36 protein-coding genes and 5 pseudogenes (2 of these 41 running past the window's edge) are annotated in these 57,671 nt (G+C 63.8%); 30 read left to right on the top strand and 11 right to left on the bottom strand.

The features are described 5' to 3' along the window. The 9 genes from ACDH77_RS09520 to ACDH77_RS09480 form a co-directional block, all read left to right on the top strand. Window positions 1-8: the final stretch of a putative bifunctional diguanylate cyclase/phosphodiesterase gene (locus ACDH77_RS09520; RefSeq protein WP_372353852.1), read on the top strand. Its footprint begins 2,080 nt before the window's first position; the window shows 8 of its 2,088 coding nt (coding positions 2,081-2,088); its start codon lies beyond the left edge, outside the window; the stop codon is at window positions 6-8. A 160-nt stretch (window positions 9-168) separates the two neighbouring features. Then, window positions 169-1,299 (top strand): flagellar biosynthesis protein FlhB, encoded by a 1,131-nt coding sequence (gene flhB, locus ACDH77_RS09515; RefSeq protein WP_005917698.1) that lies wholly within the window; start codon window positions 169-171, stop codon window positions 1,297-1,299. A 17-nt stretch (window positions 1,300-1,316) separates the two neighbouring features. Next, window positions 1,317-2,801 (top strand): flagellar biosynthesis protein FlhA, encoded by a 1,485-nt coding sequence (locus tag ACDH77_RS09510; RefSeq protein ID WP_372371873.1) that lies wholly within the window; start codon window positions 1,317-1,319, stop codon window positions 2,799-2,801. A gap of 657 nt (window positions 2,802-3,458) precedes the next feature. Further along, window positions 3,459-5,159 carry a flagellar biosynthesis protein FlhF gene (gene flhF / locus ACDH77_RS09505; RefSeq protein WP_372353851.1) on the top strand — a complete coding sequence of 567 codons (1,701 nt, stop codon included), beginning with the start codon at window positions 3,459-3,461 and terminating at the stop codon, window positions 5,157-5,159. Beyond that, entirely contained in the window at window positions 5,146-6,030 is an 885-nt protein-coding gene (locus ACDH77_RS09500) for a MinD/ParA family protein (RefSeq protein WP_005918202.1), read from the top strand. Before flhF ends, ACDH77_RS09500 begins: the two co-directional genes overlap by 14 nt. After that, window positions 6,027-6,794 (top strand): RNA polymerase sigma factor FliA, encoded by a 768-nt coding sequence (locus tag ACDH77_RS09495; protein ID WP_008576048.1) that lies wholly within the window; start codon window positions 6,027-6,029, stop codon window positions 6,792-6,794. Before ACDH77_RS09500 ends, ACDH77_RS09495 begins: the two co-directional genes overlap by 4 nt. A gap of 35 nt (window positions 6,795-6,829) precedes the next feature. Beyond that, on the top strand, window positions 6,830-7,222 hold the full coding sequence (gene cheY, locus ACDH77_RS09490) for a chemotaxis response regulator CheY (protein ID WP_002813536.1): 393 nt from the start codon (window positions 6,830-6,832) through the stop codon (window positions 7,220-7,222). Further along, complete coding sequence (locus ACDH77_RS09485) at window positions 7,222-7,848, top strand: protein phosphatase CheZ (protein WP_005918195.1); 627 nt, start codon at window positions 7,222-7,224, stop codon at window positions 7,846-7,848. The genes cheY and ACDH77_RS09485 overlap by 1 nt, the downstream gene beginning before the upstream one ends. 2 nt (window positions 7,849-7,850) lie before the next feature. Then, the gene (locus ACDH77_RS09480; RefSeq protein WP_029819341.1) at window positions 7,851-9,509 is read left to right on the top strand and encodes a chemotaxis protein CheA; all 1,659 of its coding nucleotides are present in this window, start codon (window positions 7,851-7,853) and stop codon (window positions 9,507-9,509) included. 485 nt (window positions 9,510-9,994) lie between these two features. Here ACDH77_RS09480 and ACDH77_RS09475 read toward each other — a convergent pair. The 11 genes and pseudogenes from ACDH77_RS09475 to ACDH77_RS09425 all read right to left on the bottom strand — a co-directional run. Then, a pseudogene (locus ACDH77_RS09475) lies at window positions 9,995-10,387 on the bottom strand (XVIPCD domain-containing protein); the annotation flags it as partial. A 378-nt stretch (window positions 10,388-10,765) separates the two neighbouring features. Further along, window positions 10,766-11,815, bottom strand: a pseudogene (locus ACDH77_RS09470) (glycoside hydrolase family protein); the annotation flags it as partial. Window positions 11,816-11,836: 21 nt separating this feature from the next. After that, window positions 11,837-12,325 (bottom strand): hypothetical protein, encoded by a 489-nt coding sequence (locus tag ACDH77_RS09465; RefSeq protein WP_228729055.1) that lies wholly within the window; start codon window positions 12,323-12,325, stop codon window positions 11,837-11,839. 44 nt (window positions 12,326-12,369) lie between these two features. After that, window positions 12,370-12,606: pseudogene (locus tag ACDH77_RS09460) on the bottom strand (transposase); the annotation flags it as partial. 84 nt (window positions 12,607-12,690) lie between these two features. Continuing rightward, on the bottom strand, window positions 12,691-13,308 hold the full coding sequence (locus tag ACDH77_RS09455) for a hypothetical protein (RefSeq protein WP_372353850.1): 618 nt from the start codon (window positions 13,306-13,308) through the stop codon (window positions 12,691-12,693). 86 nt (window positions 13,309-13,394) lie between these two features. Beyond that, window positions 13,395-13,811, bottom strand: a complete 417-nt coding sequence (locus ACDH77_RS09450) for a SymE family type I addiction module toxin (RefSeq protein WP_372353849.1) — start codon at window positions 13,809-13,811, stop codon at window positions 13,395-13,397. A 685-nt stretch (window positions 13,812-14,496) separates the two neighbouring features. After that, entirely contained in the window at window positions 14,497-15,549 is a 1,053-nt protein-coding gene (locus ACDH77_RS09445) for a DNA cytosine methyltransferase (protein WP_372353848.1), read from the bottom strand. Window positions 15,550-15,601: 52 nt separating this feature from the next. Next, window positions 15,602-17,434 carry an AAA family ATPase gene (locus tag ACDH77_RS09440; protein WP_372353847.1) on the bottom strand — a complete coding sequence of 611 codons (1,833 nt, stop codon included), beginning with the start codon at window positions 17,432-17,434 and terminating at the stop codon, window positions 15,602-15,604. 12 nt (window positions 17,435-17,446) lie between these two features. After that, window positions 17,447-19,408 (bottom strand): Z1 domain-containing protein, encoded by a 1,962-nt coding sequence (locus ACDH77_RS09435; RefSeq protein ID WP_372353846.1) that lies wholly within the window; start codon window positions 19,406-19,408, stop codon window positions 17,447-17,449. Next, window positions 19,405-19,836, bottom strand: a complete 432-nt coding sequence (locus ACDH77_RS09430; RefSeq protein WP_075241231.1) for a hypothetical protein — start codon at window positions 19,834-19,836, stop codon at window positions 19,405-19,407. The genes ACDH77_RS09435 and ACDH77_RS09430 overlap by 4 nt, the downstream gene beginning before the upstream one ends. A gap of 343 nt (window positions 19,837-20,179) precedes the next feature. Continuing rightward, entirely contained in the window at window positions 20,180-23,335 is a 3,156-nt protein-coding gene (locus ACDH77_RS09425; RefSeq protein ID WP_372353845.1) for a TonB-dependent receptor, read from the bottom strand. 811 nt (window positions 23,336-24,146) lie between these two features. On the opposite strand from ACDH77_RS09425, the gene ACDH77_RS09420 reads away from it, so the two are divergent. The 21 genes and pseudogenes from ACDH77_RS09420 to ACDH77_RS09320 all read left to right on the top strand — a co-directional run. Beyond that, a complete protein-coding gene (locus ACDH77_RS09420) occupies window positions 24,147-24,887 on the top strand; it encodes a flagellar motor protein (protein ID WP_008576379.1) in 741 nt (246 codons plus the stop codon). 6 nt (window positions 24,888-24,893) lie between these two features. Continuing rightward, window positions 24,894-25,868 carry a flagellar motor protein MotD gene (motD, locus tag ACDH77_RS09415; RefSeq protein WP_011347247.1) on the top strand — a complete coding sequence of 325 codons (975 nt, stop codon included), beginning with the start codon at window positions 24,894-24,896 and terminating at the stop codon, window positions 25,866-25,868. Between the two features lies 1 nt (window position 25,869). Next, window positions 25,870-26,652: a ParA family protein gene (locus tag ACDH77_RS09410; RefSeq protein ID WP_003489696.1), complete on the top strand. Its 783-nt coding sequence runs from the start codon at window positions 25,870-25,872 to the stop codon at window positions 26,650-26,652. Beyond that, complete coding sequence (locus tag ACDH77_RS09405; RefSeq protein ID WP_372353844.1) at window positions 26,649-27,842, top strand: chemotaxis protein CheW; 1,194 nt, start codon at window positions 26,649-26,651, stop codon at window positions 27,840-27,842. The genes ACDH77_RS09410 and ACDH77_RS09405 overlap by 4 nt, the downstream gene beginning before the upstream one ends. Window positions 27,843-27,944: 102 nt before the next feature. Further along, the gene (locus tag ACDH77_RS09400; RefSeq protein WP_003489692.1) at window positions 27,945-28,253 is read left to right on the top strand and encodes a lipid asymmetry maintenance protein MlaB; all 309 of its coding nucleotides are present in this window, start codon (window positions 27,945-27,947) and stop codon (window positions 28,251-28,253) included. Beyond that, a complete protein-coding gene (locus tag ACDH77_RS09395; RefSeq protein WP_002806565.1) occupies window positions 28,250-28,615 on the top strand; it encodes a response regulator in 366 nt (121 codons plus the stop codon). Before ACDH77_RS09400 ends, ACDH77_RS09395 begins: the two co-directional genes overlap by 4 nt. Window positions 28,616-28,648: 33 nt before the next feature. Beyond that, window positions 28,649-30,658, top strand: a complete 2,010-nt coding sequence (locus tag ACDH77_RS09390; RefSeq protein ID WP_008577777.1) for a chemotaxis protein CheA — start codon at window positions 28,649-28,651, stop codon at window positions 30,656-30,658. Window positions 30,659-30,901: 243 nt separating this feature from the next. Further along, a complete protein-coding gene (locus tag ACDH77_RS09385) occupies window positions 30,902-33,187 on the top strand; it encodes a methyl-accepting chemotaxis protein (protein WP_008577778.1) in 2,286 nt (761 codons plus the stop codon). 309 nt (window positions 33,188-33,496) lie between these two features. Further along, window positions 33,497-35,770, top strand: a complete 2,274-nt coding sequence (locus ACDH77_RS09380; protein ID WP_127168030.1) for a methyl-accepting chemotaxis protein — start codon at window positions 33,497-33,499, stop codon at window positions 35,768-35,770. 322 nt (window positions 35,771-36,092) lie between these two features. Next, window positions 36,093-36,626, top strand: coding sequence for a hypothetical protein (locus ACDH77_RS09375; protein WP_372353901.1), 534 nt, complete (start codon window positions 36,093-36,095; stop codon window positions 36,624-36,626). A gap of 537 nt (window positions 36,627-37,163) precedes the next feature. Next, window positions 37,164-39,341: a methyl-accepting chemotaxis protein gene (locus ACDH77_RS09370; protein ID WP_372353843.1), complete on the top strand. Its 2,178-nt coding sequence runs from the start codon at window positions 37,164-37,166 to the stop codon at window positions 39,339-39,341. A 6-nt stretch (window positions 39,342-39,347) separates the two neighbouring features. After that, window positions 39,348-40,529, top strand: a pseudogene (locus tag ACDH77_RS09365) (cache domain-containing protein); the annotation flags it as partial. A 21-nt stretch (window positions 40,530-40,550) separates the two neighbouring features. After that, window positions 40,551-43,145, top strand: a complete 2,595-nt coding sequence (locus ACDH77_RS09360) for a methyl-accepting chemotaxis protein (protein ID WP_372353900.1) — start codon at window positions 40,551-40,553, stop codon at window positions 43,143-43,145. A gap of 300 nt (window positions 43,146-43,445) precedes the next feature. After that, window positions 43,446-44,207 (top strand): transporter, encoded by a 762-nt coding sequence (locus ACDH77_RS09355; protein ID WP_008577050.1) that lies wholly within the window; start codon window positions 43,446-43,448, stop codon window positions 44,205-44,207. Window positions 44,208-44,220: 13 nt separating this feature from the next. After that, the gene (locus ACDH77_RS09350) at window positions 44,221-46,593 is read left to right on the top strand and encodes a methyl-accepting chemotaxis protein (protein WP_031422475.1); all 2,373 of its coding nucleotides are present in this window, start codon (window positions 44,221-44,223) and stop codon (window positions 46,591-46,593) included. A 221-nt stretch (window positions 46,594-46,814) separates the two neighbouring features. Next, on the top strand, window positions 46,815-49,073 hold the full coding sequence (locus ACDH77_RS09345; RefSeq protein ID WP_372353842.1) for a methyl-accepting chemotaxis protein: 2,259 nt from the start codon (window positions 46,815-46,817) through the stop codon (window positions 49,071-49,073). A gap of 499 nt (window positions 49,074-49,572) precedes the next feature. Next, window positions 49,573-51,831, top strand: coding sequence for a methyl-accepting chemotaxis protein (locus tag ACDH77_RS09340; protein ID WP_372353899.1), 2,259 nt, complete (start codon window positions 49,573-49,575; stop codon window positions 51,829-51,831). 579 nt (window positions 51,832-52,410) lie between these two features. After that, window positions 52,411-54,522 carry a methyl-accepting chemotaxis protein gene (locus tag ACDH77_RS09335; RefSeq protein ID WP_372353898.1) on the top strand — a complete coding sequence of 704 codons (2,112 nt, stop codon included), beginning with the start codon at window positions 52,411-52,413 and terminating at the stop codon, window positions 54,520-54,522. A gap of 155 nt (window positions 54,523-54,677) precedes the next feature. Continuing rightward, window positions 54,678-54,970: pseudogene (locus ACDH77_RS09330) on the top strand (hypothetical protein). Window positions 54,971-55,163: 193 nt separating this feature from the next. Further along, window positions 55,164-57,413: a methyl-accepting chemotaxis protein gene (locus ACDH77_RS09325; protein WP_029819317.1), complete on the top strand. Its 2,250-nt coding sequence runs from the start codon at window positions 55,164-55,166 to the stop codon at window positions 57,411-57,413. Between the two features lie 107 nt (window positions 57,414-57,520). Continuing rightward, on the top strand, window positions 57,521-57,671 hold the 5' end (the start) of the coding sequence (locus ACDH77_RS09320; protein ID WP_011347231.1) for a methyl-accepting chemotaxis protein. Its footprint extends 2,324 nt past the window's final position; 151 of the gene's 2,475 nt are visible here — the first part of the coding sequence; its start codon is at window positions 57,521-57,523; its stop codon lies beyond the right edge, outside the window.

The following is a 57,671-nucleotide window of genomic DNA, read 5'->3' as shown; positions in this document are numbered from 1 at the left end:
TCAGCTGAGCCGCTTGCTGCAGCCCCGGCGTCTGGCCTACGGTGCAACCCGCAGCCACCGCTTTTCCGAATCCCGAATCCCGAATCCCGAATCCCGATTCCCGATTCCCAGCTCCACAAACTGGAACGCCGCTTGCATCGGTTGGATTAATCCCCCACCGGCACCTCCATGTCCGAGTCCGAAGACGGCGGCGAGCGTACAGAGCTTCCCACCGAAAAACGCCTACGCGAGGCCCGTGAGCAGGGCAACATCCCGCAATCGCGCGAGTTGTCGACCGCAGCGGTGTTCGGTGCCGGCGTATTCGCGCTGATGGTGCTGGCCCGCGGCATCGGCGATGGCGCTGCGGTGTGGATGAAGACCGCGCTCAGCCCGGACCCGAAGCTGCGCGAGACCCCGATGGCGCTGTTCGGCCATTTCGGCGATCTGCTGCTGCAGTTGCTGTGGGTGATGCTGCCGCTGATCGGCATCTGCCTGGCTGCCGGGCTGGCCGGCCCGCTGATGATGAGCGGCCTGCGCTTTTCCGGCAAAGCCATCATGCCCGACCTCAGCAAGCTCAACCCCGCCAACGGGATCAAGCGCATGTGGGGCAGCAACAGCCTGGCTGAGCTGATCAAGTCGGTGCTGCGCCTGCTGTTTGTCGGGCTGGCCGCCAGCTTCTGCATTTCCAAGGGCCTGCACGGCCTGCGCTCGCTGGTGAACCAGCCGCTGGAACAGGCCATCGGCAACGGGCTGGACTTCACCAAGAGCCTGCTGTTCTACACCGCCGGCGCGCTGGTGCTGCTGGCCGCCATCGACGCGCCGTACCAGAAGTGGAACTGGCTGCGGAAGCTGAAGATGACGCGCGAAGAGATCAAGCGCGAGATGAAGGAAAGCGAGGGCAGCCCGGAAGTGAAGGGCCGCATCCGCCAGATGCAGATGCAGATGTCGCAGCGCCAGATGATGGAAGCGGTGCCCAAGGCCGATGTGGTGCTGATGAATCCGACCCACTACGCGGTGGCGCTCAAGTACGAAGGCGGCAAGATGCGCGCCCCGATCGTGGTGGCCAAGGGGGTGGACGAAATGGCCTTCCGCATCCGCGAAGCCGGCGAGCAGCACCGGGTGGCGATCGTCACTGCCCCGCCTTTGGCACGCGCCTTGTATAGGGAAGCGCAAATCGGCAAGGAAATTCCCGTGAGACTCTATTCGGTCGTGGCCCAGGTGCTCTCCTACGTCTACCAGCTGCGTGGCTGGAACGGCGGCCCGATGCCGGAATTGCCGTCGCTCGAGGTGGATGAGTTCGGCAAGGGAGCCAACGCATGAGCGCCCGCCCTGCCCCGATGAATGCCCGCCGCGTCATGGAGTTGCTGCGCAACGGCCTGGGCGCCCCGCTGGCGTTGATGGCCATGCTGGCCATGCTGATGGTGCCGCTGGCCGCGCCGGTGCTGGATGCGCTGTTCACCTTCAACATCGCCATCTCGCTGATGGTGCTGCTGGCGGTGGTGTACGTGCAGCGCCCGCTGGAATTCACCATTTTCCCGATCGTGCTGTTGATGACCACGATGCTGCGGCTGGCGCTGAACGTCGCCTCCAGCCGCGTGATCCTGATCAACGGCCAGGACGGTCACGCCGCCGCCGGCAAGGTCATCGAGGCCTTCGGCCAGTTCGTGATCGGCGGCAATTACGCCGTGGGTATCGTGGTGTTCGCGATCCTGACCATCATCAACTTCGTGGTCATCACCAAGGGTGCCGGACGCGTGTCGGAAGTGACCGCGCGCTTCATCCTGGACGCCATGCCCGGCAAGCAGATGGCCATCGACGCCGACCTCAACGCCGGTTTGCTGACGCGCGAGGAGGCCAAGGCCCGCCGCGAGGAAGTGCGCGAGGAAGCCGACTTCTACGGTGCGATGGACGGTGCCAACAAGTTCATCCGCGGCGACGCCATCGCCGCCATCCTGATCCTGTTCATCAACCTCATCGGCGGCATGGCGGTGGGCATGCTCCAGCACGGCATGAGCTTCATGGATGTAGCCACCGCAGAAATCTATTCCGATCGCGAACTGGCACTGGACCCGGGCGGTGCGCTCGGCCAGCTCGACGGCATCCCCGGCAAGGACCCGGCATTCGGCCTGGACGCCACCTGGATCCAGCCGCACCAGCGCGCCTATGCCGAATCGATGGGCTACACCGTGGTCGACCCGGCGACCGTGGTCGCCACCCACCTGTCGCACCTGATCCGCGAGCATGCGCCCGAACTGCTCGGCCATGAAGAAGTGCAGCAGTTGCTGGCCACGCTGGCCAAGACCGCGCCGAAGATGGTCGAAGACCTCACCCCGAAGGCACTGCCGCTGTCGGTGGTGGTGCGCGTGCTGCAGAACCTGCTGATCGAGAAGATTCCGGTACGGCAACTGCGCAAGATTGTCGAAGCGCTGGTCGAACACGCCCCGCATAGCCAGGACCCGGCCACCCTCACCGCCGCGGTGCGTACCTCGCTGGGCCGCTTCATCGTGCAGGAGATCGCCGGCATGTCGGCCGAGCTGCCGGTGTTCACCCTGGCCCCGCAGCTGGAGCGCGTCCTGCAGGAATCCACCCATGGCAACGGCGTGGCGCTGGAGCCCGGGCTGGCCGAACGCCTGCACCAGAGCCTGGCCGATTGCGTGGGCAAGCAGGAAGCCCGCAACGAACCGGCGGTGGTGCTGGTGCCCGGCCAGGTGCGCGCCGCACTGGCCCGTCTGGTGCGCCACAGCGTGCCCAGCCTGTCGGTGCTGGCCTACAGCGAAGTGCCAGAAGACAAGCGCCTGAAGCTGGTAGGCACGATCAGCTGAGACCGCTCAACCACCCGTCGCTTGCCGGGATGGCCGGTCGCGCCCGGGTGCGCTCCTACGACATCCAAGGCGATCGGGAAATATGCCATCCGCCCCGACACCACCGTAGGAGCGCACCTGGGCGCGACCGCCTTTACCGGACAGCCCGTCGCGCCCAAGTGCGCTTCTACCCAGTCATTCCCGCGCCCGGCCGACATGCCAGCCAGCGATGGATACCTGCCGCAACCGACCACCGCACCCGGCGTCGGAAAGCCGCCACCGGCCCGGACCTCCAATCGATTGCGTGGCGCTGGCCGCTGCGAGGCACTCCCGATGCGCCCGGCCGGACGTCCGGCCTGCGAGTGCAGCGGTCCGCAGAAAGACGCCAGCGCCGCGCCGCCCCGGAAAAACGTCAATAAATTCAGTGACTTGACGCCTTCCAACCGGACCAGACGCACAGCGCCCACCCCGCCCTGATGCTCCGGCGCCCCGCGCCGGAACCCTGGCACCGCGTTTTGGCACACCGCATGCATTAGCTCTGCCGAGACCACAGCCAGCACCACCGCTGCGGAACTGGACGAACGAACGGGACAGGCAACTCATGACGCTGGCAACACACCCACATTCATCGCACACCCGTCCGGCGTCCGGCGGGTCCCGTTCCTGGAGGCACTTCGTATGAAAATCAAACGCTTTGTCGCCCCGGACATGCGCACCGCATTCCGCATGGTGCGTGAAGAACACGGCCCGGACGCGGTGATCCTGTCCAACCGTCGCACCGCCGAAGGCATCGAGATCGTCGCTGCCAGCAATTACGACGAAGAGCTCGTGCAGCGCGCCCTGGAAACCGCGCGCTCCGACACCCCGGCCCCCGCACAGCACCAGCAGGCTCCCGCTCAGCCGGCGCCTGCCTCGCAAGCCCCGGCCAAGCCCGCTGCACCGGTGCACGCCCTGCTCAAGCCGTCTGCCGACGCCGAGGCAAGCCAGCGCCAGCGCGTCGCCAGCGCCGCCGACGACATGATTGCCGCCATGGCGCTGCGCCAGCCGGTCAGCGTGCCGCGCCAGGCGCCGGTCGCCGCGCCGGTGCGTACCGCCAGCATCCCTTCGCCCGCTGCCCAGGCACTCGCCCACGCGGTTGCCGTCACCGCCGCGCCGCGCCAGGAACACGCGCTGTCGGCCGTGCCGGAACAGTTGTTCGCCGACTTTTTGACCACTGCACCGGTGCAGCGCCCGGCCGTCCCGGCCACGGCGGTGCAGGCGCCCGCGCCGGTCGCGGCGGCAACGGTCACCGCCCCGGCGTTTGCTGCCGCAGGCCAGGACGACGACGCCTTCGCCGACGAAGCCGACTTCGATCTGGACGACGCCCTTCCGCAGATCCTGCCGCCGGCCGCGCTGCCGCCGATCGTGGTCGCCCCGCCCGCCCCCGCTGCGCTGGCCGCCGTGCCGGTTGCCGCCACGCCCGCACCGCAGAACGACGAAGAACTCAAGCAGCTGCGCGGCGAACTGGCGCTGATGCGGCAGATGATCGAGCGCGAAATGAACCGCCTCACCGACGAGCGCCTGCGTGGCTCGCCGGTGCGCGCCCAGGCGCTGGAACTGATGGACGACTACGGTTTCGATGCCGGCCTGACCCGCGATATCGCCCTGCAGATCCCGGCCGATACCGAATTGCACCGTGGCCGCGGCCTGATGCTGGGCCTGCTGTCCAAGCGGCTGCCGGTGGCCCCGGTCGACCCGCTGGAACGTGGCGGCGTCATCGCCCTGGTCGGCCCGACCGGCGCCGGCAAGACCACCACCATCGCCAAGCTCGCCCAGCGCTTTGCCGCCCAGCACGCCCCGCGCGACGTGGCCCTGGTCACCACCGACACCCAGCGCGTGGGCGGCCGCGAACAGCTGCACAGCTACGGCCGCCAGCTCGGCATCGCGGTGCACGAGGCCGACAGCGCCGAAAGCCTGCTGGACCTGCTCGAGCGCCTGCGCGACTACAAGCTGGTGCTGATCGACACCGCCGGCATGGGCCAGCGCGACCGCGCCCTGGCCGCCCAGCTGAACTGGCTGCGTGCCGCCCAGCAGGTCACCTCGCTGCTGGTACTGCCTGCCAACGCCCATTTTTCCGACCTCGACGAGGTCGTACGCCGCTTCGCCCACGCCAAGCCCCAAGGCGTGGTGCTGACCAAACTCGACGAGACCGGCCGCTTCGGCAGCGCCTTGTCGGTGGTGGTCGACCACCAAATGCCCATCACCTGGGTGACTGACGGACAGCGGGTCCCTGACGACCTGCACCGCGCCAATGCCGCCAGTCTCGTTCTTCGCCTTGAAGATTTGCGGCGCGCTGCCGATAAGCCCTGTACTCCGGAGCACAACCATGCAGTCGCGTGAATACGCCAAGCTGACCAACGCCTTCCCCCTGTCGGCGACCCGTCCCGAGCCTTTGGGCCCGGTGCGCACCATTGCCGTGACCGGTGGCAAGGGCGGCGTGGGGAAAACCAACATCTCCGCCAACCTGGCCGTGGCGCTTGCCGACATGGGCAAACGCACGCTGCTGCTGGACGCCGACCTCGGCCTGGCCAACCTGGACGTGGTGCTGGGCCTGGCGCCCAAGTACACCCTGGCCGACCTGATTGCCGGCCGTTGCACGCTCGATGAAGTCATCATCGAAGGCCCCGGCGGCGTGCTGGTGGTGCCGGCCGCCTCCGGTCGCCGCCACATGGCCGAACTGGCCCCGGCCCAACACATCGGCCTGGTCAACGTGTTCTCCGAACTGGAACGCGACCTGGACGTGATGGTCATCGATACCGCCGCCGGCATCACCGACAGCGTGCTGACCTTCTGCCAGGCCGCCCAGGACACCGTGGTGGTGGTCTGCGACGAGCCGGCCTCGATCACCGACGCCTACGCGCTGATCAAGGTGCTCTCGCGCGAACGCGGCGTGGACCGCCTGCAGATCATCGCCAACATGGTGCGCGACCCCAACGAAGGTCGCTTGCTGTACGACAAGCTCTCGCGCGTGTGCGAAAAGTTCCTCGGCGATGTGTCGCTGAACTATCTCGGCCATGTGCCGCAGGACGACTGGCTGCGCCTGTCGGTGCAGCGCCAGCAACCGGTCATCAAGGCCTACCCCGCCAGTCCGTCGGCGCAGGCCATCGCCGAAATCGCACGCCGTACCTCGCGCTGGCAGGCCCCGACCGTGCCGCGCGGCAACGTCGAGTTCTTTGTCGAACGCATCATCCAACGGGGAGTGGCCGCATGAGCACCGCTACCGCAACCACGGCCAGCGCGCAGTACCGCGCCGTGCAGCGCAACAACGCCAACGACGTGGTGACCCAGCACGCCGACCTGGTCCGCCGCATCGCCCACCATCTGGCGGCGCGCCTGCCGGCCAGCGTGGAAGTGGACGACCTGATCCAGGCCGGCATGATCGGCCTGATCGAAGCCTCGCGCAGCTACGACTCCGAACAGGGCGCTTCGTTCGAAACCTATGCCTCGATCCGCATCCGCGGCTCGATGATCGACGAGATTCGCAGGGGCGACTGGGTGCCGCGTTCGGTGCACCGCCGCGCCCGCGACGCTGCCGCCGCCGTGCGCAAGATCGAACAGAACACCGGCCGCGCCGCCGCCGCCACCGAAGTGGCCGCCGCCATGGAAATGCCGCTGCCCGATTACCTGCGTCTGATGGAAGATGCCGCACGTGGCCAGGTGCTGAGCCTGGAATCGCGCATCGAAGATCACGGCGAGCTGGACACCACCGCCAAGGGTGGCCCCAACCCGCAGCAGATGATGGAGCGTGGCGAATTCGGCCGCGAGCTGGGCAAGGCCATCGGCCAATTGCCCGAGCGCGAGCAGCTGGTGCTGTCGCTGTACTACGAACAGGAATTGAACCTGAAGGAAATCGGCGCCGTGCTGGGCGTCAGCGAATCGCGCGTGTGCCAGATCCATGGCCAGGCGGTGGTGCGTTTGCGTGGCCGCCTCAAGGTCTTCGAACTGGCCGATGCCGGCGTCGAAGTCGACGACTGAATTTTTCGCGTAATTTTTCGTGTTAGGAGCTTGATGTGAACAAGAACATGCGGATCCTGATCGTGGACGACTTCTCGACGATGCGACGTATCGTCAAGAATCTGTTGGGCGATCTCGGCTTCACCAACACCGCAGAGGCCGAAGACGGCAACAGCGCCCTGGCGGCGTTGCGTGCCGGCCCGTTCGATTTCGTGGTCACCGACTGGAACATGCCCGGCATGACCGGCATCGACCTGCTGCGCAACATCCGCGCCGACGCCAAGCTCAAGCACCTGCCGGTGATGATGGTGACCGCCGAAGCCAAGCGCGAGCAGATCATCGAAGCGGCCCAGTGCGGCGTGAACGGCTACATCATCAAGCCGTTTACCGCCCAGACGCTGGAAGAAAAGTTGGGCAAGGTGTTCGAACGTCTGGCGGCGACCGCCTGATGAACGCGACCATGGAAACCGATGCCGAACGTGCCGCGTTGATCGAGCGCCTGCAGAACGCACTCGATGCACTGGAAAGCGGTGACCAGGTCGCCTGGCGTCGCGAGGTGGATCATCTCGCCGCCCTGCGCACGCGCCCGATGATGCAGAGCCTGAGCCGGCTCGCCCGCGAACTCGGCCAGGCGCTGGGCGAGCTGCCCACCATCCCCGAAGAAGCCGGCGAACTGGACGATGCCTGTTCGCGCCTGGACCACGTGGTGGAAATGACCGAAAAGGCCAGCCATCGCACGCTGGATCTGGTCGAAGAATGCCGCGAGCTGGCCAACCAGCTGCGCAACGGCGGGCTCAATCAGGACCAGGGCGCGCTGCTGGAAAAGATGCGCCACAACCTCACCGAGCTGTCGCTGGCGCAGAGCTACCAGGACCTGAGCGGCCAGATCATCCGGCGCGTGGCCGGTATCGTGCGGCGCGTGCATGAAGGCTTCGGTGCGCTCGGCCTGCCGCCGAAGAACATCGAACCGAAGAAAGACGACGGCGGTCTTGCCGGTCCTGCAGTCAAGGGCCTGGACCGTCACGCGGTGTCGCAGGACGATGCCGACGACCTGCTGTCCGGATTGGGGCTGTAACCATGAGTGCTGTTCCAGACGATATTGCTGCCGATTTCATCGTCGAGGCCCAGGAAATCCTGGATCGCCTCGGCGAACAGCTGGTCTCGCTGGAACAGGCGCCAGAAGAAGCCGACCAGCTCAACGCGGTGTTCCGCGGCTTCCACACGCTCAAGGGCGGCGCCGGCTTTCTGGCGATCAAGCCCATGGTGGAGCTGTGCCACGCCGCTGAAGAAACCCTAGGCATGGCGCGCTCGGGCCAGGCGGTGCTGCAGGCGCATCACTTCGATGCCGCGCAACAATCGCTGGATTATCTGCAGGCCATGCTGGATGCCATGGGCTCGGGCGAAGCCGTGCCGCACGCACCGGCCACGTTGATCGCGCAGTTCGACGCCAAGAGCGCCCCGCCGGCGGTCAAGGCCGCGCCGCAGGCGGCCGCGGCCAAGCCGGCTGCCGCCGCACACGGCGACGATGCGCATGCGCCCGCCCCCAAGGCGGCCGGCAAGGGCGCCGCCAAGACCGGCGCCGAAGCCGAACAGACCGTGCGCGTGGACACCAAGCGCCTGGACGCCATCGTCAACCTGATCGGCGAACTGGTGCTCTCGCGCAACCGGCTGAAGACCTTGCGCACCCGCCTGCGCGACGAAGAACTGGACCGCGCAGTCAGCACCCTGGATATCGCCACCGCACGCTTGCAGACCGCGGTCATGCGCACCCGCATGCAACCGGTGAGCAAGGTGTTCGCACGCTTCCCCAAGGTGGCCCGCGATGTGGCGCGCACCTTGTCCAAGGAAGTGGAGCTGGAACTGATCGGCGCCGAAACCGAGCTCGATCGTAATCTGGTCGAAGCCCTCGCCGACCCGTTAGTGCACCTGGTGCGCAACGCAATCGACCACGGCATCGAATCGCCTGCCCTGCGCGAAGCCACCGGCAAACCGCGCAGCGGCCATGTGCGCCTGTCGGCGCAGCAGGAAGGCGACTACGTCAGCATCGAAATCCAGGACGACGGCGCCGGCATCGACCCGGAGCGCCTGCGCGAAATCGCCCGCAACAAGGGCCTGATCGACGCCGAAGCCGCCGCGCGCCTGAGCACCGACGAGTGCTTGCATCTGATCTTCATGCCGGGCTTCTCGACCAAGGTGGAAGTCACCGACATCTCCGGCCGTGGCGTGGGCATGGACGTGGTGCAGTCGCGTATCCGCGAACTCAGCGGGCAGATCCAGATCCAGTCCGAACTGGGCCGCGGCAGCCGCTTCATGATCCGCGTGCCGTTGACCCTGGCGATTCTGCCGACCCTGCTGGTGCAGGCCGGCGAAGCGGTCTACGCATTGCCGCTGGCGCGCGTGGTGGAAGTGCTGCATGCACCGCAGACCTCGCTGGGCTGGTTCGACGGCCGCGCCGTGCTGGACCGCCGCTCGCACACCCTGCCGCTGATCGACCTGCGCCGCTGGCTGGGCGTACCGGCCGAACAACCGCCGCTGCTGACCGTGGTGCTGCTGCAGGCCGGCGAAACCCGCTTCGGCCTGGTGGTGGACCAGGTCCGCGGCCGCGAGGAAGTGGTGATCAAACCACTCCCTCGCGCCCTGCGCGGCCTGCCCGGCTACGCCGGCGCCACCCTGATCGGCGACGGCCGCATGGCGCTGATCCTGGATGTGGATGGATTGCGCTCCAGCGATCATTGAGGTTCGGGATTCGGGATTCGGGATTGGGAGAAGCGGGAATCGGGAATCGGGAATCGGGAATCGTCAAAACGATCCTTGTTGCCTGATCTAACGACAACGGCCGCGTACTGCGGCCGTTGTCTTTTCACTACCAGCCTCGCTGCCGATCTACGCCGCTACACACGGCGGTAAGTTGGTGTGCTGGTCTAATGCTCGTAAGACACCTCGATGGGGATGATGCTCTGCCACGAGCACACGTTGGATACGACGAAGAACCGTGGGACCGTCGATATCGCTTTCAAACAGCAGGTCATGCAGGTGGCACACATGATCCGAGAGCCGAACCATCGCGCCCATAGCGCCGCGTGGCAGGCATGGCCGCGTTGGTTTAGCGACGGCCACGTTGCACTGGAAGTGAACCTGAAACCGCTATTCATAACCGCTATTACTACAAGGTGAAAAGGGGCGGATTCTTGCAATAGCCCCCAGACAAATTGCACCAAGCCTCACACCATCCGGTGTTGAGGTGCGATCAATTGCTCTCGCTGCTGCTCCTGCTGCTGGGATTGCTGTTGGCGCTGCGTTTCGCCCAAGGCCTGCAATTGCGCTAAGGATTGCTCGACAGGCTGCGCAATCGCATCGCTCGTCTTCATATGCGCCATCTTGTGAGCGGGGTCGTTCAACGCGCCTTCCACCACAAAGACGTTCTCGCCTTGTCGCACGGATTTTGTGTTCTCGCTCAGTACGACATGATCGATTCGCGACAGCCCGTTTTCCTTTGCAAGATATGCACTGCTTGCCGCAAGGCGGGCGCTGTTGTCGTCGTACTCTCGACCGAGGCCTTGCTCGAGGCGACGAACGGCTTCTTCTGCTTCGCGATGGAGCGGGTCTTGGGATAGCGATGCCAGCTGATATCTCCCGCTTTCCGAGATTTGGACGGCACCTTGCTCCGTCTGCGATGCACCGCGCTCGTGCTGAACACGCGCCTGGCTGAGTTCGATGCCTAGGCTTCCTGACTGAAAGTTCTGCACCGTTACCGATTGTCCTCGTTCGTTACCAATCAATAGATCGGCGCCTTGGATACGGTAAGTAGTTTGACCATCTGCACTACGAAACACTCCCTCTGGATCATCAGCTTGCCGGGTGCCTCCAGTCAGTCGCTGGCCATCCCAAAACAGCTGCCCACTGCGGTCCGCATCCTGCACTACATCCCCATCGTCAACGACGTAGGTATCATTACCAGCCCCACCACGTAGCATGTCATGGCCCGGCCCACCTATCAGGACGTCGTTACCCTGCCCGCCAATCAGGGTGTCATTACCTCCGCCTCCTAGCAGCAGATCGTTATTGCTGACCTCTGCGCCGTTCCTCCGGCGGGTCGCATCGATTGTCGAAGCGTGATCGGCATCCACGGCAACGCGCGTAGAATCTCGCCCCGCATCTACGTGGATCGAGCCCGCGTTGAATGCCTCGTTGCTCAAGCGATCTGCAATTTCAGGATGCTGCTCACGCAAGTCAGAAAGCAGGCGCAAACGCGCTGGGTCCAACGACTGCGCAAGGGTTTGCACATTACCTCGCCCTTCCAGCAAGGTTGCATAGTCCCGATTCGCCTCCGCAATCAAGTTACGCTGACCAGGATTTCCGTCAATATCCACACCCCAGCGAGCTTCGTCACGATTGATGCGCTCGCGATGTTGCTGATACATCTGGTAAGTAGACAGCGCCTCGTCGCTTGTGACGTTGTTTGGATCGTTGTAAAGGCCAAAGAGTTCGGACTCCAGTACACGACGCTTGCGAAGACCCGCTTCCGCAGCAGCATTGCTTCCCCAGGCGTTGTAGCGCATCTCAAACCAAGCCTCGGAGCGATCTCCGGCCACTACAGCATCCCGAAATGCCTGCATGTTGGCGTTATACGAACCCGCGCCACGGTTGTAAACCAGAGACACAAGCGCCGCGCGCTCTTGTGACATTGGCATGTTCAACGCATTGATCGGCCGCTCGTACTCAGGCATGGATGCAGCTAGTAGCCGATCTCCTTCGGCAGCATTGAGCGTACGATCAAACTGCAGACCCAGCCTCGTGCGGTCCCCGGGGGCTGCAGCATCGATCGCTGCCAATTGACTGCGCTGTGCATCCGAGAGGTCGATGCCTGACTCAGCCCAGATTGCAGCATTGTTTGAACGATTGAATGTATAGCCATAGCCAATCGTGGCCCGACCATCGCCGACATCCTGGGAGCGAGCGTGCAAGCTTTCAGTGAGCTTGACCAGATCACCGGTGAGCGCGTTGTACTGCTCTTGGGTAAGCTCGCGATAGTTGATAGGCATCCCTGATCTCCTTATCCAAAACTACATTAAATTAGAGTAATCTCCGATCTGATTGCAGATCTCTGCAGGCGGATTACCCACCCTCACGACTCTCCGCTTTCCTTCTGCGGCCTTTTCCTTTGGCGCGACGATACGGTAAACAAGATACAACCCTTCTTTCGTCTCCCAGAGGCCAAACGTGGACATCTCCGAGAAGCGATAACTTGCTCCATCTAACTGGACTGCCTCAAAGCTACATTCCGCATATGAGCCCCATCCACAACTAGCATCCAAGCGCTTCAACCCGCCTCGACCGCCAAGATCAAAGCGATAAGAACGCCCGCTATCATCTTCGGAGACCTGTGGATTGACTTGTATGGCTTGCGTCGAACCTGCGCCTCCCCAACCACGGGACTGCTCACAAAGCGAGGCGCCGGATGGAGCACTCATGTCTGCGCCCGCGGATACCACCGTACATCCTGTGATGAAGAAGAGCGCAAGCGCCGCCCAGCCAACAGACTTTATTTTCATGAAAACTCCTTGCGTGCGAATAACATCATTGACCACCTCCTGGGCATCGCCTTGTCCAGACTCAGGTCGGCCACCAGCTGCTTGAGCTTTCGTTTTTCATCTTCCAGCAACCGCAGGCGCTTGAGCTCGTACGGGCCGGGCCCGCCGTACTTCTTGCGCCACACAGAGAACATCGCCTCCGCGATACCCAGCTTGCGGCAGATCTCCTCGACTGCCATCCCAAGCTCGGCTTGCTTGGGCGCGTACGCAATCTGCTCCTCGGTGAAACGGGATTTCTTCATCGCCTGATTCCTCGTAATCCACGGGAGCCCACGCGGGGCAAAGTCTCTACTTTACGTTGGCCCGGTTTATTGGGGGTGGGTCACTTAATGGATGTAGACCCATTCGACGCATTTGTGCGCCACTAACTCTTGCGGTTCCGCAGCCTCACCTCGCGGAAAGACCTCTACTCGCATTCCTGGGCGCGTAAAGAAATCACTCATCCAGCGCCCGTCTTCGACGATGTTGCGCTCACGCGCAAATCCCATCTGCTCAAGCTGCTGGGTAAAACGATCAAAGTCTAGGCGACAAATTCCGGTCATCGCAGGCGATGCACCGGCCACATTGCGATCGAAGCGGAATTCAAACCATCTGCCATCAAGCTTGGTTTCATCGACTCCAAATCCATAACTCCAATCCTTATTGAGCGGGCCGAAGGCCCGATATCGGCGTTCGTCGCCTTTCACGAACTGAACCGCCTGCCCCATCGTGGAATTCAGGCGCTCGGGAGTGAAGTCGGAGATGTTCTGGCTGCCCTTGATCAACACAAGCAGCTGACCAAGCAAGTCTTCCGCAGTGGGCTTGTTAGGCGGCACAGTGGTAGGACTGGATGAATTCATGGCAGATGTCTCCGTGACGGTTGCCGGGGCTGGGGTGGCCGACGTGTGGGCGCATGCGCCCAGAGCGAGGGTGGCGAGCAAGGCGTAGAGGGGGCGCGCGATCATGAAGCGTCCGTTGTGCGCTGGTGTGGCTGCGACGCTAGTGGCATCCGGCACCGAGGTCAATCGCAAGAGTTCTGGCAGCCGCCGCATCATCGCCGCACGCTGCGCGCCTTGGCCGGCACCTCCACCGGCGGCAACACCTCCATCAGCAGCTGCCCTTCGCTTGCGGTGATGCGCAGCTTGGTGCCGATGGCAAAGCCCAGTTGTTCCAGCCATAGGCCGCTGAGGCGGACATGGGGCACGTGCTGGTCGCCGGCATGGTCGTGGGCGCCGGGGTAATGGGTGTAGCTGACGGTGCATTGGCGCGGGCGGCGGGCGCGGCGGGGGGCGCGTAGCGTGCCGGGGCCTTGCGGGGAGGCGTCCGGGTCGGGCGGCAGCATCGGTGGCAGCTTGGTGCGGTCGGGTTCCACAACGACCCACTGCACTCGCTTGGGCGGCGTGGGGCGTGCACGGTTGCGGGTGGGCCGTGCGCCGGCAGATGCGGTGGGTGGGCGACGAGGCGTCATGGCGCCTCCGGATGATGGCCAGTGATGGGTGCAGCAACGCACTGCTGCAACGCCACGGCACTGCGTGCGGACTGGCCACGCGAGGTGCGCGGCAACACAACGAGTTGTCGAGTCAGCGAATGCGCGGCATCGCCGCTCGCCTGCTTAACAGCTGCGCGTGCGTCGAGCCTGAGCAGCACATCGCCCATATCCCACGGCAGGCGGTAAGCGGAAGCTGGCAACAGATCAACCGGTACAGATGCCAGCATGGATGGTGCTGTAGACATGGCAACGCCCTCCTGGAACAACCCAAGAACCGCCACCAACGGCGACGGGATGTCGGGAGGTTCGAAACCGCTAGTAGCCGGCGGGCATATTCCCCTTGCGGGTGTTGTATTAGCCGCCCTCCCGACGCAGGCATTGCGTCGGCTTGTACCTGCAGGATGCAGGCACAAAAAACCCACCGGTTTGACGGAGGTGGGTACCGCTACTAGAGGAGTTTCGACGCTCCTTGGGCCTAGATTGCAAGTACACGGTCTGGCGTGTCAATACACGCTGGCGGGTCTCGCGCGGCTGTGTACGCCGCTGGCGCAGTTCCATACGGGCCACGCAAGCCGAGCGCCGTCGCCTGATAAGTGCACCTGACCCCATCACGGTCCAGAGCCACCGTCTGCAGACGTTAACTCTAATTGTAGACGGCGTGCGCCTACGCCTCTATTCCCACAAGCCCGGCTCGAAGAGCATCGGCGTGGGCCGTGATGAAGGGCGGCGGCAGTGCGTTCCCAATCATGAGCGCAATTGATTCCTTGCCGTGAGCAACATCAAATTTATAAGAGCGCGGGAAACCCTGAAGGACTGCTGCCTCTCGCAGGCTGATGGTTCTGTCCTGACCTGGATGCAAGAACCGACCTTTCGATGGATTGTGGCAACCGCTGGTGATGGTAGGTGAAACATCGTCCCAAGCCAGACGCCCGTAGACATCGCTAAAGCCATCGGTCCGCTTGTGGCAGTCCAGCTGATACTTCGTCGGCAGGTCGCTACGACTGCCACCATCCTTAGGTATCAGCGCAATTAGGTCTCTCACTTTCTGAGACCGGTTCTCGCCCAAGCCATGAAGCTTGTCCCTTCTTTGTCCAGGCTCGGCCATTCCCTTGAGTGCCTGTCGGACGGTGACGCGCTTATTCGCCTTCTCTGCTATCGCGGGCATATGGACCCGCGACGCAAGCATGATGAGACGCTTTCGGCGCTGGGGTACTGAATAGTCCGCAGCATCCAGCACGTGTACAACGGTTTCATAACCGAGTTCGGTCAGCTTGACCTGCATACTCAGAAATCGCGGATCTTTTGCGAGGGCCGGCACGTTCTCGAGCATCACGGTTTTAGGTCTCATGACCTCAATGAACCGAAAAAAGTCCTCGACCAAATCGTTCCGTTCGTCGCTTACCGAAGTCATTTTGTTCTTAGTGCGAAGACGGGAAAATCCCTGACACGGAGGGCATCCAGCTAACAGATCGAGCCCCCCAATCTCCAAGCCCGCGTCCTGAAGGATCTGTGCGGGATCGAGCTTGCGGATGTCCTCGGCATAGAGGCGCACATTCGGATGATTGAGTCGATAGGTATGCTGCGCCTTGCTATCGATTTCGACAGCAGCCGCGACAGTGAAGCCCGCGCCCTTTAGTCCTAAGCTCAAACCGCCACATCCGCTGAAGAGATCGATGGCTTGTAGCTCGCTTTTCATTTCTTTCTTAAGACTTTTCATTCGTACAGGATGCTTCAGGCCGGGAGTGCGGGGACTAATGGTGGCGTTTGGTTTAGGGTAGGTGCTTTTCGATTTCTTGCGCAAGAAGGGCCAGCTCTGCAGACACGTGCCTATGCTGCGCAAGCAGCGTCTCTCCATGTGCATCAGTTCGCTCGTTGGATGCATCTGGACCGTACAACTCTACCGTCAATGCGCGGAGGCGGTTCTTATGGTGCTGCGCAGTAGTTGCGGCAGGATCAGCTTCTCCCGCTGCTATGAGCACTAATTCTTCTGGACACAACGTTGGGATGAAACGCACATTCCCCCTTAGCCAAGAAAGGTATCTTCGCTGTGCAGCAGAGCGCTGAGCAGCATCCCCACCGCCCGCACCTCCATCTACCGTGAATACTGGTTCGAAGCCAACGGCCTCCGAAATTCTTTCCCCAAGCGTGCCATCTTCCGCAACAGGAATGGTGTCTGGATTCACGTACTGGTCCAGTCTTTTCTTGTCACCATCCAGCAGTACCAACGTGTGTCCAGGAGCGGCCATAAGCACTGGAACCTGATACTTCAAGATCGCTTCCGCACCGCCGCTCAGGTATTCGACTTTAAACACCGCTGCTTTGGCTTGGTCAGCGAAGGTCAACAGGGCCTGCTGAACTACCGCCTTTGCCAGCTTATCCTCAACGATGATTCGCACCTCACCGCCCCCAACTGCCCCAAGCCGACGAAACGCAGCATATGGATGAGTTGAAGCCAAGACGACGAAGCGACCGTCATCTAGCTGATGAAAGGCCTTGATAGCGTCACCCGGCAGCGCAGTTACCAGATGCGGCGAATGGGTAGAAAAAACGACTTGAAGCTGGCGTGTGCGAACCGTTTTTGCGAGAAACGCCAACAGCCGTTCTTGTGCGCCCGGGTGCAGCGAGACTTCAGGTTCGTCCAGCAATACAAGGGTCCCCGGCTTTGCCTCTAGAACCTGCACTACACAGCTAGTGACCGCTACTTCCCCGCTGCCTGCGAACGCCTCAGAGTAACGCCCATGCTTGGTTTTGAAAACGACACTCAGACCGCCATCGCCCTTAAAAAGCCGATGACGAATCCATCTAGCTTCTTCGTACTCTCTGCCCAGGACAAAGCTAACCATCGCTAGTTCGCCCTTGCCCAGAAGACGGTTCTCGGTGGCCACCTTGTGCCCGCGATGCGTATAGGAAGTGTTTCCAGACTCGATCACCCGGGCGAGTAACTCTGCATCGTGCCGCACCTGATCCATCTTGCTTGAGATCCGCAGCGGCGACACCTTACCCCCCTTTTTTGGGGGGGCATGCGGCACGGGGTCCTTGCCGAAATAGAAGTACTTGTCGAACGCACTTAGTTCCTTGCGGAAGTTGATATACAGAACCTTGCGTGCCACTGGGTTCCATCGATCCTTCGCCCGGCCTCTGTAAACCTTATTGGCCTTCAACTCGGGTTCGACCATACCGTCGCCGGTGCTCTCCTTAGTTGGCTCCCAGTAGTTAGGGTCGGGCAAACCATTCCGAGTCTTCCTAACTCTAGCCTTGCGTGTCTCGACGATCGCGTTGAAATTCGCATTGCGGTGCCCGTAGATGAAGCGGCTCGGGCTGCCCTCCCCCTCCTCGATAGGATCAACCTTCGTACTGAACCAATACTGCCCAGTGGATTGCCCCGCAGGGGCCCCATAGAGGGCATTTAGAACCGAAGTTTTACCCGATCCATTTGCCCCTACCAGTGCTGTGATGGGAAAGCTGAAGTCGATATGCGTGCCGTCCGCGATGTTCTTGAAACGTGGGAAACGTATGTGAGTGATGTATCCCGGAAAAACCTTGTCGTATTTACCGCGATTCTGCTCAAGGCCCGCGATCTCTTCAGTCAGTTTTAGCGTCATTGGCTAGCGACCTCAAATGGCAAACGCTAGCGCGTAGCGACCGGCGGGAAATCGAATCTGCGGCCACCAGGCTGCGTGGTGATCACCGAATTCTTTTGTCCGTATCATGAAGATAGTGATTCGCCCACTCGGGACCTTGCCCGACTCGCCGCCGGAAAGCACGCCCTGGGTCTCGCGACGCCGTTCTTTCAAATCGCGGTCTCGGTCAACATACACATATCCGGACTCCTGCTCGAGGATATCTGCACACTGTCTGAGCCCCTCCGCGACTGCAATTGGATCCCATACATGCTCAGACTGCGAGGGGTCTGGCGACGTCAGCTTGACCAGCTCCTGAAGATTTTCGATGGAAAACTCCACAAACTCCTTGTCGCCAATGTTGGACAACAATTTATCCAGCTTCAAAGCGTTCTTTGCTGAGGAATCGTCTCGGAGAACTTGTGCTGGGTTATACGTTCCACCACCTGTGTACACGCCTATCGCACCGGGCACGAGAACGGTACGTCTAGTAGCCTGAAGGGTGTTTTTGAGGTACACGCCACGGAACTCTTCGTCAGGACTGCCAGCGATCAGCTTCCTAAGGCTGCGCTCCATCTCGTTGATGGCACTAAAGACGGCATGAAGTTCTGGAGGAAGCCAAAGCCTAAGCAGACCAATATCCTTGCGCCGATATCCATACATGCGAGCGTGCTGGAGAACCGTGTCCGCCTGTGGCGTTTTAGGATGACGCCCGTAATAGCTGACCAGCAGGTTTTTGATGGTCACCCCTCGACCAAGCTTGTTTCCCCCGACAAATAAATTGTAGGGTGCGTGTAGAGCTACGTCCTCGTCAGTCTCACCATTTACAAGTTTGACATAGATGCCAGCAGAGAGAAATTCGATTCTGCTAAGCAGTCGATTGAAATCAAATTTGGCCAAGCCGTCGTGCGTGCGAGCTAGGTCATCAAACGCAGCGCGAAGGCGAGAAATGAGTTTTGAGCCGCGACTTTTAAGGCCTGTACCGAGGTCATCTTTGTACTTCCTCAATAGCTCAACAATGTGCTTATGATCATCGGTTCGTGTGCTGACGTGGCATAGGAATGCGCATTTCTGATCTGGCTGCTCTTCACGCTTGTAGGTGGCTCCAATCATGAACGCGTCGAGCGCAGCCAAGAGAGATGCCGGAATTTGCGTACCTGGCGTTGGCTGCATTCCGGCGGAGAGTGTCATCAGGTCTGTCAGAGGAAATTCACGGACTAGATCCTTGACTCCACGAGCGAAGAAGTCTTCCCCGCCAACATAGTCCTTCCCTGGATGGCTGAGAGCGGTGAACTTCGGCCTAAAAGCATGCTCACCCTGCTGCAAAAACAATGCACCCGGCGTCGCGGTAACCTGCAAATAGGTGTTCCTATGGAAGAAACTTCTTAGCTCTTCGATCTGATGGTTGATCTTGCTTTGCGACCCGTCGTTCTTGCGCGCCCTGGTATTGAGGCTTGCTTGATCGGCCTCATCGTCGATGATGAGACAAGCCAAGCCGCGGACACTGCCGCCCTTCAAATTCTCGATGAGATTCCGGAGAATGCTGCCGTTCTTAGTGACCACGATGGCACATGTACTGCGCTTGAGTCGTTGCAGGAAGGTTGCTGGGTCCTTCAGATCTACCTTGCCTAGGATGTCCATTCCTGGGAAAGCCTCTTGAATACGGCCCCTGGTTTGTTCATACAAAGGGTCGATATCTGACGTGAGGACAATAAGCGTTCTATAGCCTTCGTCGGCTCCCATTGCGCCAGTAACGGTAAGCACGCCGGTCTTACCGCTTTGCACTAGCCCGTATATCAGCCCGTTCGTCTGCTCGCTCCCCCCGCTGAGGGGCTTGACCCATTTCCCCATCACTTCGCGAGCAGTGGCGGCAATGTCGTTCACCTCTTCAGCGCTACCCACCTGCTGCCGAAGCAGATTCAAAATTTCTTCGGTGTGACCACCCCGTATGCTCATCGCGCCCCCTCGAGAAGTCGAACCCAGTCGGAAGGAGCCACTTTGTTCGGCAAAATGCCGTCAGGGCCCCCGATCTCAAAATGCTTGCGGTGACTACGCTTGCATGAAACGCGCAGCGCCACGCTCTTCATTTGCGCCACACACACATAGGCTTCGTAAGGAAGCGCCGCCACCCCATCAGCGCCGCAGATCAGCCCGATGACTAAAGGCATCTTCTGCGCACTTTGGCGCAGCACAACCTGCTCCTCTGGCATGAAGGTGAATGCCCAAGGGCTGCGCTTTGCCGTGGAGTATTTCAGGTAGATCTGGAGATCGCTGCCAAACACAAAGAGCGGTGGTGAATGCTGAATACTTATCAGCCTGCTTGATCCGCGGATCAGCTGGTGCAGTGCCGCGCCTTCGTAGAACTCTTGCTTCTGGATTCCCATACGCGCCGCTCGAAGCGGATAAGCGAACTGCGTAAAACGGCAGCTCAGGCGATAGGGCACAAGCCAGCAGCATCAAGCCGCTCGATAACTCACCCTCCCTTCGTCCCATTGAGCCCTTGGAAGTGGCACAAGGAACGTCTTGTTGCACAGAAATATAGTGCCCAAGGTGGTCAAGCGTCAACGGCGAAGCCTGCGCCAAAGTGGGGAGCCGGAAATATCGGTTCCAGGTTCAGTTCTTTGAAATAACGGTTCCAGGTTCACTTCCACTACAGCCCGGCCGTCACCGAACCATCGCGCCCATACCGTCCGCCACGCGGCAGGCATGGGCACGACACGCTGGGATCTAGAACTTGTAGGTCAGCCCCAGATACGCCAGCCGGCCTGCGTAGCCGCCGGTATAGAAGCGGGCGCGGGTGTCCTCGCCCAGGTGCGAGCGGGACTCCTGCTTGGTCAGGTTCAGCACCGAGGCGGTGAGGCTGAGCGCCGGGGTGATGTTGTACGCCGCGTTCAGATCGATCTGGTAGTACGGCTCCTCAAAGACGTTCAATCCGTTGACCAGGCCCTGCACCAGCTCGCCGCGACGGTTGTACGAGGCGCGCAGCAGCAGGCTGTCGATCTCGTAGAACACGGTGAGGTTGGTCTGGTTCCTGGCGCTGCCCGGCATGGAGGTCTTGCCGGCCTCGGTGCCGTCCTCCAGCCGCACCGCCGCCTTGCTGGCATCGTTATAGGTGTAGTTGAACTGCACGCCGAGGCCGAACGGCAGCGTGTGCTGCGCGTAGAGCTCCACACCCTGCGAGACCGCGTCCTGGCCGCCGGCCTGGGTGCTGTAGTTCTGCACGGTGACCTGTTGCCCGTCGACCATCATGTTCACGTCGCTGATGACGTCGACCGCAAAGTTCTCCACGTTCTTGCGGAACAGTCCCACACCCGCCACCGAACCCGGGTGGAAATACCATTCCAGCCCCAGGTCGAACTGGTTGGCCTTGTACGGCTCCAGGTTCTTGTTGCTGCCCGAGCCGTACCAGCCCTGCTCGCTGGCACCGCCGGTCAGGCGCCGGTCGGCCACGTACTCGGGACTGTAGAACTCCAGGCTGCCAGGCGCGGCGATGTCGTTGTAGCTGGGACGTGCGATCACCTTCGCGGCTGCCGCGCGCAGCAACAGGTTCTCGGTCAGGTCGTAGGCCAGGTTGAAACTCGGCAGCACGTCGGTGTAGTTGCGGTCCAGCCCGCTGACCACGAACGACTCGGTGCGTTGCACGCTGTCGGCCAAGCGCCAATAGCCTTCGGTGCCGCAATACGTGTCGGCCGGCGCGCCGCCGGGCGTGGCGGCGCCCTGCTGGCAGGCCAGCGGATTGCCGTCGGCACCATCGAAGAAGTAGTCGTTGTAGGCAGTCACCTTGTCGGTGGAAGCGGCACGCTGGCCGGTACGCGCCACCCGCACGCCGACGTTGCCACGCAGCCGCTCGGTGTGGAAGTTGAGTTGCAGGTAGGTCGAATAGATCTCTTCGTCGACGTTGTAGACGAAGTTGTCTTCGTTGCGGGTCTGCATCGCGCCGTAGGTCTGGTTCAAGTAGCCGATGTAGCCCGGGAAGTTGATCGCCGGGAACGCGCTGGCGTTGACGCCACCGGCCAGGTTGTCCTGCGCGAACAGCAGGCCCGGCGAGAACTGGGTGGCGATGGCATTGCAGCGCCCGTTCCAGTAGCGGTTGTCGTAGTCGCCCGGGTCGGTGCCCGGGCACACCCAGTAGTTGTTGCCGGTACTGCGGTGGATGCCGCCGTCGCGACGCTTGAGGCCGAACTGCAGCGAGTCGAAGACCTCGCCATCGAAATGCCAGGTGGTATCGATCTGCGCATACTGCTGCTGATTGGTGTTGCGGGTCCAGGACGAGCCGGTCGAGCCCAGATCGACCTGCAGGATGCCGTCGCGCAGGTTCTGCATCAGCTCCGGCGAGAAGGTCATGGACGGTGTGCCGGTCAGGTCCCAGGCGCTGGCGAAGTTGCCATTGGTCCAGCTGCCGTCGGCATTCTGCAGGCGCGGCTTGATCGGCAGGGAGAACTGCAGCTCCGGCCCGCCCTTGGCCCAGGTGCGACCGGCCTTGAACGCCACGTCCACCTGCTCGCCACGCCATTCGCCGCCCAGGTCCACCGTCTGCGACTGCGATTTCTCGATGTTGTAGCTGCCGGTGATCTGCGGCGTCGGCACCGTGCAGTCATCCGAGCCCCAGCCGCCCGGCGGCAGGCCGGCCGCGGCGGCCTGCGCCTCGCTGCAATAGTAGGTCTTGCCCGGGCGCAGGCTGTAGGCGGCGCCAGTGACGATGGTGCCGCTGGGATCGAACTGCAGCCGGTCGAGCAGGCGGCCGCCGCGCCAGTTGCCGTCACCGTAATAGCGGGCAATGTTCCACTCGGGAATCTTGATGGTATTGGTCTGCGAGTCCTGCGACAGGTCGAAGCGGAAGTAGTTCGCGGTCAGGGTCAGGTCGTCGGTCGGCTTGAACTGCAAGGTCAGTTGCCCGCCCTTGCGCTCGCGGTCCTCCTGCTTGGCGTTCAGGCTGACCGCGGTCGGCATCATGAAACCGGTGTAATAGTTGCTGTTCTGGTCCCAGAAGCCGGTGCCGCCCCACCAGTTGGCGTTGAAGTCCGACCGATTTCCGTTGACGTCGACCGCCGGGCCGCCTTCGTCGCGGCCGTACCACTGCCAGCTCTCGGTACTGGCATCGAGCGTGCGAGCGGTGCGCTTTTGCTGCGTGTAGCCAACGAAGACACCGAAGCGGTTGTCCTTGTCGTGCCAGGAGTAGGAGCCCGAGAACTGGCCATCGGTCTTCCTGCTGGTATCGGACCAGGTGCCCTCGGCGGAGACGAAGCCGGAATGGGGTTCCAGTTCCAGCGGGCGCCGGGTCTGCAGGATCACCGTGCCGCCGATGCCGCCTTCGTCGATGCGCGCTTCCGGGGTCTTGTACAGCTCCGCGCTGCCCAGCAGGTTCGACGGCAGCAGCGTGTAGTTGAACGAGCGCGTAGGGTCGCCGTTGGACTCGGCGGTGGCGATGTAGTTGCCGTTCAATTCGGTCAGCACCAGCTCCGAGGACAGGCCGCGCACGCTGACGTTCTTGCCCTCGCCACCGTCGCGGCTGATGACCACGCCGGGCACGCGCTGCAGCGCATCGGCCACGTTCTTGTCAGGGAACTTGCCCACGTCCTCGGCGGTGATGACATCGACCACGGCGTTGGCGTTGCGCTTTTGCTCCAGACTTTTTTCGATCGCGTAGCGGTAGCCGGTCACCGTCACTGCGTCCAGGTCCGTGGCCTGCATCGCGGCCTGGCCCGTGGGCGCCGGCGTGCCGTCGGCCTGCTGGGCGGAGACAGTGGTGGAGGCGGCGCTCGCGAACAAGGCGATGGCGATACCGGCGTACAGCGTGCTGCGGTTGCGTGCGAATGGCGTGCAGTTCATTTCGGTCGTGCTCTCCCAATGGTGATCGGCCTCGGCGGCTTTGTATCGATCCAACGACCGGACAAGAACGCCGCGCGAAGTAACGCAAAAACATCCGGCACCGTTGCGGCGCCCGGTTTTACTGGTCCTCTCCCCTTTTCTGCGCGGATGCGATTAGATCGTTCTAATGCGTGCAAACCTAAGTAGCACAGCCCATGCGCCAACGCATTCTGCCGCGCAGCAGGCCGGCGGCGTTGCAAGCGCCACGATTGCGGCCGGGCTCGCCCACGCTTGCAGGCGACACGCTACAGCCTGCCTGCTGCAGCAACCGCTTGATCGCGGCCCGCAAAGCGCCCTCGCCCGCAACCAGGCGCAAGCGGCTTACCGAGGCGCCTGCGCGCGTTCCATCACCCACCGAGCTCAGCAAGAAGCAGGGTCGACCTCCGTGTCGGCACCTCTTGCCCATGGCCGCAGCACGTCGCTTGCCGGCTATCGCCATTACAGGGGATGTGCGGTGATGGCGAGTTATCAAGAATGTTGCAGAGTCGAAGAGACGGTTCCCGGCCGCGCTCGCGCCCCTCACCGAAGCCTGGGACCGAAAGCTGCGCCTGGACGTACCCTCACCCCAACCCCTCTCCCGGCGGGAGAGGGGCTTTAGTGCCGCGTCGGCCGTGTCTTCCTGTGCCCGCCTCGGTAACGCATGGGCTGACCTGAGGCATCACTGAGTTCATCGCAACCTTCTACGACCGGGGAACCGGTCCCCGCCCGCGCGATTGCCCGCAACGACGTCGGCAATTCGCAGACCCATCCCCCGGAACGACAACTTTCTGGCGCGCCAACCGGGCGCATCTATCAAGTCCGCCGGGCCTGGGCCGATACCGCATGCATGGACAGACTCAGCGTAATCGGACTGGTGCTGGCGATCGTGGCGATCGTGGGCGGCAGCGTGTTGAAAGGTGCCGGCATTTCGTCGCTGTGGTCGCCGGCTGCCTTCGTGATCGTCATCGTCGGCACGGTGGCGGCGATCCTGCTGCATACCTCGCCGGCGGTTTTCCGGCGCGCGTTCAAGATCCTGCGCTGGGTGATCCAGCCGCCGGCCAGCGATCGCCCGCAGTTGGTGGCGCGTATCGTCGAGTGGAGCAACATCGCCCGTCGCCAGGGCCTGCTGGGCCTGGAAGACCAGTTGCCGCGTCAGGACGATGCCTTTCTGCGCAAAGGCCTGCAGATGCTGGTTGATGGCGTGGAGCCCGAATCCATGCGCCACATGCTGGAAATCGAAGTGGACAACCAGGAGCGTCAGGATCTTGCCGCGGCCAAGGTATTCGAGGGCATGGGCATCTATGCGCCCACCCTGGGCATCATCGGCGCGGTACTGGGCCTGATGGCGGTGATGAAGAACCTGGCCGACCCGGCCATGCTCGGGCATGGCATCGCCGCAGCCTTCACCGCCACCATCTACGGCATCGCCTCGGCCAACCTACTGTTCCTGCCGGTCGCCGCCAAGCTCAAGAGCGTGATCCATTGCAGCACCAATGAGCGCGAAATGGCGATCGAAGGCCTGATCGCCATCGCCCAGGGCGAGAACCCGCGCAACATCGAGTCGAAATTGGCAGGCTACTTGCATTAGCGCGTTATGGCCCGTCGTCGCAAACACCACGAAGAACATGGCAACCACGAAGCGTGGGCGATTCCGTATGCCGATCTGATGACGCTGCTGCTGGCGTTCTTCGTGGTGATGTACGCCATCTCTTCGCTCAACGAAGGCAAATACAAGGTCATGGCGCAAGCGCTGACCAGCGCCTTTGGTGGCTCGTCGAACAAGGCCAGCCCGGTGCAGCTGGGCAAGACCCAGACCCTGGGCGCCGATTACGACCGCCCATCCGTGATCAAGGCCGGCGCGCCGATGGCGGCTTCCAATGGCCCGACCGACCCCACCCTGCTGCCGTCGATGGCCGCGCAGATGCGCATGCCGGTGTCGCTGCGCAACCAGGCGCAACTGGCGCGCGCACAGCGGCAGATGGATGCAGTGGAGCAACAGCTGAGCAAGACGCTGGCCCCGCTGATCGACAAGCAACTGATCACCATCCGCCGCAACGATCTGTGGATCGAGGTGGAGATCAACAGCGACATCCTGTTCGGCACCGGCTCGGCCACCCTGGCCGGCGGCGCCCGCGGGACGTTGTCCACGCTGGCCTCGGTGCTGCGCGATGCGCCCAATGGCGTGCGCGTGGAGGGCTATACCGATAACCAGCCCATCGCCACGGCGCAATTCCCCTCCAACTGGGAGCTGTCTGCGGCGCGTGCGGCAAGCGTGGTGCACCTGTTCGCCGACGACGGCATCGCCCCGCAACGATTGGCGATGGTGGGCTATGGAGAATTCCGCGCACGTGCCGATAACAGCACTGAGGCGGGACGGAATGCGAACCGGCGTGTGGTGTTGATCATCCTCGCTGACTCGGCTGGCTCACTCGCACCCGATCCGCCATCGCAATTAAATGCGACCGCCGCCGGGGCGCCCAAGCTTCCCAAGTCTGACGGCGGCCAAACGGCCGTCACCACCGAAAGCGGCACAAGTTCCGTCCCCGCCGTAATTCAAGGAGTGCAGTGACATGCGTATCTGGGCAATCGCCAACCAAAAGGGCGGCGTCGGCAAGACCACCACGACGCTGGCATTGGGTCGCGGCCTGGCCGCGCTCGGCCACCGCGTCTTGTTGATCGACCTCGATCCGCACTCCTCGCTCACCCGCGCCTTCGGCGTGGCGATCGACCCGCCGCCGCGCGGGGTGCTGGACCTGTTCGGCACTCCGCCAAGCGACCTGGCCAGCCTGGCGCATGAAAGCAGCATTCCGGGCCTGTCGTATGTGTGCGCGCAAGCCGCATTGGCCACGCTGGAACGCCGCAGCGCCAACCAGCCCGGCCTGGGGCTGGCGCTGCAGAACGCCATGACCCGGCATGCCGGCCAGCACGACTACATCCTGCTGGACTGCCCGCCAACCCTGGGCCTGCTGATGATCAACGCACTGGCCGCCTGCGACCGCGTGGTGGTGCCGACCCAGGCCGAGCCGCTTGCCCTGCATGGCCTGGCCAGCATGGTGCGCACCGCCGACATGGTGCAGCGCTCGCGTCGCCGCGAACTGCCGGTGTCGATCCTGCCTACGCTGTTCGACCGCCGCACCCGCGCCGGCACCGAAACGCTGAAGGAAATGCAGGCCACCTACGGCCCGGTCGTCTGGGAAGACGCGGTGCCGGTGGACACCCGAATCTGCAACGCCGCCGCCCTGACCGTACCCGCCGTTGGCGGCGACTATCAGGGCCGCGGCCTGTCCGCGTATCGCCGCGCGCTGGAATGGGTGCTGGCCGATGACGCGATGCGTATGGAGCAAGCCGCATGAGCAACCCCACCGCCAACGGTGAATTGGACGATTATCTGGAAGGCCTGCTGCACGATGCGGGCGTGGAGATCCTCGCCCCGCCTGCGGCCACCGCAGCCACGGTCGAAACGCCGGCACTTGCGCATGCACATCTTGCGCTGGCCGAGCCGCCGGTCGAGACGGCCGCACTTCCCGAAGCCGCCACTTTCTCCGAAGCTGCCACCTCCAACGCGATTGCCGCAGCGCGCAGCGCCGATGCGATCGCCGCCGATTTCCTGGCAGAAATGGACGCCGACCCGGCGTTCGCACCGCCGGTCAAGGCCGCGCCCAGCGCCGCCGACATCGCTGCCGACTTCCTGGCCGAAATGGATGCCGACCCGGCATTCGCTCCGCCGGCCAACGCCGCGCCCAGCGCCGCCGACATCGCCGCCGACTTCCTGGCCGAAATGGACGCCGACCCGGCATTCGCCCCGCCGGCCAAGGCCGCGCCCAGCGCCGCCGACATCGCCGCCGACTTCCTGGCCGAAATGGATGCCGATCCGGCGTTCGGAACCGCGCCCACTGCAGTGGACCTGATCACCGCCGATCTGCTGGCAGAAATGGATGCCGACCCGGCCTTCGGGCTGGAGGCCGCACCGGTCGCGGTGCCTGCACCCGCCCCGGCACCGGCGCCCGCCCCGGCCCCCCGTGCGGCACCGGCGCCGGCACGCGCGCCGGCACCGACCGGGCTGCAGGCACTGCTGGCACCCGGCCAGGCCGACAAGATTCACGCCGAACGCCGCGCCAGCGAACGCAGCACCCGCTGGCTGCGTCTGCGCTGCGGCGAGCAGACCTATGCGCTGGAATTGCTCAAGGTGCAGGAAGTGGTGCTGCCGGTGCCGCTGCTGCCGCTGCGCGGCACGCCCAGCGCCATGCTGGGCATCATGAACCTGCGGGGCCAGGTGGTCCCGGTGATCGATCTGGGCATCCACCTTGGCTCTTCGCCGGTGGACATGGACCTGCAGACCCGCGTGGTGGTGCTGGAAGAAAACGGCGAAACCATGGGCCTGCGCGTGTCGGCCGTGGAAGACGTCACCAGCCTCACCGATCAGCAGATCGAGCCGCCGGACAACGCCCGGCTGTGCCGCATCTACAACAACCTGTTCCGCGGTGTCGCACGTCTGGGCCATCAGCCGATGATCCTGCTCGATGCCACCCATCTGCTGCATTGATGCGCGCCTAGCTTGCTCGCACCTGCACGCACAACGATTCACCGTTAAAGCTTTTCCGCCCCCCGCCGTTAGTACGCATAGAACCATCCGTTCGGAGCAACAATGAGCACAGTGACATTGGGTGAGGATCTCGGCATCGAGACCAGCGCCGACCTCAAGCAAAAGCTTGCCGGATTCCTCACCCAGGACGGCGACCTGGTGCTTGATGCCGGTGAAGTCCGACGCATCCACACCGCCAGCGTGCAGTTGCTCTGCGCCTTTGTGCAGAGCCGCCGCCAGGCCGGCCTGCACACCGAATTCGATGGCTGCAACGACACTTTTAGGGATGCAGCGCGTCTGCTCGGCGTCACCGACGCGCTCGGACTCCCCGCATCCAATGACAACCTGAAATCTGTGGAGAACGCCGCATGAGCGCACGTATCTTGGTGGTGGACGATTCGGCGTCGATGCGCCAGATGGTCTCTTTCGCCCTCACCTCTGCCGGCTTTGCCGTCGAAGAAGCCGAAGACGGCGCGGTTGCGCTGGGCCGCGCGAAGGGCCAGCGCTTCAATGCGGTGGTCACCGACGTGAACATGCCCAACATGGACGGCATCTCGCTGATCCGCGAGCTGCGCCAGCTGCCGGACTACAAGTTCACCCCGATGCTCATGCTCACCACCGAGTCGGCGGCCGACAAGAAATCCGAAGGCAAGGCAGCCGGCGCCACCGGTTGGCTGGTCAAGCCGTTCAACCCAGAACAGCTGATCGCCACCGTGCAGAAAGTTCTCGGTTAAACCCTCCTCGCTTCAGCTTCGGATTTCACGCCCATGAGCATGGACCTGCAACGTTTCCACGCCACCTTTTTCGAGGAAAGCCGTGAAGGGCTCGACGCGATGGAGGCCGGGCTGCTGTCGCTTGAAGAAGGCAACCGCGACCCGGAAATCATCAACTCGGTGTTCCGCGCCGCGCACTCGATCAAGGGCGGCGCTGCCACCTTCGGTTTCGACGCCGTCGCAGGGCTGACCCACGTGCTGGAGACGCTGCTGGACGAGCTGCGCTCCAACAAGCGCCAGCTCGAACCCAATGCGGTCGATGCCATGCTTGGCTCGGTCGATGTGCTGCGCGCCCTGTTGCGCGAAGCCGAACACGGCACCCCGGCCGATCCGGCTGCGGTCAAGGCCGTGCACACCCGGTTGAATGCCGTGCTCGCTGGCGAAGCGCCGGCCGCCGCGGCGGTCGCCAAGCCCAAGGAAGAAGAACCCGAAGCCTGGCACATCGGTTTCACGCCGGCGCCGTCGCTGTTCATGAGCGGCAACGACCCGCTGCGCATCATCCGCGAGCTCGAACACCTGGGCCCGCTGCAGATCGCCGCGCGTCTGGAGCGCATGCCGGGTTTTGAAAACATCGATCCGCTGGAAGCGTATCTGGCGTGGGACCTGGGCCTGATCGGCAAGATTCCGCGCAGCAAGATCGAAGACACCTTTGCCTGGGTGGTGGACGACTGCGAACTGGACATCCGCCCGATGGCCGTGCCCGGCCCGCCGCCGAGCCTGGCCGTGGACGCTCCGGCGGCCGCACCGGTTGCAGCCGTTGCCGCTGCACCGGGCGCCGCTGCCGAACCTGCTGCCGCCGCGGCGACACCGGCCAAGGCCGCCGCTGCCGAAGCCGAAAGCTCGATCCGCGTCAGCGTCGACAAGGTCGATGCATTGATCAATCTGGTCGGCGAACTGGTGATCACCCAGGCCATGCTCAAGCAGGTCTCCACCGGCCTGGATCCGGCGCATGCCGAACAGCTGTTCGCCGGCCTGGATCTGCTCGAGCGCAATACCCGCGATCTGCAGGAAGCGGTCATCGGCGTGCGCATGCTGCCGGTGGATGCGGTGTTCCGCCGCTTCCCGCGCCTGGTCCGCGACCTCTCCAGCCGCCTCGGCAAGCAAGTGCGCCTGCGCACCATTGGCGAAAGCACCGAGCTGGACAAGGGCCTGATCGAAAAGATCGCCGATCCGTTGGTGCACCTGGTGCGCAACTCGATCGACCACGGCCTGGAAATGCCCGATGCGCGCCGCGCCTCCGGCAAGGACGAAACCGGCACGATTACCCTGGCGGCATCGCACCAGGGCGGCCACATCGTGATCGAAGTCAGCGACGACGGCCGTGGCCTCAATCGCGCCAAGATCCTGGAAAAAGCGGCCGAACGCGGCATCGCCGTGCCGGACAACCCGACCGATGCGCAGGTGTGGGACTTGATCTTCGCACCGGGCTTCTCCACCGCCGATGCGGTGACCGACCTGTCCGGTCGTGGCGTGGGCATGGACGTGGTCCGCCGCAACATCCAGGGCCTGGGTGGCGAAGTGCAGCTGGAAAGCAACGCCGGCAGCGGTACCCGCGTGTTGATCCGTCTGCCGCTGACCCTGGCCATTCTGGACGGCATGACCGTTTCGGTCGCCGGCGAAACCCTGATCCTGCCGCTGTCCTACGTGCTCGAAGCCCTGCAGCCGGCACCGGAAGACGTCCGCGCGATGGCCGGCGACGGTCGGGTACTGCGGGTGCGTGGCGAATATCTGCCGATCCTCTCGCTCACCAATTACTACGGCTTCGGCGGGCAACAGTCCTCCAAGGAATCGCTGGTGGTGGTGGTCGAAGGCGACGGCCAGAAGATCGCGCTGGAAGTGGACGAATTGCTTGGCCAGCAGCAGGTGGTGGTCAAGAACATCGAGAACAATTACCGGCGGATTCCGGGCGTTTCCGGCGCCACCATCCTCGGCGATGGGCGGGTCTCGCTGATCGTGGACATCGGTGGCCTGGTGCGCTCGCTCAAGGTACCGCAAGCCGCGTAATGCACTCGCCGCGGCCTGGATGCCGCGGCGCAAGGCTCCACCACGCCATCGATGCACGATGGGTGCTGGAGCGATCGCCGGCAGTATGGGGACTGCCGGCATCAGCAACACCCGTCCGGCCCGACACGACCGGCGGAGATTCTGGCCCTTTGTCCGGATCTTTCGACGCTGCCATCGTCATTCGCCCAACCACTGACGGGCGCCCACGAGGCCAGTCGTTCTCTGCAATACGAGAAGACCGCTATGAACTGGTTCCGCAATCTTGCCGTTGCCCGCAAGTTGGCCGTGGCGTTTTCCTTTACCGCGTTGATCACCTTGAGCCTGGGCGGGTTTGCGCTCGTGCGCATGCAGTCCAGCGCACATCTGTTGCGCGAGATCGGCACCGTGTGGGCACCGGCCGTGCAGCAACTGAGCGAAATGCGCGCATTGCTCGGCGAATTCCGCACCTACGAACTTGCCCAGCTGGCACACGCCGACGATCCGAAGGCGGTGCAGAATTATTTCGAACGCATGGACAAGGCGCGCGCCGACGTCGCGACGGCGCAGGACGCCTACGCCAAGACCACCACGGCCGGCAGAGAGACCGAGTTGTACGACGAGGTCAAACTGAAACTGGACGCGTACTACAAGGCCAACGCCGCACTCAGCGCCGCGGTGCGTGCCGGCGATCTGGTCACTGCCAATCGCGTTTCCGATGAGCAATCGCGCCCGGCGCGGCGCGACCTGTTCGCGAAATTGGTCGAGCTGACCAAGTTCAACGTCGCCCACATGGACAGCGAGATCGCGCAGGCCGAGGCGACCTATCAACGCTCGGTGCAGGTCATGCTCGTGGCGATGGTGCTGGTCGTGCTGCTGGCTGCATTTGCCGGTTGGTTCATCGCCCGCAGCATCGCCGGCCCGCTCGCTCGCGCCACGCGGGTGGCCAGTGCCATCGCGCAGGGCAAACTGGATAACGCCATCCACGTCGACAGCCGCGACGAAGCCGGGCAACTGCTGCACAGCATGGAAGGCATGCAGCGGCAATTGCAGGCCGTGCTTGCAGCGCAGTCGGAAATGGCCAAGCGCCACGAAGCCGGCCAGATCAGCTACCGCATGGAACACGATGCGTTTCCAGGCGACTACGGCACCATGGTGCGCGACACCAACAGCCTGGTCGGCTCGCATATCGCGGTCAAGATGAAACTCGCGCAGATCATGTCGTGCTACGCCATCGGCGACTTCAGCCAGGACATGGACCGCCTGCCCGGCGAGAAGGCCGTGCTCAGTTCCACCATGGATACCGTCAAGGCCAACCTGTCGGCGATGAACGGCGAGATCAAGCTGCTGGCGCAGGCCGCTGCCAACGGCGACTTCAGCGTGCGCGGCGACACGGCACGTTTTCAGTACGATTTCCAGGCGATGGTGGAGAGCCTCAATCAGTTGATGGCGACCGCCGATGCCAACCTGAGCGCGCTGTCGAAGCTGTTGCAGGCCATTGCCGCGGGCGATCTCACCGAGCGCATGCAAGGCCAGTTCAATGGCGTGTTCGCCCGGATGCGCGACGATGCCAATACCACCACCGCGCAACTTGCCGATATCGTTGGGCGCATCCAGCACGCCACCTTGTCGATCAATACCGCGGCCAGCGAGATTGCCGCCGGCAACAACGATCTGTCGCAACGCACCGAGCAGCAGGCGGCCAACCTGGAAGAAACCGCCGCCTCGATGGAGGAACTCACCTCCACCGTGCGCCAGAACGCCGAGCATGCGCGCCAGGCCAACCAGCTCGCCATCGGTGCGGCCACGGTGGCCTCGCAAGGCGGCAGCGTAGTGGCGCAGGTGGTGACCACCATGTCCGGCATCGAAGTGTCCTCGAAGAAGATCGCCGACATCATCAGCGTGATCGACGGCATCGCCTTCCAGACCAATATCCTGGCCTTGAATGCCGCCGTGGAAGCAGCGCGTGCCGGCGAGCAGGGCCGTGGTTTTGCCGTGGTCGCCTCGGAAGTGCGCACGCTGGCGCAGCGTTCGGCCGGCGCGGCAAAGGAGATCAAGCACCTCATCGACGACTCGGTGAGCAAGGTCGCCGAAGGCTCCGTCCTGGTGGACCAGGCCGGCAAGACCATGGCCGACATCGTCGCCAGCGTGCAGCGCGTCACCGACATCATGGGCGAGATTTCTGCCGCCTCGCAGGAACAGTCGGCCGGGATCGAGCAGGTCAACCTCACCGTGACGCAGATGGACGAAGCCACCCAGCAGAACGCAGCGCTGGTGGAAGAAGCCACGGCCGCGGCGCGTGCGATGGAAGAGCAGGCCGGTCAGCTGTCCGATGCGGTGTCGATCTTCAAGGTGCAGCAAGTCGCTGCCGTGGCCACTGCAGCCAAGCGCCCTGCTCCGCCGCGCCTGGCCGCCGCCAAACCAGGCGCTGCCAGATCGGCCACGACCAAGCGCGCCCCTGTATCGGCCGGTGTCGCGGCCACGGCCACAGCAACGCCACGCCCGGTGATTGCCGCAGCCGCCAACGGCGAGTCGAGTTGGCAGGAGTTCTGAGCGACGCCTCTGCGTGGAGCAGGCGATAAGGCGACCACGCATGAGCAAGCCCCGGCAGCGATGTCGGGGCTTTTTTTTTGGCGCGTGCGGGTTGTAGCAACGCTCACGCGCACGCATCCCAACATCCATTACAGCAGCAGATTCTCGCAGCCGCCACGCCTGCGCGATGCATCGCTTGGCCATGCCTCGCGCTGGCCCCACCGAGCACCATGAACGCCAGCATGCTGCAATGCAACATGCGACTTCAGAATTCCGGGTGGCGAACGCTACCGGTGTATCTCTTTTCCACCCTCCCCAGAGAGAAACACCATGAAATTCCTGCATTCCATGACCGTCGGGCGACGCCTGGCGGTGGCATTCGCGTTGCTGATCGCGTTGCTTGCCGGCTCCACCGCCCTGGCGCTGTCCCAGTTCAAGACCGTCCAACATCAGGTCGCGATCATCGTCGAGGTCAATAACCGCAAGGCAGCGCTGCTCAGTCAGATGCGCGAGAGCAACATGCTCGGCGAGCGCTACATCCGCGACTTCATGCTGGCGACCCCGCAGCAGCGGCCCGCTGTCGATGCGCAGCTCAAGGCCAATCGCGAACATTACGCGCAGTTGTGGACCGCGTTGAAACAGCTGCCGACCAATAGCGACGGCCTACGTGCTCGGCAGGCCATCGAAGACAGCCTCACCGCTGCCCGCGCCACCAACAACCGGCTGCTGGGCCTGGTACGCGAAGGCGACCTGGAGGGCGCAAAGCAGCTGCTCAGTGGGCAGGCGCAGCCGTTGCTGGAGCGCCGCTCCAAGGCGATTGCTGCCGCGGTGGAATTGCAGAATCAGCAGAATGCCGCCGGCGCGGCCACCATCCTGGGCAGCGTGGCGCTGGCAAACCGTGCCTTGATCGCCTTCGGCCTGCTCGCGGCCGGCCTGGCCGCCGCGTTGGCGTGGCTGATCTCGGCCAGCCTGGTGCGGCCGCTGAAGCAGGCCACGCAGGTCGCCGATGCGATCGCCCACGGCGATCTGGATCACCCGATCGGCCCGCAGCCGGGCGATGAGCCCGGCCAGTTGTTGACCAGCATGCGCGGCATGCAGGAGCAGCTCAAGGCCGTTGCCGCCGCGCAGCAGGAGATGGCCCGCCAGCACGACAGCGGCAAGATCAGCTTCCGCATGGACCAGGATGCGTTTCCCGGGCAATACGGCAGCATGGTGCGCGATACCAATGCCCTGGTAGACGCGCATATCGCGGTCAAGCTCAAGCTCGCGCAGATCATGTCGCGCTACGCCATCGGCGACCTGAGCCAGGACATGGACCGCCTGCCGGGCGAAGAAGCCGTGTTGAGCGAGACCATGGACACCGTCAAATCCAACCTGACGGCGATGAACAGCGAGATCAAACTGCTGGCCCAGGCTGCGGCCGATGGCGACTTCAGCGTACGCGGCGATACGGCGCGTTTCCAGCACGATTTCCTGGCAATGGTGGAAAGCCTCAACCGGCTGATGGCCACCGCCGACGGTAATTTGGGCGCGCTGTCGAAGGTGCTGCAGGCCATTGCTGCAGGTGATCTCACCCAGCGCATGCAGGGCGAGTTCAACGGCGTGTTCGCGCAGATGCGCGACGATGCCAACGCCACCACCGAACAGCTCTCCAGCATTGTCGGGCGCATCCAGCACGCCACGGTGTCGATCAATACCGCGGCCAGCGAGATCGCCGCCGGCAACAACGATCTGTCGCAGCGCACCGAACAGCAGGCCGCCAACCTGGAAGAAACCGCGGCCTCGATGGAGGAGCTCACCTCCACCGTCAGGCAGAACGCCGAAGGGGCACGCCAGGCCAACCAGCTTGCGATCGGCGCGGCGGCTGTGGCGTCGCAAGGCGGCGACGTGGTCGGCAAGGTGGTGTCCACCATGGCCGACATCGAAGTCTCGTCGAAGAAGATCGCCGATATCATCTCCGTCATCGACGGCATTGCCTTCCAGACCAACATCCTGGCGTTGAACGCCGCAGTGGAAGCGGCGCGCGCAGGCGACCAGGGCCGCGGATTCGCGGTGGTGGCCAGCGAAGTGCGCACGCTCGCCCAGCGCTCTGCCGGCGCAGCCAAGGAAATCAAGCACCTCATCGACGACTCGGTGAGCAAGGTCGCCGAAGGCTCCGTCCTGGTGGACCAGGCCGGCAAGACCATGGCCGACATCGTCGCCAGCGTGCAGCGCGTCACCGACATCATGGGCGAGATTTCTGCCGCCTCGCAGGAACAGTCGGCCGGGATCGAGCAGGTCAACCTCACCGTGACGCAGATGGACGAAACCACCCAGCAGAACGCGGCGCTGGTGGAAGAAGCCACGGCCGCGGCACGTGCAATGGAAGAGCAAGCCGGTCAGTTGTCCGATGCGGTATCGATCTTCAAGGTGCAGCAGGTCGCCGGTGTGGTGCCCGCGGCCAAGCGCCCTGCACCGCTGCGCCTGGCCGCTGCCACGTCGGCCAGCGTTGCCAAACGCGTGACCGGCTCGGCTGTTACAAAACCCAGCGCCGCCCCCGCCCCAGCGCAACGCCGGCTGGCTGCCGCGGCCGGCAACAGCGAGTCGAACTGGCAGGAGTTCTAAGCCCACTGCAGATACACGGCCGCCGGATCAGACGGCAGGTGGTCCCCAGGCCCCGGCAGCAATGTCGGGGCTTTTTTTTGGCGGGGAAAACCCTGCCGAGGCAGTGTCGCGTGTCGTTGTCGACAGCTTGCGGTGGGCGCATGAGGCTGTGCGCGTGCCTTCATCCGGCGCTGCGCACCGGCTTTCCCCGCAGGAGAAGGAAGTCATTGCGACGACCATGCAAGCGTGCCGCTGGTCGAAAATCGGTCAAGCGCAGGCTCGTGCGGCCGATACAACAAGCACTGAGGGCCGCATTGCCCGCGCTAGATCGAAGGACGTCCGCATGCACACCGCCAACTCCAACCGCTCTGCCCGCAACGTGCTGGGCTGTGTGTTCACCGTCGCGTTGCTGGCTGCGGGCGTCTCGTTGCCGCCCTCCTTCGCCGCCCCGGCAGCGCCGGTCTCGGTGCTTCTGGACAATGTGCCGGTTACTGCATTGCAGGCGCTGGCGGTGGATCTGGCGCAGTTGCGCGACGATCAACGTGCACAGCTTGCCGCCAGGCACGATGCGGCGCGTATCGAAGCCTACGACGAGCGTCTGGGCAATCTGCACCAGCGGATCGCACGGCATGCCGGCTACTTCCAGGCCACCGCGCCGCAGGGCGAACAGGCACGCAAATTCGCGCTGGTACAGCAGCAGCTGGGCAAGTATCTGGCACAGCACCGTCAGGCCAATCGCGCCCTGCACGAAGGCGACCTGCAATACGCACAAGCCTTGTCGCTGGGCCATAGCGGCGATACTCGCCACGTCTTGTGGACCGAACTGCAGAGCCTGCAGCAATCGGTCGCCAGCGTGAACGTCGCGCAGCGCAACTGAGCCGCTGCAGGCAAACCTTGCCACGCAGCGCCCGGGCAACATCACGCGTAGCACGCACCAGTTCACGCTGAACCATCACGCCTTATGCGGCTGAGTTCATCGGCGCGGCGACTGCACAATCTCCCGGCCCGCCCGCCGGTGCCGTTCACACCGTGCGCTGCCCGGTGCCGCATGCGCAGCGCCTGCGCCAGGACGCTGAGCGCCGTCACCGCATTGCCTGATGAATTCGCCGGGCAGCTGTGAGCCGTTCAATGGTCGCCGAAAGTGCAAACCGCCACCGTGCCCACGCCGTCGGCGATCGCGTGACAGCATGTCTTTCAGGCACTGTCTGGTTCGCTGTCATGCCCAGCGCGCTGCCACTGCGCCGAGCACGCAACGCGCCGTGCCAGCGCGTTAACGCACTGAGCAGAGCCACACCATTCGCAGGTCGACTCCGCCACGAATCGTCCGCCACCTGCGTTGTGTCCGGCTCAACATTTTCGGAATCAGGTCGCTATCCGACTTACAACGGCCACATTCCTTTGCTGGATATCTGCCATGACGCTGAAGACCACGGTTGCGAAAACGCTGGCCAATGTGCCGCTCAAGCGCAGGTTCTTCGCCCAGACTGCCCTGGTTGCGCTGGGCATCATTGCGTTGGCGGTGATCGCCGCACGCATGCAGTACGTCGACCTGACCGATACGCGCCGCGATGGGCTCAAGAGCCAGATCGAGATGGCGACTGCGGTGGTCAATGGCTATGCCGAGCGCGCCGAAAAGGGCGAGATCGACGTGGAGACCGCCAAAAAGAGTGCGCTGCATACCCTGTCGACCATGCGTGCACGTGGCGGTGTGGATTACATCTACGTCACCGACCAGACGCCGACGATGCTGATGCACCCCACCCGCCCGGACCTGGTCGGCAAGCCGTTGAGCGACGTGCTCAGCCCGGACGGCAAGCGCGTGTTTCCAGCATTCGTCACCGCAGCGCAGGCCGGCGGCGGCTATGTCGACTACACCTGGGCCAAGCCAGGGCAGAAGGATCCGGTGCAGAAAACCTCGTACGCGGCGCTGTACAAGCCGTGGGGCTGGGTGATCGGCACCGGCGTGTACCTGGACGACACCCAATCTCAGGCGCTGGTTTTCACCGGCATCGTTGCGCTCGCCGGTGGCGCCCTGGTGCTGATCAACCTGCTGGTGGGCTGGCTGATCGGCAATTCCATCCTGGAGCCGGTGTCGCGTGCCCTGGCGGCCATCAAGGGCGTGGCGCGCGGCGACCTGAGCGTGCGTACTGCCGAACACGGCACCGATGAAATCGGCCAGATGCTCAAGGCCACCGACGAGATGGTCCACACCTTGGAGCGCTTCTCCGCGCAGACCAAGGTGATGGTGCACATGCATGCCGGCGACGATGTCACCCACCGCATGCCGACCAATTTCCCGGGCGTCTACGGCGAACTGGCCACCGGCATCAACACGATGATCTTCGAGCACCTGGATGCCATCGTCGATGCGATCGGCATCCTCAACGAGTATGCGCAAGGCGACCTGTCGCGCAATGCCGCGCGCCTGCCCGGCACGCGTGCGGTGCTGCACGAAGCGATGGACGCGGCCAAGGCCAGCCTGCTGGCGATCAACACCGAGATCAAGCGACTGGCGCAAGCTGCAGCCAACGGCGACTTCAGTCAACGCGGCGATGCCACGCGCTTCAAGCACGACTCGGCGCGCATGATCAACGACCTCAACGCGATGATGGAGGTCAGCGACCGCAACCTGGGCAAGCTGTCCGAGCTGCTGGCATCCCTGGCCGAAGGCGACCTCACTGCGCGCCTGGATGGCCAGTACCATGGCGTGTTCGCGCGCATGCGCGACGACGCCAACACCACGGCCACCCAACTGGCCGGCATCGTCGGGCGCATCCAGCAGGCCGCCAGTTCCATCACCGGCTCGGCCAGCGAAATCGCCGCAGGCAACAACGATCTGTCCCAGCGCACCGAACAGCAGGCCGCCAATCTGGAAGAAACCGCCGCCTCGATGGAGGAGATCACCTCCACCGTCAAGCAGAATGCCGAAAGCGCACGCCAGGCCAACCAGTTGGCGATCGGCGCCGCCAGCGTGGCCTCGCAGGGCGGCCAGGTGGTGAGCCAGGTGGTGGACACCATGTCCGGTATCCAGACCTCGTCCAAGAAGATCGCCGAGATCATCAGCGTCATCGACGGCATCGCCTTCCAGACCAATATCCTGGCGCTGAATGCCGCGGTGGAAGCCGCACGTGCCGGCGAACAAGACCGCGGATTTGCGGTGGTCGCCTCGGAAGTACGCACGCTGGCCCAGCGCTCGGCCAACGCGGCCAAAGAGATCAAGCACCTCATCGACGATTCGGTGGGCAAGGTTTCCGAGGGCTCGCTGCTGGTGGATCAGGCCGGCAAGACCATGGCCGAGATCGTCTCTTCGGTGCAGCGCGTTACCGACATCATGAGCGAAATTTCTGCCGCCTCGCAGGAACAGTCGGCCGGGATCGAACAGGTCAACCTCACCGTCACCCAGATGGACGAAAGCACGCAGCAGAACGCGGCGCTGGTGGAAGAAGCCACCGCAGCGGCCAATGCCATGCAGCAGCAGGCGCAGCAGCTGGATGAGGCGGTGTCCAGCTTCCGGATCGTCGCGGCCACCTCCAAGACGTTCGGCCATGTCGGCACACGCGCGCCTGCGCGGGCTGCGCTGGCCGCCTACTGACCGCACATGCCCCGCTCCGGCGGGGTTGTTTTCTCCCTTTTCCTTTTTCCTTCCGCGGCTACGCCCATGACCTCGCCTTCCACCCACTCACGTTTCAGCGGACGCCTGGCGTACCGCCTGATGTTCGGTACGGCAGTCATTGCGTCGCTGTGCTTCGGTTTGACCGCAGCCATCACCTATTGGCAAAGCAGTCGCGCATTGAGCGCCTCTGCGCAGGCCACGATGCAAAATTCCGCGCGCTACCAGGCCGAGCAGATCGGCAGCGAGCTTGGCCAGGCGTTGACGACCGGCCAATCGCTGGCCACCACCTTGCTGGTGCAACGCGCCAATGGCGGCATCAGCCGCGACAGCGCCGCGGCAGTGGTGCACGACCAATTGCTGGACCACCCCGAGTGGGTCGGCATGGGCACCTTGTGGGAGCCGCAGGCCTTCGATGGCAAGGACAGCGCATTTGCCAATGCCAAGGGCCACGACGCCACCGGCCGCTTCATGACCTACTGGGGACGCAGTGAGCAGACACTGGTCCGCGAGCCGCTCACCGATTACGAAACCCCCGGCCTGGGCGACTGGAATCTGAAACCGCGTGCACTGCTGCGGCAGACCGTGGCCGAACCCTACGATTACAAGATCGGCGGCAAGACCGTGCTGATGACCACCTTGTCCACGCCGATCCTGCAGGACGGCAAGTATCTGGGCGCGGTCACCGTGGACGTGGCACTGGCGGCATTGCAGCAGCGCCTTGGCGCCTTGCGCCCGATGCAGGACGGTTATGTCGAACTGCTCTCGCCTGCCGGCGTGGTGCTGGCATCGCACGACACCACGCGCATCGGCAAGCAGGTCACCGACGCACGCCACCGCACCATGCTGGAGGCGATCAAGGCCGGCAAGGACGCGCTGGATTTCACCCCCGATGCAGACGGCGCAGTCAGCGCCTACGTTCCGCTACAGATCGGCAAGGCGCAGGAGCGCTTCGCGCTGGGCGTGGTGGTGCCGTATGCCACGATCATGCAGCAGGCGCATCACCTGCTGTGGACCATCCTTGCCGTCGGCCTTGGCTCGGCGCTGGTGCTCAGCGTGGCGCTGTTTGCGCTGCTGCGTCGCCAGGTGGTGCAGCCGCTGGAGGCCGCTGCGCACGTGGCCGATGCGATCGCCTCGGGCAAGCTCGACAACCAGATCGCCGTGCAGCGCCAGGACGAAGTGGGCCGCCTGATGGGCGCCATGCAACGCATGCAGAACGACCTGCGCGAGCGCATCGAGCGCGATGCGCAGGTGGCCAATGGCGGCATCAGCCGCGACAGCGCCGCGGCAGTGGTGCACGACCAATTGCTGGACCACCCCGAGTGGGTCGGCATGGGCACCTTGTGGGAGCCGCAGGCCTTCGATGGCAAGGACAGCGCATTTGCCAATGCCAAGGGCCACGACGCCACCGGCCGCTTCATGACCTACTGGGGACGCAGTGAGCAGACACTGGTCCGCGAGCCGCTCACCGATTACGAAACCCCCGGCCTGGGCGACTGGAATCTGAAACCGCGTGCACTGCTGCGGCAGACCGTGGCCGAACCCTACGATTACAAGATCGGCGGCAAGACCGTGCTGATGACCACCTTGTCCACGCCGATCCTGCAGGACGGCAAGTATCTGGGCGCGGTCACCGTGGACGTGGCACTGGCGGCATTGCAGCAGCGCCTTGGCGCCTTGCGCCCGATGCAGGACGGTTATGTCGAACTGCTCTCGCCTGCCGGCGTGGTGCTGGCATCGCACGACACCACGCGCATCGGCAAGCAGGTCACCGACGCACGCCACCGCACCATGCTGGAGGCGATCAAGGCCGGCAAGGACGCGCTGGATTTCACCCCCGATGCAGACGGCGCAGTCAGCGCCTACGTTCCGCTACAGATCGGCAAGGCGCAGGAGCGCTTCGCGCTGGGCGTGGTGGTGCCGTATGCCACGATCATGCAGCAGGCGCATCACCTGCTGTGGACCATCCTTGCCGTCGGCCTTGGCTCGGCGCTGGTGCTCAGCGTGGCGCTGTTTGCGCTGCTGCGTCGCCAGGTGGTGCAGCCGCTGGAGGCCGCTGCGCACGTGGCCGATGCGATCGCCTCGGGCAAGCTCGACAACCAGATCGCCGTGCAGCGCCAGGACGAAGTGGGCCGCCTGATGGGCGCCATGCAACGCATGCAGAACGACCTGCGCGAGCGCATCGAGCGCGATGCGCAGGTGGCCAACGAAAACCTGCGCATCCGCACCGCGCTGGAACACTCGGAAATGGAAGTACTGCTGGCCGACGAACAGCACAACGCGGTGTTCATCACCCAGGCGCTGCACACCTCGTTCAAGCAGGGCGAGCCCGCCTTCCATGCCAAGGGCCAGACCGGCTTCAGTGCCGATGCGGTGGTCGGCAAGCCGATGGACTACGTGTTCGGCAACGATGGCGAAGGCACCGCGCGGACGCAGCGTCTGCGGCAGCTGCAGTCCACCACCACCGAGCGCTACCGCTTCGGGCCGGTGACGCTGGATCTGACCATGACCCCGCTGTATGCCCCCGATGGCCGTCGTAGCGGCAGCATGCTGCTGTGGCGCAATATCAGTGCCGAAGTCAGCACGCAGCAGGAAGTGGCCGAACTGGTGCAGTCCGCCTTGATGGGCGATTTCGGCCAGCGCCTGGCGCTGGAAGACAAGCACGGGTTCTACCTGGAATTCGGCCGCCAGCTCAATGGCCTGCTGGAAACCACCTCGCTGAGCCTGGAGCGGATTTCCAGCCTGCTCAGTGCGCTTGCCGAAGGCGACCTCACCGTACGCATGGACGGCGATTTCCAGGGCGTGTTCGCCCGCATGCGCGACGATGCCAATGCCACGGTGGCGCAGCTCACCGGCATTGTCTCCGGCATCCAGACCTCGGCCACGCAGATCAGCGCAGCCGCCAGCGAAATTGCTGCCGGCAACAACGATCTCTCCCAACGCACCGAACAACAGGCCGCCAATCTGGAAGAAACCGCAGCCTCGATGGAGGAACTCACCTCCACCGTCAAACAGAATGCCGAGCACGCGCGTCAGGCCAACCAGCTGGCGATCGGCGCGGCCGACGTGGCATCGCACGGAGGTTCGGTGGTGGCGCAGGTCGTCACCACGATGTCGGGCATCGAGACCTCGTCCAAGAAAATCGCCGAGATCATCAGCGTCATCGACGGCATCGCATTCCAGACCAATATCCTGGCCTTGAATGCCGCCGTGGAAGCGGCGCGTGCCGGCGAACAGGGCCGCGGATTTGCCGTGGTCGCCTCCGAGGTGCGCACGCTGGCGCAACGTTCGGCCGGTGCTGCCAAGGAGATCAAGCACCTGATCGACGATTCGGTGAGCAAGGTGGAACAAGGCTCGTCGCTGGTGCAACAGGCCGGCACCACCATGAGCGAGATCGTCGCCAGCGTGCAGCGCGTCACCGACATCATGGGCGAAATCTCCGCCGCCTCGCAGGAGCAGTCGTCGGGCATCGAGCAGGTCAACCTCACCGTGACGCAGATGGATGAAGCCACGCAGCAGAATGCCGCGCTGGTGGAAGAAGCCACTGCCGCAGCGCGTGCGATGGAAGAACAGGCCGGCCAGCTGACCGAGGCGGTGGCGGTCTTCAAGCTCAATCATGCGGTCAAGCCCGTGCTGGCTGCGTCCACTGTCAAACCAGCGGTGCGCGCGGTGGTCACCACCAAGCCGGCAGCCGCCCGCGGCAAGCGCGTGGCGACACTGCTGCCTCACTCCGTGGGCAAGTCCTCCGGCACTGCCGGTCACGACAGCCAGTGGCAGGATTTCTAACCGCCCTGCGCGCAGTGGATTGCAAGCGAACACAAGCGTAATCGCACGCACGCAGCGTTACTTGCATTCCACAACTGCATCCCGCACGGCGCGTCATCGGCGCGCTGTGCATGCCCTGCCCCTTCCGATCGTCCGACGCGCATCAAGAATCATGCAGCGTTGCCGTTAGTGTGGATGACATCGACTGCCTGCGCCACACCGCAGCAGCCGGTCCAGCAGTGCATGCGTGCTGTCGCGACCAACGCAGCCAGCGCATGCATCCGGATAGTTGTTTCCGCAGGTCGCCACGCAAGGGATGCCATGAAGCCGTCTGTTATCGCCAGCTGTTTTGTGCTGTTGGGTGTGATGGGTCATGCCCGCGCTGAAGACCCGATCGCGACCGACCGCCCCGATTTCGTGGAATCCAGCCTCACCGTCGGCGACCGCCGCGTGCAGGTGGAAACCAGCGTCGCGTGGGAACGCGATGACGCGGTGGATGCGTATTCCACACCCACCCTACTGCGCTACGGCCTGGGCCAGACCTGGGAACTGCGGCTGGAAACCGATGGCTGGCAGCGCATCGACCTGCCCGGCGATGCGCAGGTGAGCGGCATGTCCGACGTCTCGCTCGGCATCAAGCACCACCTGGCCAGCTCCGACGATGGCAAGACTTCGCTGGCCTGGTTGCTGCATGTGGATCTGCCCAGCGGCGCGCAGGCGTTGCGCGGCCATGGTGCGCGCCCCTCGTTCCGGCTGGTGGCCGAATGGGAGCTCAGCGACAGCATTTCCGCCGGCATGATGCCCGGAGTGATCTGGGACGACGATGGCCAGGGCAATCGATATACCGCCGGCATCTTCGGTGCCGTTCTCGGCAAGGCCTGGAACGACCGCGTGCGCTCGTTCGTCGAAGTGGCGTTGCCGCAGATCGCCAACAGCGACGATGGCGGCACCGTGGCCCTGCTCGATGTCGGCTCGGCCTGGCTGCTGAGCAACGACGTCCAACTGGACGCTGTCTACAGCCGCGGACTCAACGACCGCTCACCGGATCACGCGCTCGGCGTGGGCCTGTCTTTCCGCTTCTGACACGGGTTGCACCATGAAGATCATGCACATGCTGGGCGTCCTGGTGCTGGTGGCCGCATTGGCGCTGCTCGCCTTGGGTGGCGTGGGCTATAACGGCCAACGCGGCCTGCTCGATGCGATTGCCGCACAGGTCATCTCCTCCGATGCGCTGCGCAACCATATGCAGGCGGACATGATGCACGACGCCCTGCGCGGCGATGTCACCGCCGCGTTGCTTGCTGCCTCCACGAAAGACGATAAAGCCGTGGCGGCCGCGCGTAGCGCATTGGGCGAACACGCCGGCGAATTCCGCGAGTCGCTGGCAGCCAACCGCAAACTGCCGCTGGCCCCTGCATTGCGCGCCGATCTGGACGCGGTGACGCCGGCACTGCAGGCCTATATCGCATCCGCCGACCAGGTGGTGAAGGCTGCCGAAACGCAGGCGGACAGCGCAGCGGCCTACGCGGATTTCAACGATAAATTCGGCCAGCTTGAAACCCGCATGGGCGCCATCAGCGAGCGCATCCTGGCCTTGAACGAGGCCAGCCGCCGCCAGGCCGAGCAATACAGCCACCGCGTGATGTGGCAGCAGGGTAGCGCCGTGGTGCTGGCATTCGTGTGCCTGGCGCTGGCGGCCGGCTGGATTCTGCGCTCGGTATTCGGCCTGCTTGGCGGCGAGCCGCAGCTGGCCATGGCGGCCGCGCAACACATCGCCGAAGGCCGCCTGGACCAACCGATCCCGGTCGCCGCAAAGCACAGCCGCAGCCTGATGGCCGCATTGGCGCGCATGCAGCGCGACCTGCGCGAGCGCCTGGAGCGCGAGCGCAGCATCGCAGCCGAAAACCTGCGCATCCGCACCGCACTGGATAACGCTTCCACCGGCATGTACATCGCCGACCCGGACCTCACCATCATCTACACCAATAGTGCGCTGCAAAACCTGCTGCACACCTACGCAGACGATATCCAGGCCTGTGCGCCCGCGTTCAATCGCACCGCCAACCTGGTCGGCCAACCGGTCTCGCTGCTGGAAGTGGGCAACGCACAGGACGCGGAGATCTATCAGCGTCTGGACCGCCAGGGCGCTGCCCAGCGCGAGGTGCAGTACCGCAGCACCTGCATCGCACAGAACGTTTCGGCAATTCGCGACGAGGCCGGCGCGCATCTGGGCTTTGTCTGCGAGTGGCGCGACCGCACGGCCGAGGCGCGCGTGGAAATCGACGTTGCCGACGTGGTGCGTAGCGCCGCTGCCGGCGATCTTTCCAAGCGCATCGACAGTACCGGGAAACAAGGCTTTTTCCTGCAACTGGCGCAACAGCTCAATGCCTTGCTCGATGCCAACGCGGTCAGCATCGCCGAAGTGTCGCGCCTGCTGAGCGCGCTGGCCGACGGCGACCTGAGTGCGCGCATGCAGGGCCAATTCCATGGCGTTTTCGCCACGATGCGCGACGACGCCAATACCACCGCCGAGCAACTGGCGCTGGTGATCGGGCGTATCCAGCAGGCCGCCGGCAGCATTCATACCGCCTCCAGCGAAATTGCCGCCGGCAACAACGACCTGTCGCAGCGCACCGAACAACAAGCGGCCAATCTGGAAGAGACTGCCGCCTCGATGGAAGAGCTCACCTCCACCGTCAAACAGAATGCTGAAAGCGCACGCCAGGCCAACCAGTTGGCGATCGGTGCGGCTGGTGTGGCTTCGCAGGGCGGCGCGGTGGTGGCGCAGGTGGTCACCACCATGTCCGGCATCGAAGTCTCATCGAAAAAGATTGCCGAGATCATCAGCGTGATCGACGGCATCGCGTTCCAGACCAACATCCTGGCGCTCAACGCCGCCGTGGAAGCGGCGCGCGCCGGCGAGCAGGGCCGCGGTTTCGCAGTGGTCGCCTCCGAGGTGCGCACGCTGGCGCAGCGGTCGGCCGGTGCCGCGAAAGAGATCAAACATCTGATCGACGATTCGGTGAGCAAGGTCGCCGAGGGCTCGCAGCTGGTCCATCAGGCCGGCACCACCATGGCCGATATCGTCGCCAGCGTGCAGCGCGTCACCGACATCATGGGCGAGATCGCTGCCGCGTCGCAGGAACAGTCGTCGGGCATCGAGCAGGTCAACCTCACCATCACCCAGATGGATGAGGCGACCCAGCAGAACGCCGCATTGGTGGAAGAAGCCACTGCCGCTGCGCGCACCATGGAGGACCAGGCCAGCCAGCTGGCGCACGCAGTGTCGCGCTTTACCCTGGCCGATGCGCCGCAGGCGCAGGCTGCAATGCCTGTGGCCACAACGCCCGCCGTGGTCGCCGTTGCCCGGGCAAGCAAGCCCAGCACGCGTGCCCCTAGCGCTCGCAAGCCGGCAGTGAGCGCGTCCACCGCCACCGCCGGCAACGACAGCCAGTGGCAGGACTTCTGAGCAAGACCGGTGCGCAACGGCGGCCCGGATCTGGCGCCGTGACGCAGAGCGCTGTTTAGCGGCCCTGCGACTCGGCCACATCGCCGCGACAACTGTATTGCGGCGTTTTCGCGTAATCGGCAGGCGCTTGCCTGCCCGTTAATACTTCACAACTAAAGAAGTTGGGGTTTCAGCCGTTAGCTTGCTGGATAACGCCACTAGGCAATGTTTCGGAGCAAGTGATGAATAAGTTCAACGACTGGCCAATCCGCCGCAAACTCATGTTTGCCTTCTGTCTGAGTGCCGTGCTCACCGCATTACTGGGCGGTTTGGGCTTTTCGCGTATGAAGCAGATGCAGAGCGAAACCACCTTGATCAACCAGGACGTGGTGCCGGTGTTGAGCCGCCTGTCCGAGTTGCGCGGTTTTGCCGGCGAATTCCGCGTCTACGAAGTGGGCCAGTTCCTCAACCTGGAAGACCCGGAGCGCTACGCGTATTTCTTCAAGCGCATGGATGAAATCCAGGCCAAGTACGCCGACACCCAGAAGCAGCTGGACGCCAAGATCGATGCGGCCTCGCCGTTGAAGGCCGAGTACGCCAGGCTCACCGATGCCAGCGCCCGCTATTTCGCCGCCAACCAGCAGCTGCGCAAGCTCTATGCAGAGCCCGACCGCGCCGCTGCGATGGAGTTTTCGCGCAAGCAATCGGGCGAGATCCGCAAGGAACTGTTCGCCTCGGTGGACAAGCTGTATGCACAGCAGTCCAAGGCGCTGGGCGACATGGTGACTGCCAGCGCCAGCTCGTTCAAGCTGACCAGCGCGGTGCTGCTGATCGGCACCTTGCTGATGGCCGCCCTGTCGGTGACCTTCGGTTGGTTGATCGCGCGCAGCATCACCAGCCCGCTTGCCAAGGCGCTGGGCGCCATCCAGGCGGTCTCGCGTGGCGATCTGGGCGTGCAGGTCGGCAAGACCAGCAAGGACGAGATCGGCCAGATGCTGGAGGCCACCGGTGGCATGACCCAGATGCTGCGCCGTTTCTCCGACGAAACCGCGCGCATGTCGCACCTGCATGCTGCCGAAGACATCACCCACCGCATGCCGGAAGATTTCCCCGGCGTGTACGGCAACCTTGCCACCGGCATCAACACGATGATCTTCGAGCATCTCGACGCCATCATCGATGCGGTGCGCATCCTCAATCAATATGCCCAGGGCGACCTGAGCGAAGATGCGCGTCGCCTGCCGGCCAGCCGCGCGGTGCTGCATGAAGCGATGGATGCGGCCAAGGCCAGCTTGTTGTCGATCAACACCGAGATCAAGCACCTGGCACAGGCGGCCGCCTCTGGCGATTTCAGTGCGCGTGGCGATGCGCAGCGCTTTAAGTACGACTTCGCCGTGATGGTGTCGGATCTGAACTCGATGATGGAAGTCAGCGACCGCAACCTGGGCAAGCTGTCGCAGCTGCTCGGCGCCGTGGCCGAGGGCGACCTGACCGCGCGCATGGACGGGCAATTCCACGGCGTGTTCGCACGGCTGCGCGACGACGCCAACGCGACCACCCAGCGCCTGACCGACATCGTGGGCCGCATCAAGCACTCCACCCTGGCGATCAACACGGCCGCCGGCGAGATTGCCGCCGGCAACAACGACCTGTCGCAACGCACCGAGCAGCAGGCGGCCAACCTGGAAGAAACCGCCGCTTCGATGGAAGAGCTCACCTCCACCGTCAAGCAGAACGCCGAGCACGCGCGTCAGGCCAACCAGCTGGCCATCGGCGCGGCAGGCGTGGCATCGCACGGCGGCAACGTGGTTGGCCAGGTGGTCACCACCATGTCCGGCATCGAAACCTCGTCCAAGAAGATTGCCGAAATCATCAGCGTCATCGACGGCATCGCGTTCCAGACCAACATCCTGGCCTTGAATGCCGCGGTGGAAGCGGCGCGTGCCGGCGAGCAGGGCCGTGGCTTTGCCGTGGTGGCCTCGGAAGTACGCACGCTGGCGCAGCGTTCGGCCGGTGCAGCGAAGGAGATCAAGGGCCTGATCGACGACTCGGTGAGCAAGGTGGCCGAAGGCTCGGCACTGGTGAATCAGGCCGGCAGCACCATGGCCGAGATCGTCTCCTCGGTGCAGCGTGTCACCGACATCATGAGCGAAATCTCTGCCGCCTCGCAGGAGCAGTCGGCCGGCATCGAGCAGGTCAACCAGACCGTCACCCACATGGACGAGGCCACCCAGCAAAACGCCGCGTTGGTGGAGGAAGCCACCGCCGCCGCACGCTCGATGGAAGAGCAGGCACAGCAACTCACCGAAGCGGTGGCGCTGTTCCGCCTCTCGGCCGAACTGGAAGCGGTCACCCGCGCAACGCCGGTGGTACGCCAGATCGCCGCCAAGCGCCCGGTGGCGGCCAGCACGCCTGCCACCAAGCCGCGCGCCGCGCGCCCGACAGGCCGCGCCGCAGTGGCAATGGCACCGTCCAACGAATCCGATTGGTCCGAGTTCTAAGCGCGCGAGACGGCTGCGCTCACCGCCAGGTGGGCGCGACCTGTGCCGGGTCTGGCAAGTACCACATAGGTATGCGGATCCTGAAGTCTGTCTCCGAGTGTAGGACTATTCGCCATGTTGTACGGTCGTTCAATCAGCCGCATGGCCTTGAAATGGCAACTGTTATCGAAGCCGCGCCCTCAAAAAGCGCGGCTTTCATTTTGGCGCACAGTCGAAAACAGACTCTTCAGTACGATTCAATATAATATTAGATAAATTTTATATTTGAATTAGATTTATACTGTAGAGCCCGCATTGCCGACCATAATCCACGGGAAAACTCCGACAGAATAAAAATTTATTTCACAAGCCTAACTTGAGTTATATTTTTTTTGATATCGAGGTATTCAGTAGATGCTCTCAGGCGCCGTTATTAGGCATAGCGAGACGTCAGACTGCACTCGACTGGCGTTTCCGCATCGCTCGCTTTTATCGCGCAACGCTTGCCAGGAACCTTGTCATGACCTCACTTCTTCAACGTTACAACGTCGGCCCACGTCTAGCGGCCGCCTTCGCTGTGCTGATTGTGCTGTCGGGCCTGATCGCCTTGATCGGTTATCGCGGATTGACGTCAGCACGTGCTTTGGTCGACGGCATCGTGAACCAGAACATGGCGAAGATTCGCCTGTCCAACGACATGATGAACGCCAATTTCATTATCGGCACGCAGCTGCGCAATCTGGTATTGCCTACCAGCGATGAAGAGAATCGCCAGTTCGTTGCCAAGATCCAGTCTGCGCGTGCCGACTACACCAAGGCGCGCGAAGCGTTGTATGCCATGCCGGCCTCGGAGCAAGGCAAGATCCTGCGTGCAGAGATCGATGCGCGCCGCGCCGAAGTCAAGGGTTTGAATGACAAGGTCATGGATCTGGTGATGACCGGTCACAGCGACGAAGCACTTCCCTTTCTGCTGAACAAGGCGGCGCCCGCCATGCAGGTCTGGCAGGACAAAATTGCCGAAAACATCGCCCTGCAGGAGAAGCTGGCAGCCGATGCATCGGCTGTCGCATTCAAGTCCATGGACGACTCGCGCAAGTTGCTGATCGGCGGCTCGCTGCTGGTCGTATTGTTGAGCGGCGCCCTGGGCGTGCTCATCACCCGCAGCCTGACCCAGCCGTTGAGCCGCGCGACCCGCGCTGCAGAATCCATCGCCGACGGCCAGCTGGACAACGACGTGGACACCCACTTCAACGACGAAGCCGGGCGCCTGCTCAAGGCGATGAGCAAGATGCAACAGCAGTTGCGCAATCTGCTCAGCGCGCAGACCGACATGGCCCGTCGCCATGATGAAGGCCAGATCAGCTTCCGCATCGATGCCGAGGCGTTCCCAGGCGAATACGGACGCATGGCCAGCGATACCAACAATCTGGTCGCATCGCATATCGCGGTGAAGTTGAAGCTTGCGCAGATCATGGGCCGCTACGCGATCGGCGATCTCAGCGAGGACATGGACAAGCTGCCCGGCGAAAAGGCCGTGCTCACCGACACCATGGCGCAGGTCAAATCTAACCTGTCGGCGATGAATACCGAGATCAAGCACCTGGCGACATCGGCGGCCAATGGCGACTTCAGCGCCCGCGGCGATGCCGAGCGTTTCCAGTACGACTTCCGCGTGATGGTGGACAGCCTCAACACCTTGATGGCCACCGCCGACGGCAACCTGCAATCGCTCTCGGGCTTGTTGCAGGCGATCGCTGCCGGCGACCTCACCGCCCGCATGAGTGGCGAGTTCCACGGCGTGTTTGCGCAGATGCGCGACGATGCCAATGCCACCGCTACGCAGCTGGCCGAGATCGTCAGCGGCATCAAGGCCTCGGCCACGTCGATCAGGGGTGCGGCAAGCGAAATCGCCGCCGGCAATCAGGACCTGTCGCAGCGTACCGAGCAGCAGGCTGCCAACCTGGAAGAAACCGCTGCCTCGATGGAAGAGCTCACCTCCACCGTCAAGCAGAATGCCGAAAGCGCACGCCAGGCCAACCAGCTCGCCATCGGTGCGGCCAGCGTGGCCTCGCAGGGCGGCGAGATCGTCAGCAAGGTGGTTGGCACCATGAGCGGGATCGAAGCCTCGTCCAAGAAGATCGCCGACATCATTTCCGTCATCGACGGCATCGCGTTCCAGACCAATATCCTGGCCTTGAACGCGGCCGTGGAAGCCGCACGCGCCGGCGAACAGGGCCGTGGCTTTGCGGTCGTGGCTTCGGAAGTGCGCACCCTGGCACAGCGCTCTTCGGGCGCGGCCAAGGAGATCAAGGACCTGATCGACGACTCGGTGCAACGGGTGGCCGAAGGCTCGGTGCTGGTGAACAGCGCCGGCACCACCATGGGCGAGATCGTGGCCAGCGTGCAGCGCGTCACCGACATCATGGGCGAGATTTCCGCGGCCTCGCAGGAGCAGTCTGCCGGGATCGAGCAGGTCAACCAGACCGTGACAAGCATGGACGAAACCACCCAGCAGAACGCTGCGCTGGTGGAAGAAGCCACCGCTGCAGCACGCGCAATGGAAGAACAAGCCCAGCAACTGACCGAAGCGGTGGCACTGTTCCGTCTGTCGGCGGACATGGAAACGGTGACCCGCACCGCGCCGGCGGTGCGCCAGATTGCCGCCAAGCGTCCGGTTGCGGTGAGCAAGCCTGCAATCAAGCCGCCTGTCGCGCGCCCGACGGCACGCGCCGCTGTCGCGTCGGTCGCAAACGACGCGTCCAATTGGGCCGAGTTCTAATACCGGCCCCGGGGCTGCACCTGGACACCGCGCTCGCCGGCGAGCGCGGTGTTTTTTTATGGGCAGTGTTTCTGGCGCCAGGCGCATTGCCGGGCATCACATGCGTCGCGGCAGCACGGCCGCATGGGTCTTGCGCACACGCAAAAAAACCTCCGGTGGCGCCTGCACTGACGCCCCGTCCCGGCTTTGCATGCGCTTGATCAGACCGGGGTGCCATCGCCAACAGCCCGCATCGGCAGAGTCCCGGTTTTTTCGAACATAAATGCCATCGAAACCGTGTGATTAATTTGTGACGACGCCCTTCAGTCGAGAGTGGTTGCGCCGCTAGCTATGTCAGCAACGAGGCACGCCTGCGAGCGCGAAAACGCCTCACTGCACTATGCCATCGCACGGCCGATCACGGGGGGCCGAACGGATGGCTCCCACTACTCAAGTTGTTACCAGCTCAAGGCACATTCGATGAAACAGCTAAGTCTTTCGACACAACTGGCACTGGGTTTCGGCACAGTTGTTCTTGTGCTCTTGATCGTCGCAACGGTAGGGCTACGTGGGCAGTCCCAGCTGTCGGACGCGGTGGCCATGAACGACCACACCTATCAGGTCATCGGCACCGGCCGTGCCATGTCCATTGCCACGGTCAATGTAGAGACGGGCGCGCGCGGCTTTTTGCTGTCCGGGCAGGAAACGCATCTCAAGCCGTACAAACACGGCAAGGTGCAGTTCGAACAGGAATTCACCAACGCCAAGACGTTGACCGCCGACAACCCGGTTCAGCAGGAACGCCTGCAGCGCCTGCATGCGGCGTATGAGCAGTTCATGGGCTTTGAGGACAACCTGATCGCGCTGCGTGGCAAAAGCAGCGATACAGAGCTGTCCGCATTGCTGACGCAATTCAAGGCCGGCCATGAGCGCGTGGCGATGGGGCAGATCCGCCAGCAGCTGGCGGACTTTGAAGCGCAGGAAAACCAACTATTGGTCAAACGCAGCGCGACATTGGCGGCCGCAAAGGCCCGCAGCCGTTGGTCGATGATCGTCGGCAGCGGCATCGCCGTGCTGGTAGCGCTGGTCAGCGGCGGGTTGATCCGTCGTCGCCTGGTCAATCGTCTGGGCACCGCCTCGCACGTGGCCGACTCCATCGCGGCCGGCAATCTGTCGGTCAGCGTGGACAGCAGCGGCACCGACGAGACGGGCCGCCTGCTCGCCAGCATGAGCAAGATGCAGCAGCAGTTGCAGAAGGTCTTGCACGGCCAGCAGGAAATGAAGCGCCGGCACGATCAGGGCGAGCTGAATTTCCGTCTGGACGAAGCAGCGTTTCCTGGCGACTACGCCACCATCGTGCGCGGCAACAACGACCTGGCCGCCTCGCATGTGGCCGTGATGATGCGGTTGGCGCAGATCATGGGCCAATACGCTGTTGGCGACCTGCGCGAAGACATGGAAGCCCTGCCCGGCGACAAGGCCGTGCTCAGCGACACCATGGCCAAGGTCAAGGGCAATCTGTCTTCGGTCAACCACGCCATCAAGCATCTTTCCCAATGCGCCGCCAATGGCGACTTCAGCGCCCGCGGCGATGCGGAAAACTTCCAGCACGACTTCCGCGTGATGGTGGACAGCCTCAACACCTTGATGGCCACCGCCGACGGCAACCTGCAGTCGCTCTCGGGCTTGTTGCAGGCGATCGCTGCTGGCGACCTCACCGCACGCATGAGCGGTGAATTCCACGGCGTGTTTGCGCAGATGCGCGACGATGCCAATGCCACCGCCGTGCAGCTGGCCGAAATCGTCACCGGCATCAAGGCCTCGGCCATCTCGATCAAGGGCGCGGCCAGCGAAATCGCTGCCGGCAACAGCGACCTGTCGCAGCGCACCGAACAGCAGGCCGCCAGCCTGGAAGAAACGGCCGCCTCGATGGAAGAGCTCACCTCCACCGTCAAGCAGAACGCCGAAAGCGCACGCCAGGCCAACCAGCTCGCCATCGGCGCGGCCAGCGTGGCCACCCAGGGCGGCGAGATCGCCGGCCAGGTGGTCGAAACCATGGCCGGCATCGAGGCCTCGTCGAAGAAGATCGCCGATATCATCTCCGTCATCGACGGCATCGCCTTCCAGACCAATATCCTGGCCTTGAACGCAGCGGTGGAAGCGGCACGTGCCGGCGAGCAAGGCCGCGGCTTCGCCGTGGTGGCTTCTGAAGTGCGCACGCTGGCGCAGCGCTCTTCCGGCGCCGCCAAGGAGATCAAGGACCTGATCGCCGACTCGGTCGAACGTGTGACCGCCGGTTCGGTGCTGGTCAATGCCGCAGGCAGGACCATGGGCGAGCTGGTGACCAGCGTGCAGCGGGTCACCGACATCATGGGCGAGATCTCTGCAGCCTCGCAGGAACAGTCGGCCGGCATCGAACAGGTCAACCAGACCGTCACCCAGATGGACGAAACCACCCAACAGAACGCCGCGCTGGTGGAAGAAGCCACTGCCGCCGCGCGCTCGCTGGAAGAACAGGCGGTCGGATTGACCGAGGCCGTGGCGGTCTTCAAGACCGAGCAAGGCACCACCAGCACGGTCCGCACGGCATCCGTCGCCAAGGCGGCGCCGGCCGTGCGCGCCAAGCTGACCTCGATCGGCGGCAGCGCGGCCGCCAAGCCGCGCGCGGTTGCTGCATCGACGACCGTCGACACCAGCTGGCAGGAGTTCTGATCAGCACGCACTGGCATCGGTGGGAGTGCTCACCGATGCCATGCGCCAGGCAGCCGCTCCACACATCAGTCATTGCAACACGCAGGGCCCGAGCCAGCACATGCAACCCGCATGCGCTAGCTCGGGCCCTTATGCATTGATGGGCGCCGCTGGCGATGGGCCAGACTGCTGCGGCCTGGAAGGCGTCGACAGCCAGCGCGAACCGCCAGGGCGACACGCGCCTGCAGCCGGCACGCGTCGGCTGACTTGCCCCTTTCTGATCGGCCCTTCCCCAAAGACCCACTGGAACATCAGCCGCAAGGTGGCATTGGCGCCCCGACCGGCGTGCATGTCGAGCGCCCTTCCCTTCGCGCGCGCTCATCGCTGCTGCACCTCGCCCGGCAGGGCCTTGCATCGGCACGCGTCGCTGCCCGCTTCCGTGAACGATGCCAGCTATAACAAACGCTAAATAGCGAGCTCAAGTATACGACCAGGTCGCCGCTACCTGCCCTGCAATCGGGACGGAGCCGACGCACGCCAGCAGCGCCAGCGCCAGGCGTCATGCGGCCGCCCTAGCTTGCAGCGGGTGCCGACCGTGATCGCGAGGCCGCCGCCGTTGCCTCCAAGCGCCTCCCTCTCCTCCTTCCCGGCAGGTATGTTTCATGATCGGCTTTCTCCAACGCTATAACGTCGGTACCCGCCTTTCCGCAGCGTTCGGCTTTCTGATCCTGTTGTCCTGCGGCCTGGTGGTCGCGGGCCTGATGACCTTGGCGCAAGCGCGCGGGCGCATGGATTCGATCGTCAAGCGCAACATGACGATCCTGGAATATGTCGGCGAGATGCGCAGCGCCAGTGCGGACATTGCAGTCAACCTGCGCAACATCGTGCTGCCGACCACGCAGGAAGAGAACATCGGCTTCGCAAAAATCGTCGAGCAGCAGCGGCAGTACTACAGCGACATCCACGACAAGCTGTACGCCATCCCGCCGTCCGACGCCAATGGTGCGGCAATGCGTCGGCAAATCGATCTTGCCCGCGAAAAGGCGCGTGTCGCCAATCAGCAGGTGCTGGACCTAGGCATGAACGGCAAGCCCGACCAGGCGCTCAGGGCGCTGATGCAGCAGGCCGCACCGGCAAACCAGCAATGGCAGGACGCGCTCAATGCATATGCCGCACGCCAGCGCAGCCGTGGCGCGGCGGCCTATGCCGATGCAAACACCGCGATGGATCGTGGCCGGGCATTGCTGATCGCCGGCGGCCTTGCGGTGATCTTGGTCAGCAGCCTGCTGGCCTGGTGGATCACCCGCAGCCTGACCCAGCCGTTGAGCCGTGCCACCCGTGCCGCCGAGGCCATCGCCGAAGGTCGCCTGGACAGCGACGTGCACACCACCGCCACCGACGAGCCCGGCCGGCTGCTCAGCGCCATGGCCAGGATGCAGACGCAGTTGCAGCGTTTCTCCGGCGAAACCACGCGGATGATCGCGCTGCACGCCGACAAGGACATGACGCACCGCATGCCGCAGGACTTCCCCGGCGTGTACGGAGAGCTGAGCAAGGGCATCAACACGATGATGTTCGAGCACCTGGACGCCATCGTCGATGCCATCGAAGTGCTCAACGAATACGCCCGCGGCGATCTGCGCCGCGATGCACGGCGCCTGCCGGGCAGCCGCGCGGTGCTGCACGAATCGATGGATGCTGCCAAGGCCAGCCTGCTGGCGATCAATACCGAGATCAAGCGCCTGGCCAGCGCGGCTGCGGCCGGCGACTTCAGCGCACGCGGCGATGCGCAGCGGTTCGAGCACGATTTCCTGCGCATGGTGCAGGACCTCAACGCGATGATGGAGGTCAGCGACACCAGCCTGGTCACCTTGTCGTCGGTGTTGCAGTCGATCGCCGCCGGCGATCTCACCGCCCGCATGCACGGCAACTTCCACGGTGTATTCGCCAAGATGCGCGACGACGCCAACGCCACCACCGAGCAGCTCACGCGCATCGTGGTGCGGATCCAGGGCGCGGCCGGCAACATCAGCGCAGCCACCGGCGAAATCGCCGCCGGCAACCAGGACCTGTCCCAGCGCACCGAACAACAGGCCGCCAACCTGGAAGAAACCGCTGCCTCGATGGAAGAGCTCACCTCCACCGTCAAGCAGAATGCCGAAAGCGCACGCCAGGCCAACCAGCTTGCCATCGGCGCCGCCCGCGTTGCAGCGCAAGGCGGGCAGATCGCCAGCAAGGTGGTCGAGACGATGAGCGGAATCGAGTCTTCGTCCAGGAAGATCGCCGACATCATCAGCGTCATCGATGGCATCTCGTTCCAGACCAACATCCTGGCGCTCAACGCCGCGGTGGAGGCGGCGCGCGCCGGCGAACAAGGCCGCGGCTTTGCCGTGGTGGCCAGCGAAGTGCGTACGCTTGCGCAGCGCTCCACCGCAGCGGCCAAGGAGATCAAGAGCCTGATCGACGATTCGGTGCAGCGCGTGGCCGAAGGCTCGCTGCTGGTGCACAGCGCCGGCACCACCATGGCCGAAATCGTGACCAGCGTGCAGCGCGTCACCGACATCATGGGCGAGATCTCCGCGGCCTCGCAGGAGCAGTCGTCGGGCATCGAGCAGGTCAACCAGACGGTCACCCAGATGGACGAAACCACCCAGCAGAACGCCGCGCTGGTGGAAGAAGCCACTGCCGCCGCACGCGCGCTGGAAGAACAGGCGCTCGGATTGACCGAGGCCGTGGCGGTCTTCAAGACCGACAGCAGTGATGCATCGCAGGCATCGCGTGCAGCCTCACGACGCCCGGCAGCAGCGCCCGCGCTTTCGGCCAGGGCGGCGGCAGCCGGCCGCGCCCCTGCCGCCACGCTGCGCGCCGTCGTCGCTGCGCCCAGCAACGACAGCAGCTGGCAGGAGTTCTGAACAGATCGCCAGCACTGACTGAACCGGACGGGTCGGCAGCGCTGCCGACCCGTTAAAGGCGTACACGTCGTTAGCCGATAGCCTGCTTACATCCATGAGACGCATCAATGACCACCTCACCCACGCTGTCGCCGCAGACCATTCCCGCTTTGCCACGCCGCTGGACCAGCCGTTGGGACGACCTGGCCATCGCCAGGAAACTCGGCATCATCGGCGTGCTTGCGTTGGTGGGGCTGGTCATTCCGGTGCTGCTCTATA

Source organism: Xanthomonas axonopodis pv. maculifoliigardeniae, from assembly GCF_041519315.1.
In the GTDB taxonomy this organism is placed as follows: domain Bacteria; phylum Pseudomonadota; class Gammaproteobacteria; order Xanthomonadales; family Xanthomonadaceae; genus Xanthomonas; species Xanthomonas euvesicatoria.
This window is presented reverse-complemented; position numbering and strand designations above follow the sequence as displayed.

Bases quoted from the DNA above. Each gene is read 5' to 3' on its own strand.
- flhB (WP_005917698.1), top strand. From the start codon at position 169: ATGTCCGAGTCCGAAGACGGCGGCGAGCGTACAGAGCTTCCCACCGAA.
- ACDH77_RS09510 (WP_372371873.1), top strand. From the start codon at position 1,317: ATGAATGCCCGCCGCGTCATGGAGTTGCTGCGCAACGGCCTGGGCGCC.
- flhF (WP_372353851.1), top strand. From the start codon at position 3,459: ATGAAAATCAAACGCTTTGTCGCCCCGGACATGCGCACCGCATTCCGC.
- ACDH77_RS09500 (WP_005918202.1), top strand. From the start codon at position 5,146: ATGCAGTCGCGTGAATACGCCAAGCTGACCAACGCCTTCCCCCTGTCG.
- ACDH77_RS09495 (WP_008576048.1), top strand. From the start codon at position 6,027: ATGAGCACCGCTACCGCAACCACGGCCAGCGCGCAGTACCGCGCCGTG.
- ACDH77_RS09485 (WP_005918195.1), top strand. From the start codon at position 7,222: ATGAACGCGACCATGGAAACCGATGCCGAACGTGCCGCGTTGATCGAG.
- ACDH77_RS09480 (WP_029819341.1), top strand. From the start codon at position 7,851: ATGAGTGCTGTTCCAGACGATATTGCTGCCGATTTCATCGTCGAGGCC.
- ACDH77_RS09465 (WP_228729055.1), bottom strand. From the start codon at position 12,325: ATGAAAATAAAGTCTGTTGGCTGGGCGGCGCTTGCGCTCTTCTTCATC.
- ACDH77_RS09455 (WP_372353850.1), bottom strand. From the start codon at position 13,308: ATGATCGCGCGCCCCCTCTACGCCTTGCTCGCCACCCTCGCTCTGGGC.
- ACDH77_RS09450 (WP_372353849.1), bottom strand. From the start codon at position 13,811: ATGACGCCTCGTCGCCCACCCACCGCATCTGCCGGCGCACGGCCCACC.
- ACDH77_RS09445 (WP_372353848.1), bottom strand. From the start codon at position 15,549: ATGAAAAGTCTTAAGAAAGAAATGAAAAGCGAGCTACAAGCCATCGAT.
- ACDH77_RS09440 (WP_372353847.1), bottom strand. From the start codon at position 17,434: ATGACGCTAAAACTGACTGAAGAGATCGCGGGCCTTGAGCAGAATCGC.
- ACDH77_RS09435 (WP_372353846.1), bottom strand. From the start codon at position 19,408: ATGAGCATACGGGGTGGTCACACCGAAGAAATTTTGAATCTGCTTCGG.
- ACDH77_RS09430 (WP_075241231.1), bottom strand. From the start codon at position 19,836: ATGGGAATCCAGAAGCAAGAGTTCTACGAAGGCGCGGCACTGCACCAG.
- ACDH77_RS09420 (WP_008576379.1), top strand. From the start codon at position 24,147: ATGGACAGACTCAGCGTAATCGGACTGGTGCTGGCGATCGTGGCGATC.
- motD (WP_011347247.1), top strand. From the start codon at position 24,894: ATGGCCCGTCGTCGCAAACACCACGAAGAACATGGCAACCACGAAGCG.
- ACDH77_RS09410 (WP_003489696.1), top strand. From the start codon at position 25,870: ATGCGTATCTGGGCAATCGCCAACCAAAAGGGCGGCGTCGGCAAGACC.
- ACDH77_RS09405 (WP_372353844.1), top strand. From the start codon at position 26,649: ATGAGCAACCCCACCGCCAACGGTGAATTGGACGATTATCTGGAAGGC.
- ACDH77_RS09400 (WP_003489692.1), top strand. From the start codon at position 27,945: ATGAGCACAGTGACATTGGGTGAGGATCTCGGCATCGAGACCAGCGCC.
- ACDH77_RS09395 (WP_002806565.1), top strand. From the start codon at position 28,250: ATGAGCGCACGTATCTTGGTGGTGGACGATTCGGCGTCGATGCGCCAG.
- ACDH77_RS09390 (WP_008577777.1), top strand. From the start codon at position 28,649: ATGAGCATGGACCTGCAACGTTTCCACGCCACCTTTTTCGAGGAAAGC.
- ACDH77_RS09385 (WP_008577778.1), top strand. From the start codon at position 30,902: ATGAACTGGTTCCGCAATCTTGCCGTTGCCCGCAAGTTGGCCGTGGCG.
- ACDH77_RS09380 (WP_127168030.1), top strand. From the start codon at position 33,497: ATGAAATTCCTGCATTCCATGACCGTCGGGCGACGCCTGGCGGTGGCA.
- ACDH77_RS09375 (WP_372353901.1), top strand. From the start codon at position 36,093: ATGCACACCGCCAACTCCAACCGCTCTGCCCGCAACGTGCTGGGCTGT.
- ACDH77_RS09370 (WP_372353843.1), top strand. From the start codon at position 37,164: ATGACGCTGAAGACCACGGTTGCGAAAACGCTGGCCAATGTGCCGCTC.
- ACDH77_RS09360 (WP_372353900.1), top strand. From the start codon at position 40,551: ATGGGCGCCATGCAACGCATGCAGAACGACCTGCGCGAGCGCATCGAG.
- ACDH77_RS09355 (WP_008577050.1), top strand. From the start codon at position 43,446: ATGAAGCCGTCTGTTATCGCCAGCTGTTTTGTGCTGTTGGGTGTGATG.
- ACDH77_RS09350 (WP_031422475.1), top strand. From the start codon at position 44,221: ATGAAGATCATGCACATGCTGGGCGTCCTGGTGCTGGTGGCCGCATTG.
- ACDH77_RS09345 (WP_372353842.1), top strand. From the start codon at position 46,815: ATGAATAAGTTCAACGACTGGCCAATCCGCCGCAAACTCATGTTTGCC.
- ACDH77_RS09340 (WP_372353899.1), top strand. From the start codon at position 49,573: ATGACCTCACTTCTTCAACGTTACAACGTCGGCCCACGTCTAGCGGCC.
- ACDH77_RS09335 (WP_372353898.1), top strand. From the start codon at position 52,411: ATGAACGACCACACCTATCAGGTCATCGGCACCGGCCGTGCCATGTCC.
- ACDH77_RS09325 (WP_029819317.1), top strand. From the start codon at position 55,164: ATGATCGGCTTTCTCCAACGCTATAACGTCGGTACCCGCCTTTCCGCA.